General features: G+C 34.7%; 55 protein-coding genes and 3 pseudogenes (1 of these 58 running past the window's edge). 17 read left to right on the top strand and 41 right to left on the bottom strand.

Annotation, left to right across the window (positions count from 1 at the left end; genetic code table 11):
* The 6 genes from ybaK to ACFX4G_RS04480 all read right to left on the bottom strand — a co-directional run.
* Window positions 1-94: the start of a Cys-tRNA(Pro) deacylase gene (gene ybaK / locus ACFX4G_RS04505; protein WP_097824367.1), read on the bottom strand. 389 nt of this gene lie to the left of the window's left edge; only the first 94 of its 483 coding nucleotides appear in the window; the start codon lies at window positions 92-94; the stop codon falls past the left edge of the window.
* 259 nt (window positions 95-353) lie between these two features.
* Entirely contained in the window at window positions 354-1,343 is a 990-nt protein-coding gene (locus tag ACFX4G_RS04500) for an ABC transporter ATP-binding protein (RefSeq protein ID WP_377573005.1), read from the bottom strand.
* On the bottom strand, window positions 1,336-2,334 hold the full coding sequence (locus ACFX4G_RS04495) for an ABC transporter ATP-binding protein (protein WP_377573003.1): 999 nt from the start codon (window positions 2,332-2,334) through the stop codon (window positions 1,336-1,338). Before ACFX4G_RS04495 ends, ACFX4G_RS04500 begins: the two co-directional genes overlap by 8 nt.
* On the bottom strand, window positions 2,331-3,239 hold the full coding sequence (locus ACFX4G_RS04490; RefSeq protein WP_043981894.1) for an ABC transporter permease: 909 nt from the start codon (window positions 3,237-3,239) through the stop codon (window positions 2,331-2,333). Before ACFX4G_RS04490 ends, ACFX4G_RS04495 begins: the two co-directional genes overlap by 4 nt.
* A 9-nt stretch (window positions 3,240-3,248) precedes the next feature.
* The gene (locus ACFX4G_RS04485) at window positions 3,249-4,202 is read right to left on the bottom strand and encodes an ABC transporter permease (RefSeq protein ID WP_013082737.1); all 954 of its coding nucleotides are present in this window, start codon (window positions 4,200-4,202) and stop codon (window positions 3,249-3,251) included.
* Between the two features lie 59 nt (window positions 4,203-4,261).
* Complete coding sequence (locus ACFX4G_RS04480) at window positions 4,262-5,800, bottom strand: ABC transporter substrate-binding protein (protein WP_377573001.1); 1,539 nt, start codon at window positions 5,798-5,800, stop codon at window positions 4,262-4,264.
* Between the two features lie 289 nt (window positions 5,801-6,089).
* Between ACFX4G_RS04480 and ACFX4G_RS04475 the strand changes: the two genes are divergently transcribed.
* Window positions 6,090-6,836, top strand: a complete 747-nt coding sequence (locus tag ACFX4G_RS04475) for a gamma-glutamyl-gamma-aminobutyrate hydrolase family protein (RefSeq protein ID WP_377572999.1) — start codon at window positions 6,090-6,092, stop codon at window positions 6,834-6,836.
* Window positions 6,837-6,981: 145 nt separating this feature from the next.
* Here the strand turns inward: ACFX4G_RS04475 and ppsA are convergent.
* The 10 genes and pseudogenes from ppsA to ACFX4G_RS04425 all read right to left on the bottom strand — a co-directional run bounded on the left by ppsA (window position 6,982) and on the right by ACFX4G_RS04425 (window position 16,292).
* Window positions 6,982-9,588 (bottom strand): annotated as a pseudogene (gene ppsA / locus ACFX4G_RS04470) (phosphoenolpyruvate synthase).
* 334 nt (window positions 9,589-9,922) lie between these two features.
* Window positions 9,923-10,198, bottom strand: coding sequence for a hypothetical protein (locus ACFX4G_RS04465; protein WP_377572997.1), 276 nt, complete (start codon window positions 10,196-10,198; stop codon window positions 9,923-9,925).
* A 357-nt stretch (window positions 10,199-10,555) separates the two neighbouring features.
* Complete coding sequence (hmpA, locus tag ACFX4G_RS04460) at window positions 10,556-11,776, bottom strand: NO-inducible flavohemoprotein (RefSeq protein WP_377572994.1); 1,221 nt, start codon at window positions 11,774-11,776, stop codon at window positions 10,556-10,558.
* 277 nt (window positions 11,777-12,053) lie between these two features.
* Window positions 12,054-12,497, bottom strand: a complete 444-nt coding sequence (locus ACFX4G_RS04455) for a hypothetical protein (RefSeq protein ID WP_377572992.1) — start codon at window positions 12,495-12,497, stop codon at window positions 12,054-12,056.
* 113 nt (window positions 12,498-12,610) lie between these two features.
* On the bottom strand, window positions 12,611-13,111 hold the full coding sequence (locus ACFX4G_RS04450; protein ID WP_377572990.1) for a hypothetical protein: 501 nt from the start codon (window positions 13,109-13,111) through the stop codon (window positions 12,611-12,613).
* A gap of 75 nt (window positions 13,112-13,186) precedes the next feature.
* Window positions 13,187-13,519: a hypothetical protein gene (locus tag ACFX4G_RS04445; protein ID WP_377572988.1), complete on the bottom strand. Its 333-nt coding sequence runs from the start codon at window positions 13,517-13,519 to the stop codon at window positions 13,187-13,189.
* A gap of 132 nt (window positions 13,520-13,651) precedes the next feature.
* Window positions 13,652-14,029 (bottom strand): SMI1/KNR4 family protein, encoded by a 378-nt coding sequence (locus tag ACFX4G_RS04440; protein WP_377572986.1) that lies wholly within the window; start codon window positions 14,027-14,029, stop codon window positions 13,652-13,654.
* Window positions 14,030-14,042: 13 nt separating this feature from the next.
* Window positions 14,043-14,558: an SMI1/KNR4 family protein gene (locus ACFX4G_RS04435; RefSeq protein WP_377572984.1), complete on the bottom strand. Its 516-nt coding sequence runs from the start codon at window positions 14,556-14,558 to the stop codon at window positions 14,043-14,045.
* Between the two features lie 121 nt (window positions 14,559-14,679).
* Window positions 14,680-15,012 carry a YolD-like family protein gene (locus ACFX4G_RS04430; RefSeq protein WP_071275456.1) on the bottom strand — a complete coding sequence of 111 codons (333 nt, stop codon included), beginning with the start codon at window positions 15,010-15,012 and terminating at the stop codon, window positions 14,680-14,682.
* Between the two features lie 14 nt (window positions 15,013-15,026).
* Window positions 15,027-16,292 carry a Y-family DNA polymerase gene (locus ACFX4G_RS04425; RefSeq protein WP_377572982.1) on the bottom strand — a complete coding sequence of 422 codons (1,266 nt, stop codon included), beginning with the start codon at window positions 16,290-16,292 and terminating at the stop codon, window positions 15,027-15,029.
* A 166-nt stretch (window positions 16,293-16,458) separates the two neighbouring features.
* On the opposite strand from ACFX4G_RS04425, the gene ACFX4G_RS04420 reads away from it, so the two are divergent.
* A complete protein-coding gene (locus ACFX4G_RS04420) occupies window positions 16,459-16,689 on the top strand; it encodes a hypothetical protein (RefSeq protein ID WP_377572980.1) in 231 nt (76 codons plus the stop codon).
* Window positions 16,690-17,232: 543 nt separating this feature from the next.
* Complete coding sequence (brnQ, locus tag ACFX4G_RS04415; protein ID WP_377572978.1) at window positions 17,233-18,585, top strand: branched-chain amino acid transport system II carrier protein; 1,353 nt, start codon at window positions 17,233-17,235, stop codon at window positions 18,583-18,585.
* 636 nt (window positions 18,586-19,221) lie between these two features.
* Here brnQ and ACFX4G_RS04410 read toward each other — a convergent pair.
* The 3 genes from ACFX4G_RS04410 to ACFX4G_RS04400 all read right to left on the bottom strand — a co-directional run bounded on the left by ACFX4G_RS04410 (window position 19,222) and on the right by ACFX4G_RS04400 (window position 22,654).
* Window positions 19,222-19,377 (bottom strand): hypothetical protein, encoded by a 156-nt coding sequence (locus ACFX4G_RS04410; RefSeq protein ID WP_237074799.1) that lies wholly within the window; start codon window positions 19,375-19,377, stop codon window positions 19,222-19,224.
* 378 nt (window positions 19,378-19,755) lie between these two features.
* On the bottom strand, window positions 19,756-21,519 hold the full coding sequence (gene dhaK, locus ACFX4G_RS04405) for a dihydroxyacetone kinase subunit DhaK (protein WP_377572976.1): 1,764 nt from the start codon (window positions 21,517-21,519) through the stop codon (window positions 19,756-19,758).
* 1 nt (window position 21,520) lies between these two features.
* Entirely contained in the window at window positions 21,521-22,654 is a 1,134-nt protein-coding gene (locus tag ACFX4G_RS04400) for a glycerol dehydrogenase (RefSeq protein ID WP_097823719.1), read from the bottom strand.
* A gap of 311 nt (window positions 22,655-22,965) precedes the next feature.
* On the opposite strand from ACFX4G_RS04400, the gene ACFX4G_RS04395 reads away from it, so the two are divergent.
* Window positions 22,966-24,009: a PocR ligand-binding domain-containing protein gene (locus tag ACFX4G_RS04395; protein ID WP_377572974.1), complete on the top strand. Its 1,044-nt coding sequence runs from the start codon at window positions 22,966-22,968 to the stop codon at window positions 24,007-24,009.
* A 770-nt stretch (window positions 24,010-24,779) separates the two neighbouring features.
* Here ACFX4G_RS04395 and ACFX4G_RS04390 read toward each other — a convergent pair.
* The gene (locus ACFX4G_RS04390) at window positions 24,780-25,259 is read right to left on the bottom strand and encodes a hypothetical protein (RefSeq protein ID WP_097823721.1); all 480 of its coding nucleotides are present in this window, start codon (window positions 25,257-25,259) and stop codon (window positions 24,780-24,782) included.
* A gap of 299 nt (window positions 25,260-25,558) precedes the next feature.
* Between ACFX4G_RS04390 and ACFX4G_RS04385 the strand changes: the two genes are divergently transcribed.
* Window positions 25,559-25,675, top strand: coding sequence for a DUF5412 family protein (locus ACFX4G_RS04385; protein ID WP_176521233.1), 117 nt, complete (start codon window positions 25,559-25,561; stop codon window positions 25,673-25,675).
* A 41-nt stretch (window positions 25,676-25,716) separates the two neighbouring features.
* Here ACFX4G_RS04385 and yfmH read toward each other — a convergent pair whose 3' ends face one another.
* The 15 genes from yfmH to ACFX4G_RS04310 all read right to left on the bottom strand — a co-directional run bounded on the left by yfmH (window position 25,717) and on the right by ACFX4G_RS04310 (window position 40,194).
* Window positions 25,717-26,979, bottom strand: a complete 1,263-nt coding sequence (gene yfmH, locus ACFX4G_RS04380) for an EF-P 5-aminopentanol modification-associated protein YfmH (protein WP_377572971.1) — start codon at window positions 26,977-26,979, stop codon at window positions 25,717-25,719.
* Window positions 26,957-28,258 carry an EF-P 5-aminopentanol modification-associated protein YfmF gene (gene yfmF, locus ACFX4G_RS04375; protein WP_377572969.1) on the bottom strand — a complete coding sequence of 434 codons (1,302 nt, stop codon included), beginning with the start codon at window positions 28,256-28,258 and terminating at the stop codon, window positions 26,957-26,959. Before yfmF ends, yfmH begins: the two co-directional genes overlap by 23 nt.
* Window positions 28,255-29,535 (bottom strand): MFS transporter, encoded by a 1,281-nt coding sequence (locus ACFX4G_RS04370; protein ID WP_377572967.1) that lies wholly within the window; start codon window positions 29,533-29,535, stop codon window positions 28,255-28,257. Before ACFX4G_RS04370 ends, yfmF begins: the two co-directional genes overlap by 4 nt.
* A gap of 49 nt (window positions 29,536-29,584) precedes the next feature.
* Entirely contained in the window at window positions 29,585-30,766 is a 1,182-nt protein-coding gene (locus ACFX4G_RS04365) for an aKG-HExxH-type peptide beta-hydroxylase (protein WP_377572965.1), read from the bottom strand.
* A gap of 18 nt (window positions 30,767-30,784) precedes the next feature.
* Window positions 30,785-31,597, bottom strand: coding sequence for a multinuclear nonheme iron-dependent oxidase (locus tag ACFX4G_RS04360; protein ID WP_377572963.1), 813 nt, complete (start codon window positions 31,595-31,597; stop codon window positions 30,785-30,787).
* A gap of 27 nt (window positions 31,598-31,624) precedes the next feature.
* Entirely contained in the window at window positions 31,625-33,379 is a 1,755-nt protein-coding gene (asnB, locus tag ACFX4G_RS04355) for an asparagine synthase (glutamine-hydrolyzing) (protein ID WP_377572961.1), read from the bottom strand.
* Between the two features lie 114 nt (window positions 33,380-33,493).
* Entirely contained in the window at window positions 33,494-33,637 is a 144-nt protein-coding gene (locus ACFX4G_RS04350) for a hypothetical protein (RefSeq protein WP_176521239.1), read from the bottom strand.
* Between the two features lie 50 nt (window positions 33,638-33,687).
* Complete coding sequence (locus ACFX4G_RS04345; protein WP_097823728.1) at window positions 33,688-34,476, bottom strand: hypothetical protein; 789 nt, start codon at window positions 34,474-34,476, stop codon at window positions 33,688-33,690.
* Window positions 34,477-34,489: 13 nt separating this feature from the next.
* On the bottom strand, window positions 34,490-35,257 hold the full coding sequence (locus ACFX4G_RS04340) for a hypothetical protein (protein WP_097823729.1): 768 nt from the start codon (window positions 35,255-35,257) through the stop codon (window positions 34,490-34,492).
* A 697-nt stretch (window positions 35,258-35,954) separates the two neighbouring features.
* A complete protein-coding gene (locus ACFX4G_RS04335) occupies window positions 35,955-36,179 on the bottom strand; it encodes a hypothetical protein (protein ID WP_011106165.1) in 225 nt (74 codons plus the stop codon).
* 65 nt (window positions 36,180-36,244) lie between these two features.
* Complete coding sequence (locus ACFX4G_RS04330) at window positions 36,245-36,835, bottom strand: HMA2 domain-containing protein (RefSeq protein WP_377572958.1); 591 nt, start codon at window positions 36,833-36,835, stop codon at window positions 36,245-36,247.
* The gene (locus ACFX4G_RS04325; protein WP_230184778.1) at window positions 36,807-38,921 is read right to left on the bottom strand and encodes a heavy metal translocating P-type ATPase; all 2,115 of its coding nucleotides are present in this window, start codon (window positions 38,919-38,921) and stop codon (window positions 36,807-36,809) included. Before ACFX4G_RS04325 ends, ACFX4G_RS04330 begins: the two co-directional genes overlap by 29 nt.
* A complete protein-coding gene (locus ACFX4G_RS04320; protein ID WP_230184762.1) occupies window positions 38,921-39,454 on the bottom strand; it encodes an HMA2 domain-containing protein in 534 nt (177 codons plus the stop codon). The genes ACFX4G_RS04325 and ACFX4G_RS04320 overlap by 1 nt, the downstream gene beginning before the upstream one ends.
* An 18-nt stretch (window positions 39,455-39,472) precedes the next feature.
* Window positions 39,473-39,757, bottom strand: coding sequence for an HMA2 domain-containing protein (locus ACFX4G_RS04315; RefSeq protein ID WP_097823732.1), 285 nt, complete (start codon window positions 39,755-39,757; stop codon window positions 39,473-39,475).
* A gap of 341 nt (window positions 39,758-40,098) precedes the next feature.
* On the bottom strand, window positions 40,099-40,194 hold the full coding sequence (locus ACFX4G_RS04310) for a hypothetical protein (RefSeq protein WP_377573787.1): 96 nt from the start codon (window positions 40,192-40,194) through the stop codon (window positions 40,099-40,101).
* A gap of 532 nt (window positions 40,195-40,726) precedes the next feature.
* On the opposite strand from ACFX4G_RS04310, the gene ACFX4G_RS04305 reads away from it, so the two are divergent.
* From ACFX4G_RS04305 to ACFX4G_RS04290, 4 genes are all read left to right on the top strand, one after another.
* Window positions 40,727-41,713 carry a permease gene (locus tag ACFX4G_RS04305; protein ID WP_377572955.1) on the top strand — a complete coding sequence of 329 codons (987 nt, stop codon included), beginning with the start codon at window positions 40,727-40,729 and terminating at the stop codon, window positions 41,711-41,713.
* A gap of 10 nt (window positions 41,714-41,723) precedes the next feature.
* Window positions 41,724-42,689: a TIGR03943 family putative permease subunit gene (locus tag ACFX4G_RS04300; RefSeq protein ID WP_230184763.1), complete on the top strand. Its 966-nt coding sequence runs from the start codon at window positions 41,724-41,726 to the stop codon at window positions 42,687-42,689.
* Window positions 42,690-43,160: 471 nt separating this feature from the next.
* Entirely contained in the window at window positions 43,161-44,030 is an 870-nt protein-coding gene (locus ACFX4G_RS04295; protein ID WP_230184764.1) for a permease, read from the top strand.
* 15 nt (window positions 44,031-44,045) lie between these two features.
* Window positions 44,046-44,897 (top strand): TIGR03943 family putative permease subunit, encoded by an 852-nt coding sequence (locus ACFX4G_RS04290; RefSeq protein WP_097823736.1) that lies wholly within the window; start codon window positions 44,046-44,048, stop codon window positions 44,895-44,897.
* 74 nt (window positions 44,898-44,971) lie between these two features.
* Here ACFX4G_RS04290 and ACFX4G_RS04285 read toward each other — a convergent pair whose 3' ends face one another.
* The 3 genes from ACFX4G_RS04285 to yeiL form a co-directional block, all read right to left on the bottom strand.
* Entirely contained in the window at window positions 44,972-45,607 is a 636-nt protein-coding gene (locus tag ACFX4G_RS04285) for a YcnI family copper-binding membrane protein (protein WP_377572952.1), read from the bottom strand.
* 24 nt (window positions 45,608-45,631) lie between these two features.
* Window positions 45,632-47,236, bottom strand: a complete 1,605-nt coding sequence (locus ACFX4G_RS04280; RefSeq protein ID WP_377572950.1) for a copper resistance CopC/CopD family protein — start codon at window positions 47,234-47,236, stop codon at window positions 45,632-45,634.
* Between the two features lie 266 nt (window positions 47,237-47,502).
* Window positions 47,503-48,165: a transcriptional regulator YeiL gene (yeiL, locus tag ACFX4G_RS04275; RefSeq protein WP_097823739.1), complete on the bottom strand. Its 663-nt coding sequence runs from the start codon at window positions 48,163-48,165 to the stop codon at window positions 47,503-47,505.
* A 108-nt stretch (window positions 48,166-48,273) separates the two neighbouring features.
* On the opposite strand from yeiL, the gene ACFX4G_RS04270 reads away from it, so the two are divergent.
* The 4 genes from ACFX4G_RS04270 to ACFX4G_RS04255 all read left to right on the top strand — a co-directional run bounded on the left by ACFX4G_RS04270 (window position 48,274) and on the right by ACFX4G_RS04255 (window position 50,438).
* Entirely contained in the window at window positions 48,274-48,909 is a 636-nt protein-coding gene (locus tag ACFX4G_RS04270; RefSeq protein ID WP_377572948.1) for a class I SAM-dependent methyltransferase, read from the top strand.
* 53 nt (window positions 48,910-48,962) lie between these two features.
* On the top strand, window positions 48,963-49,292 hold the full coding sequence (locus ACFX4G_RS04265) for a cupin domain-containing protein (protein WP_097824369.1): 330 nt from the start codon (window positions 48,963-48,965) through the stop codon (window positions 49,290-49,292).
* A gap of 332 nt (window positions 49,293-49,624) precedes the next feature.
* Window positions 49,625-50,110 (top strand): YrvL family regulatory protein, encoded by a 486-nt coding sequence (locus tag ACFX4G_RS04260; RefSeq protein ID WP_377572946.1) that lies wholly within the window; start codon window positions 49,625-49,627, stop codon window positions 50,108-50,110.
* 151 nt (window positions 50,111-50,261) lie between these two features.
* Window positions 50,262-50,438, top strand: coding sequence for a hypothetical protein (locus ACFX4G_RS04255; RefSeq protein ID WP_377572944.1), 177 nt, complete (start codon window positions 50,262-50,264; stop codon window positions 50,436-50,438).
* Between the two features lie 149 nt (window positions 50,439-50,587).
* Here ACFX4G_RS04255 and ACFX4G_RS04250 read toward each other — a convergent pair.
* A pseudogene (locus tag ACFX4G_RS04250) lies at window positions 50,588-51,166 on the bottom strand (cysteine hydrolase family protein).
* A 248-nt stretch (window positions 51,167-51,414) separates the two neighbouring features.
* Between ACFX4G_RS04250 and ACFX4G_RS04245 the strand changes: the two are divergent.
* A complete protein-coding gene (locus ACFX4G_RS04245) occupies window positions 51,415-51,951 on the top strand; it encodes a cysteine hydrolase family protein (protein ID WP_377572942.1) in 537 nt (178 codons plus the stop codon).
* Window positions 51,952-51,997: 46 nt separating this feature from the next.
* On the opposite strand, the gene ACFX4G_RS04240 is transcribed toward ACFX4G_RS04245, so the two are convergent.
* Window positions 51,998-52,579, bottom strand: coding sequence for an LOG family protein (locus ACFX4G_RS04240; RefSeq protein WP_377572940.1), 582 nt, complete (start codon window positions 52,577-52,579; stop codon window positions 51,998-52,000).
* 99 nt (window positions 52,580-52,678) lie between these two features.
* Here ACFX4G_RS04240 and ACFX4G_RS04235 point away from each other — a divergent pair, with 99 nt between their 5' ends.
* Window positions 52,679-52,999 (top strand): MazG nucleotide pyrophosphohydrolase domain-containing protein, encoded by a 321-nt coding sequence (locus ACFX4G_RS04235; RefSeq protein WP_377572938.1) that lies wholly within the window; start codon window positions 52,679-52,681, stop codon window positions 52,997-52,999.
* Between the two features lie 39 nt (window positions 53,000-53,038).
* Window positions 53,039-54,010 (top strand): HD domain-containing protein, encoded by a 972-nt coding sequence (locus ACFX4G_RS04230; protein WP_377572936.1) that lies wholly within the window; start codon window positions 53,039-53,041, stop codon window positions 54,008-54,010.
* 545 nt (window positions 54,011-54,555) lie between these two features.
* Here the strand turns inward: ACFX4G_RS04230 and ACFX4G_RS04225 are convergent.
* Window positions 54,556-55,560: a DUF3231 family protein gene (locus ACFX4G_RS04225; protein WP_097825021.1), complete on the bottom strand. Its 1,005-nt coding sequence runs from the start codon at window positions 55,558-55,560 to the stop codon at window positions 54,556-54,558.
* A gap of 522 nt (window positions 55,561-56,082) precedes the next feature.
* Here ACFX4G_RS04225 and ACFX4G_RS04220 point away from each other — a divergent pair.
* A pseudogene (locus ACFX4G_RS04220) lies at window positions 56,083-57,429 on the top strand (IS3 family transposase).
* Window positions 57,430-57,671 lie beyond the last annotated feature (242 nt).

Genomic DNA, 57,671 nt, shown 5'->3' with positions numbered 1-57,671 from the left:
TCAGCTTTTTAGTGTCATAAGAATAATAGTTGTACTCAATTTTTTTCTGATCTAAAATTCGCATGACATTCGTTTTATCTGCTTTTTTACCCATAATTATCACCGATACCATCATAACACGTTTTGTTTTCATATCTCCATATATTAGGATAGATAGGTTAGTAAGGATTATTTATATCTTTTATATAAAAATGAATCTAATACGCTGAATAATGACTTTTCACCACCCTTTAAATCCGCTATTTTCACACAAAAAAGCCACTAGAGGCACTAGTGACTTTTTCCATTTCTATCTATTCGATTGTGCTGCTACATCAATACGTTTGTTTTCTCTATCGCTACAGCTTTTCACCTTAACTATAAAGATGACATTTTACTTTATGCTTGCTGTCAATCACTGTATCTTCAGGTGTTTCTTTCATGCAGCGGTCAAATGCGAACGGGCATCTTTTATGAAACGCACAGCCTGAAGGTGGATTAAGAGGAGAAGGAATTTCACCTTTAACCTCAATTTTTTCGCGTTTTTCATGTTCGTGAATTGCCGGGACAGATGACAAAAGAAGTTTTGTGTAAGGATGACGAGGATTTGAAAAAATCTCATCTGTTGGCCCTTCTTCTACTAATCTTCCTAAATACATCACACCAACGCGGTCTGCAATATGTCTTACGACGCTTAAATCGTGGGAGATAAAAAGATATGAAAGCTTCATTTCTCTTTGCAAACTGCGCAGTAAGTTTAAGATTTGTGCTTGAATGGATACGTCCAGTGCTGAAACCGGCTCATCACAAATGATAAGCTTGGGGTTTAAAATCAATGAACGCGCAATGCCTATGCGCTGGCGCTGACCTCCTGAAAATTCGTGCGGATAGCGGTTGTAATCTTCTTCGTTAAATCCAAGCTTTTTTAATAACTCAATGACAAGCTGCTTTCGTTCGCTTTTTGCGCCTACATTATGAATTGTTAATGTTTCTTGAATGGAAGCACCAATCTTTTTTCTTGGATTAAGGGAAGTATGTGGATCTTGGAAAATCATTTGTAAATCTTTACGAATTGTTCGTAAGCGTGATGCTTTAGATTCGAAAATACTTTCTCCATTAAACTGTGCTTCTCCGCCCGTTGGTTCTACTAGTTTTAAAAGCGTGCGCCCCGCTGTACTTTTCCCGCAGCCAGATTCACCTACTAATCCGTACGTTTCGCCTTCATAAATATCAAAGGATAAATCTTGAACTGCTTTGATTTGGCCTTTTGCTTTCCCTAAAGCAGAACGAACCGGATAATATTTTTGCAGGTTGCGAACTTCAAGCAAGGGCTTGGAGCTTTGCTGCTTTGCTTCACTAGACATACGCAACCTCTCCTTCTTGAATTTTTTCATAGTGCCAGCACCGAATGCGATGCGTATCATCGGCATGCTCTAAAATAGGTACTTCTTTATGGCATTTTTCCGTTGCAAACGGGCATCTTGGTGCAAAACGACAGCCGTCTGGCACGTTTGAAAGCGGCGGAACCGTTCCCGGAATGGACGAAAGCTCTTGTGTTCTGTCGCCATCTAAGTGAGGAACCGACTTAATTAGGCCCATTGTATAAGGATGAAGCGGCTTTGAAAACAGCGTTTTAACGTCCGTTTCTTCCATCACTTGTCCTAAATACATCACGGCTACTTTTGTACAAATATTAGCTACAACGCCTAAATCATGGGTAATGAAAAGCACGCCCATGTTGAGCTTGTCTTTTAAATCCATCATGAGGTCAAGAATTTGCGCTTGAATGGTTACGTCTAAAGCTGTTGTTGGCTCATCGGCAATAAGAAGCTTTGGCTCACAGGCTAAAGCCATCGCAATCATAATGCGCTGCCTCATTCCACCGGAAATTTCATGCGGATACTCTTTTGCTCGCTGTTCTGGAGACGGAATGCCTGTTAGTCTCAAAAGCTCTACGACTTTCTTTTGCGCTTCTTTTTTGGAGACTTTCTGATGCAGACGAATCACTTCAGCAATTTGTTTTCCAATGGGCATAACGGGATTTAATGACGACATTGGGTCTTGGAAAATCATTGAGATTTCGTTTCCTCTTAGCTTTTGAATTTGCTTTGAAGACATCTCTAATAAGTTTTTTCCCTCAAACAAAATCTTGCCATCGTAGCTTGTTAGGTCTTCATCTAATAGCTGAAGAATAGATTCGGACGTTACGCTTTTTCCAGACCCTGATTCACCGACAATCCCTAATACTTCTCCTTTATTTAATTGAAGAGATACATTGTCAACAGCCGTTACTTCTCCGCTATACGTTGTAAAAGTTACTTGTAAGTCTTCTAATTTTAAAAGGGCGTTACTCAACGTTTTTTCCTCCTTTTCTTCAGCATTACGTTTTTCGGATTTAACCAATCGCGCAGACCGTCACCAAATAAATTAAGGCCAAGTACAATTAAAATGATGAATACACCCGGAAACACGGTCATCCACCATGCGTTGTAAATCGCAAGCTTTCCGTCATACAGCATATTTCCTAAGCTCGGTGTCGGCGCAGGAATCCCGGCTCCTAAAAAGCTTAGCGAAGCCTCAGTTAAAATCGTTACGGCAAACACGTATGTTACTTGAACGATTAAAGGCGATAAGACGTTTGGCGCCATATGAAAACAAATGATTCGAAGTGAGCTTGCTCCTTGAGCTTTTAGCGCTTCAATGAACGTTTTTTCTTTTACAACAAGCGCAGCTGAACGAACAATTCTCGCAATCGAAGGAATAAATACAAGGCTCAGTGCGATAATAACGTTGCTTGTTTTAGGTCCTAAAGCAGACATAATAGCAATTGCTAGTAAAATAGATGGAAAAGCAAACAAGCCGTCACAAATTCTCATTAAAATATAATCAAGAATTTTATAATAAGAAGATAAAAGTCCAACGATTAAACCAAGTACAGTAGCAATAATCGTTACTGCGGCTCCAATCATTAATGATATTCTGACGCCGTACATTGTCCGGCTAAATACATCTCGTCCAAAGTTATCCGTTCCAAACCAGTGCGTGCTTGACGGCGGTGCTAATCGATTTGCAGGGTCGATTTGTAAGCTGCCAAAAGGAGAAATGAGCGGAGCAAAAACAGCAATCAAAATAGATAATAAAATAAGTATCGCTCCTCTTACTAGCAAACGATTTGAGAAAAAGCGCACTACCGCTGGGTTTCTTTTTTTCTTTACAGTTACTGAAATGGTCTCTGTATTTTGTTGTGCGTTCACATTCATCACCCTCCTTTAATCATGATAAGAATTGCGTACACGCGGATCGATCACGGCATACAGCAAATCAACAACTAAATTGATGACCACATAAGCAACCGTAATTAAAAGTACGGCTCCTTGAATAAGCGCGTAATCCCGGCGTTCAATTGATGAAACAATCAGCTGACCTAGCCCTGGAATGTTAAATAATGATTCTGTTACCGCCGCTCCGGTCACAAGTCCCGCAAATGATTCTCCAATAACTGTTAAAATCGGTAAAAAACTCACGCGCAGCGTATGCTTAAGCATAATTGTGCGTTCATTTAATCCTTTTGCTTTTGCCGTTTTAACAAAGTTCTCAGAAATGGTATCGAGTAAAGATGAACGCGTCATACGCGTAATTAATGCAGCTTGAATCGCTCCAAGCGTAATCGTTGGTAAAACTAAGTACTTTAAATACTCAAATAATCCAGCATTTAACGGAACGTATCCTGAAACAGGAAAAATTCGAAGCTGTACCGCAAAAAGCAAAATAAGGAATGAACCGAGAAGAAAGCTAGGAATGGAAATACCTAAAAGGCTAGCTCCCATAATGCTTTCATCACGAATCGTTCCTTTATGTTTAGCTGCATATATACCAAATAGTAAAGCAAACGCCACACCAAAAATTTGCGCGAGTATAGCTAGAGAAACCGTAGGGCCTACATTATCCCAAATTGCCCCGAGCACAGGTTTATTTAAAAAGTAAGAATAGCCAAAATCTCCGTGGAAAATGTTAGATAGCCAGATAAAGTATTGATTTACCACAGGCTCATCCAATCCCATTTCTTTGCTCAGCGCTGCAATTTGTTCCGGACTTGCGCCTTGTCCTAAAATGATTGCTGCGGGACTCCCAGGCGTTAAGCGCGTAATTAAGAACACAACAATAGATACAATGAATAAAACAGGAATTAGTGCAAAAAGTCTCTTAAGTGTATAAGCTCCCATCGTAAACTCCTTTCTAAAACAGAGAGCCTAAGCCCTCTGTTTATTAGAATAATAAGATATTATTTTGTTAAACTCATATTGTAGAAAATTGGACCTAAATTATACTCATAGCCTTTTGCATTGTTAGAAACGGCATTGATGTTCACTTTATGACCAATAAGCGTAAACGGAAGCTCGTCCCATACGTATTGCTGAATTGCATCAATGTCACCGCGAGCTTCTTTAACAGAAGGAGCAGCTTTAATTTTGTTTAAGTAGTCCATTGATTTTTCAACTGATGTACCTTTTGTAGTCCAGAATCCTTGGAAGATGGTAGAACGAGCGTTCCAGTCAACAGGATAGATGTCCCATTGGCTTGTATCACTCATTTTATCGCTGAATGTCGCCCAGTCGTATACTTCTAATTTTACATTCATACCAATGTCTTTTAACTCTTGTTGAACCACAACAGCTGTATTGTATTGATCTTGGTAATCACGAGACGCCATTAAGCGAATTTCTTCTCCGTTATAACCAGATTTCTTCAAATATTCTTTTGCTTTTTTCTTATCATGCTGGTTATATTCTTCTTTTCCAGCTGTACTGTAGTAATTTGGATACTCTTTGTTCACAATGGATGAAGAAAGCTTGTAATAATCCGAGCTTCCGTAAGAACTGTCTAAGATGTCTTTTGAGTTAAGAGCTGCGTTAACTGCTTTTCGTGCATTGATGTCTTTAAAGACGCCTTTATCTGCGTTGTAGAAAAGTCCCATAAATCCGCCTGGTGATGTTTCTACTTTTGCATTTTGGCTGCCTTCAACTTGTTTGGCATTATCACTTGATACAGATAGCGCAACGTCAAATTGTCCGGTTGTAATACCAGAAATCCTAGTTGACTCATCGCTTACGAAACTAATCTTAATTTCATCGACGTGAGGAGTTTTCTTAACTTCGCGGCCTTTCGAAGAATAATCTTTAAATTTCTCTAATAAAAGATATTGATTTTTCTTCCATTCTTTTACTTTATATGGACCTGTTCCTATGTAGTCTTTTATCCCTTCATCAGATGCATTGTCAACGACTTCTTTTGGTAAAATAGCTGCTGCGGGGATTGGATCAGCTAATAAAGAAAGCGTGTTAACATTTGGTGATGGTAAATGAAGCTCTACCGTATAATCCCCGGTTTTTGTCATTTCAGCACCAGAGAAGTTTGTTTTTCCAAGAGACGATAGCTTAATCCAGCGGTTAATAGAAGCGACAACGTCATCTGCAGTCATTTCTTTACCATTATGGAATTTAACCCCTTTTCTTAATTGGAACGTGTATGTTTTTTTATCATTGCTAATATCTACTTTAGACGCTAAGTCAGGCTTGGGATTTCCTTTTTCATCTAAAATCATTAGTCCTTCGTAGATACTGCGCGTTGCGTCTTTCACATCTGAGTCCCCAGTAATTTGAGCATCCAGCGTTGCTGGCTCACTTTGAGACGCGACGTTTAGCGTTCCGCCTTCTTTTCCTTCTTTTTCACGTGAAGAAGTTTTGCTTGCATTACCACTGCACCCTGCTACCATGAGGACAATGGTTAAAAGAGAGATGAAAAGTAAATAAGTCCTTTTCACTAAAATCACTCCTATTTCCTTGTATAAAATTTTAATCCGACTATAATAAGAAGAATAGTAGGAATGTGAACAATTGTAGCACTACCTTCTACCTTTGGCAATTAGTATTTTTAACATACAGAGGCTATTATACCATTTTCTATTAAGTAAATATGGTATATATGTATAATAGTTGAACAAAAGAACCATTTATTTCTTATAAAGCAAGAGATTGAACACACTTTATCAACGCAGTAAAAAAAAAGAACATCTCAAGAAATGGTAATTTAACAAAAAGGAGAAAACAACAGTGGGATTTTTAATTGGCATATCAGGAAGCATTATTGTGGATCAAGGAGGACGCTTTCCAGGCTATAAGCGAGCGTATGTGAATAACGACTATATCGAATCAACAGCGCTCAGCGGCGGAATTCCTTTTATCTTGCCAGTGCTAAAAGATGAAGAAATGATTAAAGCGCAGGCAGAAAGTATAGACGGGTTGATTTTATCAGGTGGTCAAGATGTTAATCCCCTTTTATACGGAGAAGAACCGACAACCAAAACGGGTTCACCTTTTTTAGCACGAGATCAGTCTGAACAGCTATTGTTAAAGCATGTGATCGATCAAGGAAAGCCGGTGTTAGCGATTTGCCGCGGCTTACAAATTTTGAACGTTGCTTACGGCGGCACTCTTTATCAAGACATGTCAGACATTAAAGAGTCATTTATCAAACATGATCAATACAACAATACAAGCGACCCTTCTCATTCCATCATGATTAAAGAAGGAACACGCCTGCATGACCTTTACGGTAATCAAGCTCTTATTAATTCATTTCACCATCAAGCTATTAAAGACGTAGCGCCAGGTTTTGAAGTTTCTGCATGGGCAAAAGATGGAGTTATTGAAGCCATTGAAAAACAAGGAGAACAATTTGTAGTCGGCGTCCAGTGGCATCCAGAAATGATGGCAAAAGAACATACTTCAATGCTAAACTTGTTCAAACTGTTTATGGAGCATGTGCAGCAGTCGGCTGTAAAAAAAGTCAGCATTTGACGTTTTAATCTACTGCGTCACCAATACAAAAAGGCAGGCCATTATAATGGCCTGCCTTTTTGTATTACCTGAAGATACGCATAGAAATCTAGACAAATTTTCATCTATTAATAAAGAAGAAAAACAGCGCAAGCATCTTTAGCTTTTACAATATTTCAATATACCCTTCTGTTCCATGTACGCGAATTTGCTGTCCGTCTTTTATCAGCCGAGTAGCATTCTCTACGCCGACAACCGCTGGCAATCCGTATTCACGTGCAATGACTGCTCCATGAGTCATCAGTCCGCCAACTTCCGTAACAAGCCCCTTTATCCCTACAAATAACGGGGTCCAGCTAGGATCAGTAAAGGAAGTGACTAGTATATCTCCCTCTGATGGATTAGCATTTTCCATGTTTAAAATGACGCGCGCTCGCCCTTCTACCACTCCTGAAGAAACCGGTAAACCTACAATTGCTTGGGACGGAAGATTTTCTCGTTTGTACGCACCTGTAACAATTTCGCCATGAGACGTGATTACACGCGGAGGTGTTAGCTTTGTGTATAATCGGTATTCTTCTTTTCGCTTGGTAATGATTTGATCATTCACTTTATGTGTGCGCACGACTTCTTGAAGTTCGTCAAACGTCAGATAGTATATATTTTCTGTTTCAGAAATAACACCGGCTTTTACAAGCTGAGCGGCTTCTTTCAGCAGAGCCTGTTTATAAACAAAATAGCGATTAATCATGCCGTATTTGGGATATTCACGATAACCGATAAAATTCCGCATGAGATCAATCTTTTCTTTTGTTTCTTTTGCTTTTTGTTCACCAGCCGGCAATTGCTTCAAGCGGTTTAATAGCTCTTGCTCTTTTTTTAAGGCTTCCTGCAGGCCTTTTTCAAATTTTTGCTTGCTAGCGTTAGCCTCAAAGTTTTTAATATTACCAAGAATCACAGGGATAAGTGCAGCCGGCTTTTCGCTCCAGCGAGTTTTCGTAATATCGATTTCGCCGGGGCATCGCATTCCGTATTTGCTGAGATAATCATAGATAGCGTCTTGAGTTTTCTCTCCGCCTTCAAACTTAACCAGTTTCTCCAAAAAGTTATCATCTTTTACGTGTTGTAAATAATGGATGACTTCTGGATAAGGACGAATCACATCTGCGACATCCAATAGCGCCAGACCCATTTCTGATGTAATATTGTTTGGTACAGATTGAGAAATCACGTCTGCTGCGTTTTTTTCACCTAGCCACGTCTCCATTTTTTCATTGATCCATGATGAAGCATCCATAGCAGCCATAAACACAGCTGTACTTTGTGGGTCAAATAAAATCTTCTTTAATGTCCCGATATCTTCTGAAATAAAATCGACTAATTCCGACCCAGATTTCGTTTGGATGGTTTGCTTTAGCTCTTCTATTGATGCTTGATTCTTCTTGATCAAGTCAGAAACTATGGTCGAGTCGTTTTCGATTTGTGTCTTAGGCTTCGTAGGCGGCATGCTTTTATTGCTTTTACCAGAACTTTGATCATTTGGTAAAGGTTTTATAAAGTCTCCTCGCTCTATTATGCTTGTAAGTGCGTCTTTCATGAGAGGATCATGTTGTCCCATGGCACCTAACATCATTTTTCTGCTGTCAGATGAAGCCAGCATAGGGGTGACATCAACAAACAGCCTTCCACCGGCTGTACGCATAGGTGCATTAGTCGTTAACAGAAAAAAAGACAATCCCAGTGGTTTCATGGCATCGGTCATCATTTGTTGATGTCCAACAGATACATAAACGCGATTTTCCTGATCATGTGCTTCAGGAATTGGATATAAAGTAGTGATTGGACGACTTTGAACAATATAAAATGTATCCTCAGCCAAGCACCATTCAATATCTTGAGGACAACCGAAGTAAGCTTCAAGCTGTCTTCCAACGCGTTCTAGCTGTAAAATTTGAGAGTCAGTGAGCGCTTGCGTTTTTTGCAGATCGAAATGAACTTCCTTTGTTTCTGTTCCGCCTTCTTTTAATCCGTAAATAGCTACCTTTTTAGCTGCTATTTTTTTATCGACGATTTCGCCTTCTTTTACTTTATAGCAATCGGCAGAGACCAAACCTGACACTAGCGCTTCTCCAAGCCCAAATCCCGCATCGATTGATAACAGCTTTCGGTTAGAAGTAATTGGGTCAGCGGAAAATAAAATACCTGAAGCCTGCGGAAAAATCATTCGTTGAACAATAACCGATACGTGCACTTGACTATGGTCAAATCCATTTTTAATACGGTAGGTTACCGCGCGATTTGTAAACAGGGAAGCCCAGCATTTGCTAATGTGCTCAAGGATTTCTTCTTTGCCTCTAATGTTTAAATAGGTGTCATGCTGGCCAGCAAAAGAAGCTTGTGGCAAATCTTCAGCAGTCGCACTTGAACGAACTGCATAAGCATGCTCTTCGCCAAAATGAGAGAGATAATGAGTAACTGCTTTTACCACGTCAGAAGGAATTTTTATTTCTAGAATGGTTTGGCGAATTTTTTCGCTGATTTCACTAATTTGATCTCGATCATCTGCTTTTAGCATCGTCAGCTGATTCAGTAACGCTTGAAATGTTTCATTTTGTTCAATGGCTTTTTAATATCCGACTGCTGTAACACAAAACCCTTCCGGTACTTGTATTCCTTGAATTTTTGATAAAGCCCCTAAATTCAAGCCTTTTCCTCCAACAAGTGGAAGCTGTGTATCTTTTATTTCTTGAAAGCTAAGAACTAAAGAGTTCATTCAACATCTCTCCTAACCGGTAATGTTTTATTGATTTTACCAGCAGTACATGAGAATAAACAGTCTATATCGGCGTTTTTTTATGTGGTATAATTAAAGTAGGAAGAGAGTTACACAATTTTTTGTCAGCGATTACATATTATTTTAGCTTTGCATCTTCAAGTTGTTGAATTAGTTTATCCAATTGATTCGTATCTTTTTTAAAACAGGTAAGTGCATGCAAGAACTTCCTTTTTACAGGATAAAATTTCAGGAATTTTCCTCATCTTATCCCTTCTTTCATTCGGTCACCTGAAGAGCCTAGCTCATTACATGACTACCTCTATTTTTTGAACTATTCCGAAACTATAGTATTACGAATATATCTCTTTGCTCGTTTTCTAGCAAGTGTATAAATAATCACCTGCAGCACAAGCGCCGCAAGGCTTATCAGTACTACTTGTTCGACAGAATTAAAGGGCGAAAAATATTTCTCCCATTTAGAATCTGGAAGCCTTAATGCGTTATAAAAGTATGACGTACTAAAAGAAATGATATTTCCTAAAATAAGTGATAAATCCGCTCTAATAAGCCCGCTTAGATAAGACAGTGCTGCCGTAACTATGACCATGATTATATAGCTTACCTTTGAATCATCTTCAAAATCCTTTCGCATAGATAAATAAGCATATGGAATGCAATAAATTGTAAAAATTATAAAAGGGAGTAGTCTTCTCATATAGCAATCTCTCCAATATTTAGGATTCGACGTAGTTCTCTACTATTATAAATTATCAAAGATAATTTTTTCCAGTTTTTTGTACATAGAGAGTGTAGAAGTACCTATGTGTAAAATGCTCGTTTTTAGAACTGCTCCTTAAGGCAAAGTAAAAAAGCACTCACAAGAGTGCTTTTTTACAGCATATTTATTTAAACAGGACGTGTGTGTTAATCGAACATTTTCTGTTTACTGGTGATAATTACTTCTTTATTTTTCTCCTAAAAGGGCTACAGGACTAAATACCTCGTAATGAATACGTTCACTTGGTATATCCCATCTACGTAATGCTTTAAGAATAGCTTCCATAAACGGAATCGATCCACAGAAATAAAAGATAGCTTCTTTTGAAGAAACGACGGATTGTAACAATTCTAAATCAATATAACCCTCTTTATCAAAATCAGTACCTAGTCGATCCCCTTCATTAGGCGAGCTATAACAGATGAAGGAGGTAACATTTTCGTTATTTCTATTTAGTTGAGTCACATGTTCTTTAAAAGCATGCGTTTTCCCATTAATACTTGCATGAAGAAAGGTAACCTTACGTGTAGGTTGTTTTTCTACAATGGTATTCAGCATACTAAGCAAAGGTGTAATACCTATACCCCCACTAATTAGAACAACAGGAAGTTCACTATGATCAAGTACAAAATCTCCAGCAGGAGCTGAGAATTTAAGAGTATCTCCTGTTTGAACTTGTTTATGTAAATAGTTTGACACGATTCCTGCTGGCGCACCGTCATGTGCATCTTCTCGTTTTACACTGATTCGATAATAACCCTTTCCAGGCGCTTCAGAAAGACTATAGTGACGAATATGCGTGTACTTTTCTCCCGGAACATTTGCTGCTAATGTAAGGTATTGTCCTGCTTTATAAGAGGCGATTTCTTTCTCATTTTTCGCTTTTAAATAAAAAGATGTTACATTATCACTTTCTTCTACCTTTTTATCTATATAAAAGCTTCGATATCCTTCCCAGCCTCTAGGTTGACTCTCTGTCTCTTCGTAGAGAGCTTCTTCTAGCTCAATAAAAGCATTTGCAATATATCCGTACGCTTTTCCCCATGCTTCAATAATCTCATCTGAAGCTGTATCTCCTAAAACATCCTTTACTGCTTGAAGTAAAGTTTCACCAACGACTGGATATTGTTCTGCCTTTACCCCTATCGCACGATGCTTTTGTGAAATCCTTTCAATTACAGGTTTAATGGCTTCTAAGTTTGTAATATGTTCCCCGGCAGCATATACGGCATAGCCTAATGCTTCCTGTTGAATTCCTCTTTTTTGATTCGTTTGATTGAACATATTATACAAATCTGGCGCTTTTTCAAATAACAATTCGTAAAATCTCTTTCCTATTTGTTTACTATGTTCTTTCAAAACCGGCACTGTTGATTGGACAATTTCAATCGTTTTAGAATCAAGCATATAACATCCACCTTTTAAGAATTTTTCATATGTATTAATCTTTTTCGGCACTACAACTTAATATGGATAAATTTGGATTGTCCTATACGATTCCTGAACTTTTTTAAAACAGATTCACATTTGAAAATTGTTTTAATCTAGAACACTTCATTCTATCCTGATGATAGTTACATAAAAAGAAGCTCTCCTTCATAAAATTTTTGAAGTAAGCTGAGTTGGAATTATCACAGCGACCGCTTGCCTTGTTTATAGCCTATATAATTTATTAAATTTGATATTAATTTGGCTTTTCAACAAGTACCCAAGGAACTTCTATCTCAAAATTCAGTTGAAGTACGGGTCTGGTAAATCCGCCAGGGACAAATTCCAAATCGTTGGAAAAGCCAATATGTAGATTATTGCTTATTTCAATTGCATCATCTGAATTTATAATTTCAAGAGGTGTTTTGTGAGATACTTTACCTACAATATGATAACAGCCAATATAGAAGTGCCGTCCATTTTCTTGAGAATCAAAATGTGATAAGTGATTACATTGAGAAGGGTTAATACCTAGTTGGTAAAAAAGCTGAAGCTCTATCTCTGATCGTGACTTCATAGCTTCATAGAAGTTTAGACAATATAGACAATCGCACAAATCCCACTTCTTCAAATACTGTTTTTTTGTTTCTTCAACATCAATTTCTAAAATCCAATTATTAATCTTTATAGTTTGATACATAGTCTTCACTTCCCATACTTAGGCTATTTAGAAGTTACCTTCAGCTGCAGAATTCTTTAGCTTAATTTATAAGCTGATTAGAAAGATAAATTATAACGAATTAGCAAAAGCATCTAATAATTCTTCACTTTTAGTTTCTGAATAGCTTTTAATACATCCTCTCTATTCTTAGCCAACTTCATCCACTTTGGAAGTCGACTCTCGACACTTAAATAATAGGGATGTGATTCCCTGAGTTCAGCTTCTATATAGCTTTCGATATAATTTAAATGTTGCAGATTTAATGCCCATAAGATGTTTCCACTACATTCAATTTGTAAATAGAGCGGAAGTTGAAAATACCAGTCACAGGGGTCTCCAATTAAAATTACTTCATAATCAGCTTTAGGTTCATACGAGACTCTTGCTTGTCCATAACCGTTTGCTTTCATAACTTTGTCTTTTGTGGTTCCGCAAGCAGTACAAACAAACCTTCTTTTAACGTTAGCGACGTAGGGACTCGAATCATCTAAAGCTATGACTTTTGCACAAGAGGCGCAATGTGGACAAACGACTAGAAATTCATATCCTAACCCTATAAGTGTTTTATTTTTATTTAGAAATGTTTTTTTCAAGACATTCTCTCCATTGAATTTATTAATTCATCGAACCGATGGCACTACGACATTGATTTCAGTTTTAATTTCACATTAATCTCCGGACGCAAATACTAATTTATTTAGTTTCAGTGCCTCTAAGCAAAGGTCCTTTAATGCTTCAGCAAATATTTTCGTCTTCAGATCTATCTCTGTTGGTTGTCGACAGGTAGTCTTTAATACTTCACATACCTTTATTAATTGATTGATTTCTTGTACAGAAAACAACTTGTCACCATATTGATCTAACCCTGTCAATAATTCAAATGAATCCCTGAATTCTCTTGCTAACATGTAGTCGTGTACTCTTTCCTCGAATTTTACACATTTAGTCGAAGAAGCTGCTTCTTTCTTATTATCAGCGATGCAGACATCAATTCCTACCATCAGATTCTCCCTTTCTCTACATTCTTTCTAAGCTTAATAGGGACTAAAAATGAGGACAGCTAGGTAGATATTAAACTACTATCTGTCCTCTTCTGACCGTACTCTTATCAAAATCTTTTAACTAACCCACAATTAAGTAACATCTTCTACAAACCCTTTCAGAGAATCATACATTTCTAAAGCGTCCCATTCACCCATACCATGTTCAGCTGTGAAAACTGGATAATCTTCATTCGCTATATCAATAAAAAGCGGGTCACCGCCTATTTCTTCATCATACCCTATGACAAACCAGTTTTCTTGCCAATCTCCTTCTTGATTTCCTATAAGGGAATTTGCTTCTAAATCTTCTCTGTAACCTAATTGTCCGTCTAGAAACTCGCTTTTAAGGTAGATATAATAAGGAGTAGAAAGAATTTCTCCCACTTCATCTTCAAATTCTACTTTCATCGACGTACCTGGAAGTTCTTTAAGAATTTTATAGATTCTCTCTATATCCGGCTTTATCATTTGCTTCTCCCCTTTAATAATCTGTATAAGTTATCGTGGACATCACCCATTCTTCTAAGCTGTCTGCTATTACTTCACGCTGTTCCCAATCGTGCCAAAAGGTGATAATTTGGCCGGTTTTGCCTCCTTCAGCGGGATTCAAATCTATACAAATATCATCTCCTCCCCCATTCGTAGCAATCGAGATCCAACGCGGGTTCCACCAAAATTCTTTTTTTACTGGCCCAATAGGTTCAATTTCTGGGAAATCTTCAAATTCTCCTCCGTCTAAAAGCTCTTTTAATGTTTGCCACGTATACAGAATCTCCTCTAAAGGTAATAGAGTATAATTTTCGATAACCGCTATGTATTCATCACGCTGTCCATTATGTATCATTAACCAGTCTTTAAGGTTTTGAGGGAATGTTAGTCCCATCTTTTGCTCAACCTCTGCAATTTCTGACTCAGCAGCAGCTTCATTAAGCGTTCCTACTGCTTCCGGTCGATGTATTTTCAACCACTGTTCAAACTCATTCCAAACCTGCTTCATACTGGACTCCTCCTTATATAACATCATTAAATGAATCTATGAAAAATGATTGCGTATTTTTTAAGTTTATACTAATTATGTATGGAAATCTTATGTAAATAAACTGTTTTATTACTTTCTACTACATAAAACGAACATCAATTAATTCACTTAACCTCATTTTGTGTGTTTGCTTACATCCTTCATCTATAAAAACAAATATACCTCCAAGAGAATCTACAAATTGAATAATTCCTGTTTCCGTTATGCACTGCCCGTGCTTGTAATACGTCAGGTACATTTTTTTATGTGTATGAAGCGCTTCAATCAAGGTGAAATTAATCTGTTCCATTTGATCTTCTGTTAAAAAAGGTTGAGGTATCTCTGCTTGTTTTTTTATAATTTCTTGTAATCCTCTGTATTGCTCGGGCATAGTGGCAAACGGTCGCCATTTTTTCATTCCTCTGTTTTGCATGTCATCTTCCTCCTTTATGCTTTATGACCTCCTAAAAGGCCGTTTCGATAACGAGCTGTTGAATGCTCGAGATGGCTTGAAGCTCGCAGAACACTATTCCTCCCATAACGCATACGAATTTCATCAATCGTTTTAGCAAGGGCATAGGCTCTTTCGCGCTGGTCAATATCTTCAAATAAGCTCATTTGCTCTTCTTCTTGAATACTGGTGTTCGATAAAGAAATTCCAATCGATCGAATGGGCATTCCGCTATCAAATGTGTATAGGATGGTTAAACAATAAGGGGAGATATCTTGACTTAAATTCGAAGCTCGCTCCATTTTCTTTTGCCTCGAGAAACCCCCACCTGTTTGTTTGCTGTAGCCAATGGATAAATGAATAGTTTGTGCCACGACTTGATGCATACGTAAACGAAAGCACACATCATCTAACAGTTCTAATAGCAGCAATTCCACTTCTTTTCGATTTGTATAGTCTCGAAACAGAATTTGACTCTTCCCGAATGATCGAGAGCTCGGAATATACACGTCAGAAATGCGACTAAAATCAATTCCATTTGCATGTTGGTGGATTTCCTCTCCTAAGACACCAAATTCTTTACGTATCATCTCTACAGAAGAAAGAGCGAGTTCTTTTATGGAGTGAATGCCCAAACGATTTAAGCGTCTTTCCGTAGCAGACGAGATTCCCCAGAAATCCTTCATTGGGTGAATCGACCATAATTTGAAAGGAATATCTTCGTATCGCCAATAAGCTACCCCTGTTGTGCTATTCTTGGCCTCATGATCTAAGCTCACCTTAGCCAGTAAGAGATTCGGACCTATGCCTGCAGTAGCTGTCAGCCGTGTTTTGCGATAAATCTCGTTGATGATTTTATGGGCTAATTCTTTTGGTGTGCGAGCGAATAAATGCAAAGAAGCTGTGGCATCAATAAACAACTCATCAATGCTATACGCATGAAAATCCTCAGGAGCCACATACTGTAATACCAAACTAGAAACATAGTTCGAAGCCTTGACATACCTTTCCATGGATGGATTTACGACATGGATATCTTTCCTTCTAGGAATATCGAAAAGACGGCTGCCTGTTTTGATCCCTTCTTTCTTTAATAAGGGTGTGGCAGCTAACACAACTGATCCCGACCGCTTTGTATCTCCTACAACTGCCAACTTTGTTTTTAATGGATCTAGCCTACGTATCACGCATGAAACAGAAGCAAAGAATGCTTTCATATCAATACAAATAATGACTCTGTTTGGTAGATATTCATAATCCATTGGAATAACTCCTCAAATAAAGAACGTTTGTTCTCTATTATATACGAACAAACGTTCTTTATTCAATAAAAACTCTAAAGTTTTCCCGATTATTGTTAATATAATAGGAGACAAGAATATTGTGAGTGAATTTGGAAGATAAAGGAGATGGCAAACGAATAAGAAAATGACTAACTATATTATCTTTTTTTCATGGTTTTTATTCTTAGTTCTTTTGTGGATTGTCGTTTCATTATTCAAAGGTGAAAATGGACAGTGGTGGTCTATGTATCGTTTAAATGCAGACAAATACGGCCTTTGGGCTTTAGAGATTTCTTACATAAAGTTTAGTATTGCTGCTTTTATCTCATTAGCAATAGCTTATATGGTGAGTTTTGGATTCAAAAGAAAAAGATAAGGTCAAATAAAGTGCTTTGAAAGTAATATAGATCGTTGGATTTAATCGGAATAAGAAATAATGATAAAAAGACCCTAATTAATATGTTAATAAGGTCTTTTCAGTATCTATAAAGTTTATTATGTATTTTATAGATATTAAATAATTGATTTTATTTTTGATGTTCAGCCCATTTTAAAAAGCTTTATAAGTTTCGTAGTACTATATTTATAAACTTTCTTGCGTGTAATTAAATCCCATTAATTAACAGAATAATATACGCGTTTTGAATATTATTTATAGTCTTCTCAAAAAAATATCCGTATTAAACTACTTAATGTACGCGATTTGAATAAAGATTTTGATTTTTAATATTATTTTTATTTTAACAATGAATAATGAACGGAAAATTGATAATTTTTTAAATTTTATCAAAAAAGTTTATTTTTTATATTGAAATATGTAATTTGACTGTTTATAATACAAAAAAGATAAGTTATTTGTAATTTAAGTTGTCTGAAAATTTAATTTTTTATGAAGAATATTATTAATGGAGGTTTCACCGTGTCAAACAAAGTACCGTTTTCTTTTATAGTAATCATTGGTTTAATGTTATTTGCATTATTTTTTGGAGCTGGAAATTTAATATTCCCTGCCATGCTTGGCCAGTCAGCGGGAGCAAATATCTGGTCAGCAAATGCGGGTTTTTTAGTTACTGGAGTAGGCTTGCCTTTACTTGGTGTACTAGCTTTTGGATTCTCTGGAAAGGAAGATTTACAATCATTAGCAAGTCGCGTACATCCTATCTTTGGTTTAGTATTTACAACTGTTCTTTATCTAGCTATTGGACCTTTATTTGCTATCCCACGAACAGGTAACGTCTCTTTTGAAATCGGACTTAAACCTTTCATTTCTGAAGGCTATAGTTCTATAGCTTTACTCGTGTTTACTATTATATTTTTCAGCATTACATGCTTTTTTTCTCTCAATCCGGCGAAAATTGTCGATATTGTCGGAAAATTCTTAACTCCGATTAAATTAACATTCATCGGAATTCTAGTTCTAGTAGCTTTTATTCATCCTATTGGAAAATTTCAAGCACCCACAGAAAAATATATAACAAACTCTTTTTTTAATGGGTTCCAAGAAGGATATCTAACAATGGATACTCTTGCATCTTTCGTTTTCGGAATCATTATTATCAATGCAATTAAAGAAAAAGGCGCTAAAACAAAGAAGCAAATTATAACTGTTTGTCTAAAAGCTACAGGAATTGCTGCTATTATTCTTGCAACTATCTATTCAGCCCTTTCATACATGGGCGCCTCAAGTGTAGAAAAGCTTGGGCATTTAGATAATGGTGGTGCGGTGCTAGCGAAAGTTTCTGATTATTATTTTGGAGAATATGGAGGATTACTATTAGGCTTAATGATCACAGTAGCTTGTCTGACAACTAGCGTAGGGCTTATTACTTCATGCTCTTCTTATTTCCATAAATTATTACCTTCTATTTCTTATAAGAAAATTGCGATTAGCTTATCCGTGTTTAGCGCAATCATCGCAAATGTTGGATTAAATCATTTAATTTCTTTTTCAGTACCTGTTTTAACAGTTCTCTATCCATTAGCAATCGTTCTAATCTTTTTGACTTTCCTTCATTCTTTATTTAAAGGATGTGCTGAGGTATACCAAGGCAGCCTATTCTTAACATTTGTTGTAAGCCTGGTAGATGGATTAAATGATTTTGGCTTACACATTCCTGGTATTGACCAAGTATTTACTTATTATCTTCCTCTTTACCATATTGGATTAGGTTGGATATTCCCTGCAATTATTGGAGGTCTTGCAGGTTATGGAGTTAACTTGTTTAAAAATAAAGAGCAATTTACTTCTAAATCAACAAGGTTAAATAAATAAATTCACTTTAATTCTCTGATTAAATTAAAGCATTTAGATGACCACTTTGAAGCCTCCTTTTATTACTATTTCGCACTTAGTATAAAATGAAGTTTCAATTAACTTCTAAATAAGGGAGTATAACTATGAAGAAAACGTCACAAGCTTATAGCTGTATGGATGCGTTAGTATTTAGATAAGATTAAAGAAGATTTAATGGAAGAAGATGAATTGCTTAAAAATTCTCGTAAATAATAAAGCGAATGTAAAAAGAGGCTTTTACTTACACAAAGTAAAAGCCTCTTTTTACGCGTTTCTCTTGTTATATATGTTTTTAATAAAATATTATTAGATTCCTGTTCTTAGATATAAAAAACTTCTATATTCCCCTTTTTTGTAACTTATAACTGCAAAAAAATACATATTAAAGGTTAATATATACCCCGATAAAACCCAGAAGATAATGTAGAACTATCTATTAAAATCAAAAAAGGGCTATAGTTAGCTCTTTTTTGATTTTAATAACATATACAATATCTAAAACTGATTAACATAAAACGATTTTATAGGAATAAATAAAGCCTCAAGAAGTGTTACATACTTCTTGAGGCTTTATTGTAGTTATGTATTCTTTAACTTATTACTTGGTCATCTTGGTCATAGATAAATAACTGTATCTAAACTTTCAATTAGATATCTATTTACTAACCGCATTGCTTCAATACTATTATCAAACTTGTAGTCCCACTTATAAGCACCTACTTTGGATGCTGGCTCATACTTAGCTAAAAACCATTTTTTATTTACATTCATCTCTATATTTTCCTTTATAATCTTTATATTTTGCCATCTAAATAGACTAAATCACAGGTTTATTCTATTTTAATTATATATCAAAATTGAGTTGGGAAACTTGAATATCATATACAAAGTTAGTTAACATAATCACTCTTTCCGGAAAACATGTGAAAAACGATCCCTTGATAATCAAGGGATCGTTCACTTTTTGTTTTTCTTTTTTATCTTTGAAATACCATTGGTTATTGTACATTTTTATCACTTCTAGCTTAAACGAGATTGTAAAAGATCGTCCTTAGTGACCCATAAAAAATTCCCCTCCACGTACAGTGTCATCCTCACTCTTAAAGAGTAATTTTTTCACACTATATTTAGAGGGGGTAATACCAAATTTTACTTATTTTCTCGCATTACTTGAGCTACTTCAGTAAAAATTACGCCTAAGCCATGTGCACCTGCGTCCGGATAACCAAGACTTCTTTCTCCAACCGTACCAGCACGTCCCATACGTGCAACAATCTGTTCGGTTGATTTTGCTCCTTCAACAGCAGCTTCTGCTGCTTTGACAAGAGCATGTTTCATGCTTTCACCTTCAGCAGCACTTGATGTTAACGTATCTGCATAAGGTACTAAGGCATCGATTAAAGTTTTATCTCCCACAACAGCTCCACGTCCAAAAGAACGTTCTCCTGTTGCTTGAATTCCTTTTACAGACGCTTGGATCATTTTAGCAAATTCTGTTAAATTCAGTTCGGTTTTAGATTCGGCGTTCTTTCCAGCCGCGCGAAATGCTGATCCCCAAATAGGGCCTGATGCTCCGCCACAGTGCTCCATGATAACGATAGAACACGCCTCTAAGAAGTTTCCAATATCATTTGATTTATTTTCGAGAATTTCGTGCCATTCAGCTTTCAGCTGTTTGAACCCTTTAGCAACACTCATACCAAAGTCTCCGTCACCAGCATGGGAATCTAATTCACAGAATGGTATTTCATTTCTAATAATACATTCACTCATTTGGTCAACCATAAAAATAATATTATTCAACGTCAATCGATTTTCGGTTACTACGGAATATTCTTTGTTGGTTTGCACCTCATAGGACACTTTCGGGGCCTCCGCGGTACCGATGATTTCATTATAAGTGACAGCTGGTACTTCACCTTTGATTTTTAGCGCAGGAGTATCGCACTCTTCAGATAGGAGACTCTTTAAGTGTTCATCTAATTTCATAATTGAAATAGAAGCACCGGCCATATCGATGGCTGTCATATAGTTTCCGACAAACGTTCTTGCAATCGTTACGTTTCTACGTGACAATTCACGAATGACAGAATGATTTAATAAATATAGTTCTTGAAGAGGTGTGCTTCCAAATCCATTAATTAGGACAGCCACTTCTCCTTTTCCATCTTCTATCCCTACTTCTTTTAATAATGAAGTTACCGTACGCTCTGCGAGTTCGTCTGCTGAAATAATTTTTTCACGACGGATACCAGGTTCTCCATGAATACCAACGCCAAACTCCATCTCATCTTCTGCAATCTCGAAAGTAGGAGTTCCTTTAGCAGGAACTGTGCAGGAAGTTAGTCCAAAGCCAATGCTTTTAACATTCGCAATAGCGTTTTCTGCTGCCTCTTTCACTTTTGCTAGATCATACCCGCGTTCTGCTGCTGCACCTGCTATTTTATGAACAAGAACAGTACCAGCTACTCCCCGTCTTCCAACTGTATATAAACTGTCCTGTACAGCAATATCATCATCTACTTTTACATAATCCACTTGAATTCCATCTTCTTCTGCTAGATAAGCAGCATTCTTGAAATTCATCATGTCACCACTGTAGTTCTTAATCACTAGTAAAGTTCCCTTATCGCTAGCTGTTTCTTTAATGGCTTGATAAATCTGTATTTGAGAAGGTGAAGCAAATACATCACCACAACCTGCTGCATCTAACATGCCCTTTCCTACATATCCAGCGTGAGCAGGTTCATGTCCACTTCCGCCCCCGCTAATTATACTTACTTTACTTTTATTAATTTGGTCTTTTTTAATGACTTTATATTTTTCAATTAAATTCAGTTCAGGATGTGCTAGAACCATCCCTTTACACATCTCAAGTACAACATCTTCCGGTTTATTAATAATTTTTTTCATTTTATATCAACCTCTTCTTATAATCATTTCCAATTTGATCTGCTGCAAGAATAGCTGCAGCTACTGACTCTGGATTAACAGGGAATGGCATAGAATAGATAGATTCCTCTGGAATACAAGCTTTATTAGCTACTTCCATTAACTCTTCTTGTGTAATTTGTTCCACTCCAATATCAGCGAGACAAACTGGAAGTCCTACTGCTAAACAGAAATCTAACACTTCTTCTATTTCCTCAGTTGGCGCATTTTCCAATACCAATTGTGCTAATGTACCAAAAGCTACTTTTTCACCGTGGAAGTAATGGTGCGCACTTTCTAAAAGAGTAAGCCCATCATGAATCGCATGTGCTCCAGCTAATCCACCACTTTCAAACCCTAATCCTGATAATAAGATATTGGCTTCAATAATGTTTTCTAAGGCTGGAGTAACAACATTATGATCGCTTGCAGCTTTTGCTTTAACCCCGTCCTCTAATAGAGTGTTGTAGCAATGTTCTGCTAACACTAATGCTGCATTTGTACCTTTTGCTGGTGAACATAAGTCCTCACGTACTCCACAAGGTAATCCAGCATTTACATTAGAGAAAGAACGTGCTGTTGCTCTTGCTTCGAAATAAGTGGATAACGCATCCCCCATACCAGATACTAAGAATCTAGTAGGTGCATTAGCAATGACTGTTGTATCAATTAATACAACACTTGGGCTTTGCTTAAAGTATGCGTAATCATCGAAAGCACCCTCTGGTGTATAGATAACTGCGGAATGACTTGTAGGTGCATCTGTAGCAGCGATTGTTGGGACGATAATTAATCCCTCTCCCTCAGCCACACATTTTGCTGTATCAATTGCCTTACCGCCACCTAAACCAATTGTACAATCACAGTTGTTTTCTTTCGCTATTTCCTGCAATCTAGAAATTTCTGGTCTTGAACATTCGCCATTGAATCCGCCTTCAAAAAATGTAATACCATATTTTTCTGCTGTTGCATCTAATTTGTCTTGTACACGTTTAATATCTTCAGGATGTGCTATTAAAAGTGCAGAAGTACCAAATGTTTTCACAAAATAACCTAAATTTAAAATTTCATCTTCACCTTGAATATATTTTGAAGGACTAATAAATGCTTTTCTCATAAATAAAACCTCCTAATTAACTTTGTAATCCCTTACAATCGGAATTTTACTATCTTTTGTATAAGATTACATTAGTCTTAAGTGACGAGTTTTTACAACTTTTTATCGTATTTTTTTGCTCTCTTCATTTAATATGGTATTATTATGACATTATTTCAGGTAAAAATACTACTAAGTTCACGTTGAAAAGAGGTTACCTTTATCGCTGAACACTCTTTTATTTTACGAACTCAGGAATAAAATAAAGATATTCTCAAATAGGTAATCCAAACTACCGCACGGAAAGTAGAAGCAAGGGAGATAAAACATCATTGAAAACTACTTACATGAATTTAGATAAAATACTAGATTTAAAGAAATGGCGAAACCTTCAAGATTCGCTTGCGCTTGTTACAAAATTAGCGATTGTCACGGTTAACTATAAAGGAGTGCCCATTTCTCAACACAGTGGTGTACGTCCGTTTTGTGAGACTATGCGTAAAGATCCTAATACAGCAAAGCTTTGTGAAAAGTGCGATGCGCGGGGAGGATTAGAGGCAGTCAGAACCAATGCTCCCTATATCTATTTATGTCACTGGAATATTATCGATATTGCCATTCCCATTATAATTGATGATAAATATGTAGGTGCCATCATGGCGGGAGAAGTGAAAATTAAGGATGGTGACAAACATCCTCCCTTGGAACAAATGCTTACTGTTCCATCAAAGGGATTTGAACAAAATTTAAATAATAATGAGGAAATACAGCGTCTATATGATTCTATTCCTACTCTATCCTATACAGAAATTAACGACGCTGCTCAAATGTTATATAGGCTTTGTAACTACATTGTAGAGGAAGCTATGAATAAAAACTTAATTTTAGAAGTATATGAAAAGATGGCTCCAGTAAAAGAGGACCTTTCTACTGAAGACATTTCTTACGGTTATTCTCTAGATAATATTCAAAATATAAAAAAGAAATTAGCCAACACCGTTACTAATGCTTACGTAAAAACGTCTATTAACGATCACTTAGTTTGTAAAAACAAAGTATTACAGCCAGCCTTTGACTACATTTATAAGCATAAAAGAGAAAAAATATCTCAACAAAAGATGGCTGATTTATGTCACATTAGTACAGGTTATTTCAGCCGTGTATTTACCAAAGAAACGGGTATGAATTTTTCTGTTTTTATTTCTCTCAAAAAAATAGAGTGGTCTAAACAATTATTAGAAGAAACGGATTTGTCTATTGCACAGATTAGCGATGAATTGGGTTTTAACGATCCCGGGTATTACATCAAGACATTTAAAAAATATGAAAATATAACTCCTAACGTCTATCGGAAATATTATCAAGAAAAGCTGTAGAATTTTCAGTCCTGGTGTAAGAAATATATATAACTTTTCCATACTGATACTATTACTCTAAAAAGGGATACTCTCAGTATGGAAAAGCAAAATCTCTTTAAGTGGAAACACGATTGATTTTTATCTGAGTAAAATAAGAAATAAACAAGCAGCATAGTAAATAAACAAATTTTTTATTTACTCCATAGTTTTAATAAAGTAGTTTAATCATTTACTTCTCATTAACAATAACGTTTATTACGTGTAGATGCTAATAGCTAGCCCTTATTTATTCAATGCAAATACTATAGATCATGTAACAGTGGTCGGTTGAAAAAAATTTTCGCCCCTACCATATCCTATTTCTTTAATTTTTGTTTTGATGTAGTTTTATCTGATGAAATAAAAAGGGAACTTCCTGGTTAGCAGGTGTTCCCTTTTTTATATGAAACATAATAATCATTTATCCAAGAAAATAAGATTACGAAATCTGTACTTCAATTAAAGCTATCCTGTTTATCTTCACTTTTAGATGGAGGACATCTTGCGATTTTTTGTCTATTTCATAAAAAAATAAACCACTAGCACCTCCTATATAACCATCTACCCCTTACCTACTGCAGTAAGAGCTCCTTGTTATTTTTTGAGTAGACAGGTAAGTTTACTGCAGTAGCTGCAATCATAGTATCTAAAGAATTACGAATTGATTACTAATCAGTATCTATTTCAGTACCGTTGCCGCGTTAATATACGTTGTGGATGTACAGTTTTAATTAGCCACTTTTCCTTTGTTAATCCGGATTACACGTTATCTTTCCATATCTCAATGCATCATAGATAGCTCGCCCATCACTTAAACTCGTTTCTGAATATTCAAAGGGTAAGAGCGAGAAAACAATATAATAAATAGAGAAATAAACAAATTGGTAAGAGAAGAGATTCTTTGAGAGAACACCCCACATAATTAAACCATACACAAGAAGTATAGACGCTAAATTAGCTATGGTACCTCCAGCATAAACACAAGCATGAGTAAACCGATTATCATACTTTAATTTTTCGTAAATACAAAAGGAGTGCAAAAAATAAATAGATTTTATTTTAATTTTTTTCCACCTAAAAATCGTTCTCCCTTGTCCAATGGTAAAATCGACATTTCCTCCTAAAATAATAGCCATAAGTGAGTGCCCCAGCTGGTGAATAACAGACACAAGTGGAATGACAATTAAAAAAGAAAATAATAATTTCGGCATATCACTCCATCCAAACATACCTGTCTCCCCTTCATGCTAAAATAATCTTACATTTGATATTCCACATTTTCGTCTATCAAAACCGGTATTTTTATGAGGGCTATATAAGAGAACGGTGCGCTTCTATGTTTTGTGTTTATGTTTCTATTAGGTTAACTAAATAATTAAACCGGACCTTCTTTACAATAAAAAGAGCTACCTCCAAATAGAAAAAGGTAGCTTGCTCTACTCAAGAAAAAAATTACATACGTTAATCTGGTTTAAAAAATTTAAGTATTTTAACATGATAAAAATATAAATAAAGCGCTTTTGTTCTTTTGTTCTATTCATTTAATTCACCAAATAATACATATAAAGTAGAGCTTTACAGAGCCAATGATGGTGCTACTATGAGTTATACTCTTAGAGGAGAAGTCAGTAATAATAAAAATTAAACACCTCTATTTAGTTTTTAACATATAACGGAAACACATAATTAATATTTTATAGGATATATAAAAGAACATTTTTTTTCTTCTGTTAAATGTTCTAAAAGCCTATTTTGAACTTCGTTAATATCTATTGCTTCTAAAATTGGAATAATATCAAAAAAATCTAAATCGTTAACTAAATAACCAGCTACATTTCGACAGAGTTTACTTGGTGAATCAAATAATTCTAGTACTCTACCAATAATCTTATAACGGGCTCTTTGAAAATTTAACTCCTCTAACCCATAGTTCTTGATTTTCTGGACAGTTTTATCCCACTCATTAATTATTAGATCAGGTCTTTTAGAAACGCCACCTAATGCTGAGTAGGCATAAGAAAGGCTAGCTTCATACGACCAAAAAAAGTCTTTTCCAATTAACTCTTCATTATATAGTTTTTGGTATAGAAGAGAGCTTTTTCCGGAAATCGATTCCAAACCTACCTTAGTTAGGTAATCATGTTTTAACAATTTGCTTTTCGTTAAAAATTCTGTACTGTCCCTGTATCCCCAAAAAAGTTGAGGCTGTGAAATAGGCATCTTTGTTTCTAAAAAAGGACTTCCTATAGTAATTTTATTATCTATTTCTTTTATAGTTACTGATTTTTTATCCTGATGAATATTTACATTTTGAACTACATTAAAAATAACTTCGGGCTCTATATCTCCAATTACTACCAGTTTCATATTTTCAGTTCTATAATATGCTTTATAAAATAACTCAAGGTTAGCTTCATTTATTTGGGCGATACTCGATATTGTACCTAACACCGGGGTGCCCAGAGAATGATGTTCGCCATAAAACAGTTTTAACAAATTAAAAAAACCATTGTTACGTGCGTTATCAGTGGACATTCGAATTTCTTGTTCAATAACCTTTCTTTCCTTATCTATAATTTTTTTCGAAAAAGATAAATTATTGACAAATTCAAGTAACGTCTTTAAATTTCTAGGTATTTCTTCAGTACAAGAAACCGTATAAGAAGTTATATCAAATGTGGTAAATGCATTAATAGAGGCTCCACCCGCAGCAAATTGATTTAAGATATCTTTTCCATCCTTTTTGTAAAACATAATGTGTTCTAAAAAATGCGCTATTCCCTTAGGAACAATCTGAACTTTAGAACCCGTTTGTAATTGTAAGTCACTGTTAAATGAACCACATTTCACTAACAACATCATATACACTTCATTAAATCCTGGTTTTTGAATTACATTGATATCTAAATTATTAATATTAATTGATTTAACAGAAGGTGTAATTATCATCTTTACTCTCTCCCTTATTACCTAATAGATATAATGTACAACCTTCTAACTTTTGAGCTGCACTTATAATTTCAGTCAGAGTAACTTCCTGTACAGCTAAAAGCATTTCTTCCATAGTACGAACTCGTCCACTTACTATACCATTTTGATGAAAGTCTATTAAACTTGCAACAGAATCTAATGATAACTTATATATGTTACACAACCCTTTAATCGTGAGCTCTATCTCTTCTTCTGATACTACACCCTTTTTAATTAACTCTATCTGTTCCGTAATAATCATATTTGACTTCTCTAATGTATCCGGCTTAATGCTAGATTGTATATACATTATTCCTTTTAGTGCATCTAATGAGCTTGATACAAAATACGCAAGTCCATATTCTTTTCTTAAATTAACAAAAAGTTTTGAATGGGGAAACCCACCCAAAATTCTATTACAGAGAACAAGTGAAGGATAATCATCGCTTGAAAACATTACCCCTCCTGTACTATATCCAACATTCACTAATAATTGACTTAAGGAGAACTTTTCGTAAGTGTGATTCTTTGCAGATATCCGCAAAGGAGAAGGAGGTTCCAGTTTATACTTTTTATTTGACTCATTTAGTTTGCTAATCTCTTTTCCAAACCTTGATATTAATTCATCTACTATACAGTTTGGTTCTATATTACCCACAACATAAATATGTAAAGGTGAGCTTTGAATAATTTGGTTATAGAGCTCAAATAATGTTTTTGACGTCCATCTATCGATATCCTTTAGGTAACCTAAATGTGGAATACTGTACAATTGTCCCTCTGTCATCTTGCTTAGGCACCGTTCGATTGAATAATTAACTTTATTATTTAATCTGTTAATTATACGACTAAAATGCTGTTGTTTTTCATTCTCAACAGAATCCACTGAAAAAGTCGGCTTAAATAAAACGTCAGATAAGATAGTAATAACCTCACTTACCACTGATTTTTCATGATAAACGTTAAATGGGTTTGGGAAGGTGACTGAAAGACCCAGTATTTGCTTTTCCCCTTTCTTTTCAACTGATGCTTGTAGCTTAGCACCGTATAACCTATCTAGGATCAACTGTAGGCTTTGATTGTTTAGATAACTATTAGATCCCTGTAACAAAATATGAGGTATCATAGCAGCCCCTGTAACTACTTCCTTCTCAAGATCCAAATATACACGTACAGCAATTGTAGTTAATACGTATTTTTCAGTTGGTAGAACATGTATCGCCATTGGGCCCTTCTCAAAAGTCTGAAACTGTTTCATGACATGGTCTCCTTCTCATTTAGCTTAAGTCGACGACCATTAACAAACCATCCTATAATCCAAATAATACTTAGGATTGTAAAAGGTAATGCAGATAACCATAAAAGACTTCGAACATTCACAAAATGGTTAAGCTGAGGTAAAATACCCGTTAAGGTAATAAATAAAATTCCATCTAATGCATCTGCCAAAGCTATGACCTTTCCACGATTAATACTAGAAGTAAGTTGTAATTCTACTTCTAAAAGGTTAGAAGGTAAAAATAGAGCGACCCAAATCATTAAATAGCATATTGGTCCGAATATAATAGGTGATAGTGAAAGTCCTATAGTACATAAAGACATTATTAATAACGGTATCGCATAACCATAAGGTACTCGTTGTAACCTAATAAATCTATCCCTCCAGGAAACCGTAAAGTAAGAGCCCAATAACATTCCTATTGATGCAATTAATCTATAAAGTCCATAATACTTTTCTCCATTCTCCACAGTTGCATTTAAAAGTGGTACAAGTAGAACATCGGTAAGACTTAAACATCCCCAAACCAAAAACGACCCAAAAACTAAATATTTCAGTGTTTGATGACCCCATAAATAAGAAAAACTTGCAGCTAATCCTTTTTTATTCAATAATCTCTGTTCTTCATTAGAAGAAGGCTCCCCTTCTGAATTATCTTCGTCCACATTTTCTGTTGGCAATGAAATCCAAGCTATAATTCCCGCAATGAAAAAGGTAAGTGCATTGAATGCTAGTAGCCACACGACTCCACCAGTTAGCAAACCGACTGCAGCAAAAAGAGCTCCAATTACTCTTGCCAAACTATTTAAAACCCCCATAAATCCGTTGGCAAGTGGTAATTGATCCTTTTTAACAAGTCCTGGTATACTAGCTGATAGAGCTGGACGATACGGTAAATCTACAATTCCCATTAAAAGAGACATGATTAAAATTATTGATGTATTTTCAGAATTTATGGCCATTAAAGAACTAAATATAGCCAGAAGAATGTTAATTATAGTGGTAATATATCGACGAGAATAACGATCAGCAATACTACCAGCAAGTGAAAACAAAACAAATTGAGGTGCAAAGCGAATAAGTAGAAATGCGCTATAAACTATTATTGATTGAGTTAATGTAAAGACATAAGCAGCCAAAGCTATTCCTTGAGCCATATTTCCGAGTGAAGAAATAGCTTCCGAAACGCTGACTAACGCAAAGTTTCTTTGCTTGAAAAGAGGTTTAAATTTAGTGAATGGTAATTTAAGCGACAACAAAAAACCCCCTAAAAAAACTAATAGTTCATTTCATATTTGAGAAATGTTAACTAGTAAGATTTTGTTCCATCTCTTTTACTAATGAAATACCTTCGGAAGTTAGATTAGCATTTTCAGTTATAATTAATAGTCCCTTTTCTAATTCTTTAGTTATTCTATCTATTTCTTTTAATGCAATAGTTTTAAAAGGACTATTGTCCTTAGTTAAAAAACGATAAAACTTTAAAAGACGAGAATGTACGAAGCATCCATGATAAATACCATAAAGGGGCCTCAATTCGTCACGCCACGGTGAAGGATAGATAGCCTTCATATCATCAATTAAATGTGGACGAGCACACATCAAAGTATTTAGCCTGATATGACTTGCTTCATGAATAAGCCATTCTGCAGCATTAATCAAAGGTCGTTTCAAATGGGAGGCAAAAATAACACCATGTACACGAAAATCTGAAAAGAAAGGCAACCCTGGTGGTTTAAAAAATACAATATGTTTTACATTTTCTTTTATTTCAGTATGCATTTCTGGCCAACAAGTTTCTACCAACTCTAATGCTTCAGTAAAAAGTACAGAAATATCCTCTGATATTTCCTCGATTAATTCCATTTTATCCATCCGCAACTCAGACGGTGTAATTATATCTAGGTAACTGCTAGTCCATAAAGTTTGATTACAAAAAAAAGGATAATAATCTATCGTATTCCCTAATTCCCTACTTTTCCATGACTTATAGAACGTATCATTTGTTATAAAGAGAGTATCTTCTTTAATAGATATGTTAACTGCTGATAATCCTGAAAAATCGACATTAAGTTTTTTCTTATTATACAAGTTTAAATTGTTAACCAGTTCGTTACTTATTAAGCAAGTGAAAGGAGGAATTTCAGGAACTATATTGAATTTCAACCAAATATTTATGCATAGATAAATGAATCCTTTAAATCTCCATTCATCTTGCTTTTCACAATTTTTTTCTAATACTGTTTTTGCATTCTCAATCCATAGATATACTGATGGATGGTTTAAAATAATATCTCTACCCCTTGTATCAAGATTGGTCAAAGATTTAAGTGCATTGGATAACCAAGGTACGTCATATTTTTCATTGGATTGGTTAATTAACTCCAATGCTTTATAATTTCTCAATGCTAAAAGCTGCCGATGCAAGTCTTCTGTTACTTGTTTTGATTGAGGTTCTAAATATTGAGATTGCTCAAGGTTAATCACTTTTTCCCCTCCCAAATATTAAACAGATAAAGCTTTTAAACGTTCAGTAACTTTTTTTACTGTATTGCAATAAGCATCTAATGGTGTATTCTTTCCCAGTTCCACAGTGATTCCTCTTATTCCAGTGAATCGTTCCAAACAAGTTTTTAACTGCTCCCAACGGTCGTCGAAAGTAATGTTACGCCTTTTTGATACACCATCTGCTCCGATATGGAGTTCACATACCTGTGCTCCATCCAGAAAATCTAGAATTTTTTCGAAAGAAACATTAAAGGCATTTGCGGTTGCAAATGTATGTGGAATGTCAAGAATGATTGGTACACCAGCTTCCATTGAAATATTTCTCAATAATTTATAATCTTCAAATACGTCTTGCCCACCCCATGCGTGATAACGGGGACCTAGCTCAATTACAAAAGGTACACCAAATTCTTCTTGATAATTCCTAATTCTTTCTACGATCCTCGCTTGTAGTCCATCTTCATGAATAGGGGCTAGTATATAACCAAATTGTACTCCGGTGGTAGTGCCTAAAATAGACAAGTGCTCACCAATCCATTTGGCATTGAGTGTTTTAGCTTGATAAAATACATCCTTAATAAGTTTGCTTGTAGGCGAACAAAGGTCTGCAAGTGGTAGTGTACTGCAATGGGCAATTTTAGGGAAATCCTCTGGTACATTCTTAATCGATGTTGGTAAATGTACTTCTAAATAATTATGATTGGGATCCAATTCGTTCTTGATAAAATCAATATATTCTGGACTATCTACCCAAGCAACCCCAACCCCCAGAAATTTATCCTCAATTTTAAGATTATTTTCGAGTTTCATAGAATTTAGCCCCTTTTTTATAAAGTTTCAAATGTCAACTTTCAATCTGTTTATGTCACACCAGAGTGCGAATGAAAATAAATACCATAGTGAGCTTGCTGAATCATACAAATAAGCCGAAGGTTTATCTACTAATAGTGATGATTCATCCTGAAAAAAGCCTTTTAGATGATCCTGATTAATAAATTCTCTAAATTGTCCTTCAGATAGCAAATTATATATACTATTCGCTAACTCCCCATGTTTAGCCCACACAAATACTGGATGTGGAAAGCCACACTTTGGACGATTTAGTATTTCAGTTGGTATTCGATTAATACCAAGGCTCCGAAAAACATTTTTCTCTGTATCAGGTGGGGCAGATAAGGCAGTATTTATAAACTCTTGATCTAATAAGGGCACTCTACACTCTACTGAGGAAGCCATTGTTCCTAAATCCACCCTCGGTAATGCATCAGCCTCCAAGTGAAATAAACCAAACAACCTAATTGATTCAGGAAGACTAAACCCTTGCTGTTGAAAATTTTCTATCAAATCTTTACGTTTTAAAAAACTCTTAAGTTGAACTTTATCCCAAAGCAACGGATCAATTTGAATAAAGTGGGGCATTGTTGCTGGACGCATCCATTGATCAAAATGATTTATTGTTTCAGAGTGCAACCACTCATAACTCCCAAATATTTCATCACTTCCAGTACCTGTTACCACTATTCTAATATTTTCTCTGGCTGCTGCTTCCCCTAGCTCATGGTATGCGACAATTGTAGGATCCATCGAAAAACCGTCTTGTCGAGAAAGAGCTGTAGGTAATACTTCCATGAAACGTTTTTCAGTTAGCTCTAATTCATGTAGTGGCACAGATAGGTTTTTACAAACATGTCTACTAAATGGTATTTCTGAGTAAGAGTATGCTCCTGTTTGTTCATATCTCAATGAAAATGCTTCTATGTTTGCTCCTTGATGTACTAATTCTGCTAAAACTGTACTTGAATCCACTCCCCCAGATAAAAACATCCCCATTTTTTGATTGAATTCTATATTACTTTTTATTGTGGTTATAAACTTTTCCTCAAGTTCATCAAGCGAACCTGACGGATTAGGAATATGTTCAAAAAGATGTAGGCATTTTGGTTTCATTCTTGCATTAAGTGCAAGAACCTCACCAGGGGATATTTTTTTTATAGAATTAATTAAAGTTTCTGGTTCAAGTAAAGTGTCCCGATACATCATATACTCCACCACTTTATGCGATGAAATAGTAAGTGGGTCTTTTAAATTACGAAGCATTCCACAAATTGTTTGGAACTCAGAGGCGTAGATAAATGATCCAGCTTTTGTTTCTGCCCAATACAGTGGCTTGATACCAGGGAAATCCCTGGTTAAATACAATGTTTTTGTTAAAGTATCCCATGCAGCTATCGCAAACATTCCCTGTAATTTTGTTAAGACACCCCAACCTTTTGCATCCAGAGCTGTTGCTATTGTTTCTGTATCACTCTCAGTTCGCCAAGAGTAATCCTCACCCAGCATTGTTCTCAAGGAATCGTGATTATTCAATTCTCCATTGAAAGTTATAATCCATCTTCCAGTGAAGGATACAAATGGCTGGTGGGCTTTTTCACGTTTATCACGTATAGACAAACGTACGGCCCCTAAAACAGCTTCTCCATCCTCCTTAGTTTCTAGATTATCTGGACCCCTGTGTATCATTTTATGTAAAGCTTCCAGTACAACTGGAAGCCCTTCTCTTTCATTTCCTAAAAACCCAGCGATTCCACACATGAAATAACCCATCCTATCTGTTATTAATTTACACATGAGCAATGCATAACGCGCTTGTAGTGAAGTGACTCCTATTCCATTTTCAGGTTTTTAAGACAATATAAATTAGTAACTTTAATTATCTACTCGTGGTCCCAATAACGGTCCTATAATCGCATCTGATAAGCCACCGTTTGTATCTGCTTCAAAAAATCCAGGAGCTACTAGCTCCTGTAATTCATTTAACGTTAGTTCTTTTTCGTTTTTATCTTTTTCCATGTTTAACACTCCCTCTTAATGTATTTCACTACAGGCGCGTTATGCAGTACTCACGGATGTTTTAGAAGCCTACTCTCCAGCTCACTTGGATCCTCACATAGGGCTCTAAGTCCTAAAGCTGTATTTAATATTTTTCTTTCCCTCTCCGTAAGACTTCCTATTTCACGTCCATTAGAAAAGGATTGAAGAAACATAAAAATCTCTTCTGTTAGACGGAAATTACGTCCAGTAGGAGAAATCATGTAATAGACGTCAGATGGGGATTCCAGTATTTCTTTCCCCTCCCAAATATTAAGTACATCGTTTTTTACAGACATTAAGGTAGCCGCAGGGGATATATATAATTTATCTTCCATACCAGATGGTTGTTTACTAGGTAGATGGTATGCAGCTTTAAAAATTGCGTATTCCAATTCCGCAAGCTCAAGAACTTTTTTTAATAACACTTCACTTTGTGAACGTAAAAAATAAATAAATGGTGTTGCTTTTTCAATACCACGTCCATAACCTAATGGATGTGGTAAACTATATTCCGCCTCCCAAAGAAAATTACTTGAAAGGAACGTTTGAAAAATTACATCGTCTACAAACTCCTCATTATCTCCTAAATACAAAAATGTTTTTTGGTATATCGGTTTTACTTGTGCTAAAATTTGTAGCCAGCGACCTCGACGTTCAGCATGAAGAGCTGCTATATTTACATCAAGTAGGCTTTCATCTCCGATTAATTTAACCATTTGTTGAAAAGGTCCATTTTTTATCTCTGGACTCCAACAAGGATCAATACTCATTCTAATAAGCAAATCTTGCTTCGCTATAGGCTTTAATAGGGTATTCATTTAATCACTTCCTTTAAGTCGTTAATAATAATAGATCCTTCTCTATTTGTTCATTACTAGAAAGTCTATCAGTCATCACTAGTAATCTTCTTTCAGGATCTTGTAGTCTATCCCAAAGATCCCATACCACCCCATCAACTTGTTCACAAGCACAAGGAATCGTTGCATTTTTTGAATTTCTTATGGCACTAGCCCAACATAAATCGATAGAAATATTTCCATCTAACTTATTTAATATTTCCGTTTTATAAACATCTCCCCAATTATGAATATCAGATGCTAGAATTCCTAGATCTATTGAAATTGGGATATCAAAAGAAGAAAGAGCTCCAATTAGTTCATCATAAAATGTCATTGGGGGCAGTCCTAATTGCCTTACCGGGTGAAGAGCAATTGGGACATTTATATTTTTGTGGTTTACAGACAACCATTCTTTTAACTCATCAACAGCTGAATTCCAATTATATTGAACCCCTCCAGGGTCCATATAATTATTTGATATCCCCCAATAACCTAGTTTTAAAATTATACTTTTAGCTTGGATCTTCTCTATTTCCTTTAAATAATCATCCGTAAAAGCTTGATTAGAGGACACTGGAAGAAGTAAATTTGTTTGTATTCCAAACTCTTCATTCAAAACTTCAATTGCTTCCTTTGCACGACTTGTAAACGTATTACTAAGTAAAACTGAATCAATATCGTAATTTGCAATTAATCTAGCTTGCTCCAAGATCACTGAAGAATCTTCCAAATAGACAATCTTTTCTTTTGCTTTTTTCAACTAGATTCCTCCGAATCATCAAAGGGTCAATTATTTTTAAATTTTCACATTTTTCAGTATATTATAAGTTTCCTTTTATTTCAAAAGTTTTTTTGTATTTTTTATCTTTTTTTGTATAAATAAGGAATATATACCTGTTATTTGTTATTAAATGTAAAAAAATAAACTTATATACTATATTTTTCAGGGGCAAACAAAAATATTTAAAGAATTTAAATGAATGATAAAGAGAGAAGTTTTTTATCTAAAAGAAATGTGCATAGATGTATAACTAAAAACGTTTGTAAAAGTGCACGAATTTCAGAAGACGTTCGTAATTTTTTTTATAACTTAAGCGAACGATAAAGATGATAGATTTCTTAAGAAAAAGAAAAGTCCTTAAAGGTATACTTTTACGGTCGGTACGTTCAATTTTCTTCAAAAGTTATAGAGGTAAAGTCTAGAATTTTATTTGTAACTTTTTAACGCTGTATAAATAAAAAGTAAATTGCTCCTTCTGATCATTTGTAAAATTAGAACATTTCCCTCTATAATTATTGATAATTTTTAAATTGCAGAATATAATAATAACAAGAGTTTACCACGGGAAACTTTTTAGCGTACGGTAAATAAGCGTTTCATCATTTAAAAATGATTCCCTCATTATGAATAAAAAGAGTGAGAGTTAGCCTGGAACTATCCCTCACTCTTTTTATCATTATTTTACTTGTAATTCAGCAATCATATCTTCTAGACGCTCTTTCTGTGCTTGAAGCTCTTCCATAGAAGGTTGATAAGATGAAATAGTTTGTTGTCCACCATATGCCTGTTTAGGTTGAACCAAACGTTGTAATTGCCCACCGTTTTGTTCATATAAACGGTAGCCTACTGCGCCTACCACTGTTCCTGATACAAATCCCATTAGAAAATCGCGATTAATCATTATAAAACTCCCCCATAATCCTAAGTTTTTTATATCAATTCATACAAAAGGTATGAATGAATATCTTACGTAATTGTAGATAGCTTTTGTGATTGCACTTTCTGCTTTTCATGTAACAATTCCAACACATTCACAATCCATGTAATCATCGCTACATATAGCATATTTGATGGCCCTAGAGATAACATCGTAACAATGCCGGTTAAAATATCTGGGTGCCTCATTTTATTGCTCGTACCATGGGATAAGACCGTATAGCCTGTTGTAACTACTGCTCCATATACGAGTGCATCTGGTTTATAAAAAGATGATTTTCGAATACCTGCCAGTAGAAGTAATCCTCCAGAAAACAATGTACGTAGCCAATCATTTCGTGTGGCAGGATCCATTTGAATCATAATATCATCTAATGGATCTAAACGCGTTTGCTGAAAAAAGATAGATACATAACGAAAAATGGTATTGCGAGAAAGTTGTGAAACATCATAGTAAATAAGCATAGTTTGAATGGTGGGTTCTATTCTCACACTCGTTATACCTTTTAAAGCAGAAAACATATGCTCTATTTCCACATGATTTTTCTTATCTCTCAATGCTGGGATATGAAATCGAATACGACCTGGTATATCATGCAGAACGTAGAATTTGGGATTCATTAGTTTCCCTCCCTAACCATAAAATTCTTGCACTATTTATTACTACACCAATAGTAGCCGCATTATGAATAGCTGCTCCCACAATTGGAGAGAAGATACCTAAAGCACCGAATAAAATTGCAATACCATTAATAGTAAACGTGGCAATAAAGTTTTGTTTAATAATGTTCATGGTCTTTTTAGATAGTCCAACTAACTCAGAAAGCATTTCTGGGTTATCAGACGTAATAATAACGTCACTGGCTTCTGAAGCAATGTCTGTTCGTTTAGCACCCATCGTTACACCTACATGAGCATGAGCTAAAGCTGGTGCATCGTTAATGCCGTCACCTACCATCATGACAGCTCCTGTGCTCCCATACTTCTTCACATAAAAGGCTTTATCATCTGGCAAAGCCTCTGCATGATACCAGTTCAGTTTTAAGCGACGCGCCATCTCTCTTGCAACCGTTCTCTTGTCTCCAGTAAGCATAATGATGTCGTTGATACCTTGATGTCGAAGATTATTCACTGCGCGGTGCATACCAGAACGTATTTTGTCAAAAATGCTAACTACTCCTACAAGTGTTTGATCATAAGCTACATAAATCACATTTTCGTCGTTTTGCATGTGTTGAAGTAAGTTGGTTGTTTTGACTTTTAATTCATTCATAAAGCGTAAACTTCCAACAACAACTCTTTTACCATTTAGCCAAGTGGAAATTCCTTTTCCTACCGTTGTTTCTACTTGAGCATTATTGTCTCTAATAGGAATTAAAATGTTCCATTCTTTCGCTTGCTTCATAATTGCATCAGCAATAGGATGGGTAGAATTTTTCTCAGCTGCTGCAGCTAAACGAATGACATCTTCTTGATTAAAGCCTTCAGCAGCAATTACTTGCTGAACCACAGGCATTCCTTCTGTAATAGTTCCGGTCTTATCAAGAATAACTGTATTTAGTTTAGACATCTTTTCAATATGATCACTGCCTTTAACAATAGCCCCTTCTTTTGCAGCACGTCCAATGGATGCGTATAAAGCTGTGGCCGTTGATAATTTAATTCCGCAAATAAAATCAATAACTAACATACTCATCGCTCTGTTAAGGTTTCGAGTGAAGAAAAATGTAAGCAGTGCCAAACCAAAAGAAACAGGAACCATTTTTTCAGCTACTGTATCGGCTATATTTTGAATAGGAGCGCGTTTATCTTGTGCTTCCTCCAACAGTTTCACAATTTTAGAGAGGGATGTATCTTCTCCTACTTTTTCAACTGTTACAGTAACATGTCCACTCTGCAAAACACTTCCAGCGTACACATTATCTCCACCACTTACCTCTCGTGGCATATACTCCCCAGTAATTGAAGCTTCATCTGCTGTACCGTTCCCCTCTATTATGATTCCATCCACGGGGATCTTTTCTCCAGTAAAAACTACAACCTTATCACCAACTTGAATATCCTCGACTAAAACCTTTTCTTCAACACCCTTTTCTTTTACTCTCCAGGCATATGAGACATCTAATTTTAGAACGGAGTGAATATAATGCTTGGTTTGTTCAGACGTATAGTCTGTTAATAGCTCACTAATAGTAGACATCAAAGTGATAATTAAAGCCGATCCTGGATTCTTCATATACAAAGAAGCGAATATAGAAGCAGCTGTTAATGTATTAGCATTCCCTTTGCGTTCTTTTAGGACATGAACAACACCATCTTTAATTACATCATAGGAAGTACTAATAGCAGTAAGAGAGCTAATCCAATAAGAAACTGCCTTTACTATAGGAGAGTATGAAGAACGTTGCAGGTACCAGTTAATTAAAAATACGGTTCCACAAGCTATAACAGGGACGAAGTTTTTCCATGAAGATGTTACTTGACTGATTGTATGTCTATATTTCTGGGTAAAAGACTTTAGTTTATCCAAAGAAAGGTTAATATAATGATAAATGAGTAGACTTCCGGTTACTTGATTATAGTTTGCAGAATATACGCCTGGGAAAGAGCGTAGCCAAGCTTCAATACGACTTATTTCTAATCGTTTAGGTATATAAAATCGGGTTCTTCCAGGAAGAGAATGAGCTACCTTTACCCCAAACATCATCACCTGTTCTTTTCCCCCTTCTCTTTAATGATGTTGTATGACCAATAAAGTAAGCTTGCAGAAAAAGCAGGCGCACTTCCAAACGTCTGAATCCCTTTTCCTAATAAAAAGAGAACAAATAAACTATCAAAGTCAGCAAAGCCATTAGTTTGCTTTTTAATTCCTTTATCTATAAATCCAAGTGTGTTAGTCATGCCATTCATCAATGTAGCATCTTTGTTTAAAGTGGCATTAGCTGCTATTTGTACGATATAACTCATCAGCTCATCTAGCTCTTCCTGGTTAATATGAGGTACAACAAATTGAAGCAGCAAACTTCCGGTTAGTTCTGAAGCTTCCGACGTTAAAATAAGAGGATGTTTTTTTACTTCTTCCGTTAGAGCATGTGCAATGATACGGTGCTTCCAACTGTCACATTGTATACGCAGTCGCCCCGGCATCGCATGCAATACTTTTATTTTTTGATCACGGAATTGAGACATAATTTTTGGAGCAATAAAAGAGGCCCCTAAACCAATTACAGTAGGAAGCATGCCCATTCCTCCCTTTCCTTAGGCTCTATATTCTTCTTGGTATATTTGTTCAATAAGTTGAAACCATTCTTCAAGTTCTTTGTTATTTGTCATATGAGAACCCTTATATGTAATAATTAAACTCCCGGTATCTGGTGTAAATACTGCATCATAGACAAGAGGTTGAGACTTCAAATTTAAAATGATTAATTCAACTAGCTTTTTATCCCCTTTCCAAACAGATGAACGAAGTCTAATTCTTCCTGGAATAAAATGCACAAGATCAATTTGTAACTTATGTAGTTTTCTTTCTACATGCTTCATCAGTATCTTCTCTTTAATGCTCATCAATATTTAGATACCACCAATCATTTTTCTTTATTTTACCAACTTATATATTTTATAACAATATAAGTATTAAAATAATGTAAATTTTATTACGCGCAAGTAAGCAATAAAATTATCTCTGTTTTAGGATAATGATAGATATATTTTTTATAAAAAGAATTAATCTATATAAAAAAGAATGAAAGGTGTTATTCTTTCATTCTTTTTCTTTACTTTAGATGTTTAAAGTCTCTTTATTTGATAGGTAAAGAATATTTTATTGATTTTTTATAATACCTCTTTCTTTTTAATTAGTTTATACCGAATTGTCACCCTCTCTACTTCATTTTAGAAATAACTACCCCTATAGCCATAATAAAAATTCCAAGTAAGGTTTTCCACGTAGGAGCTTCTTTAAAGAAAAGGTAACTCATTAATACGGCAATTATTACTTCCATCCCTTTCGATGTCAGTAAAACAAATGTTAAGTTATGAACAGCTTTAAACCCAAATTTGATTCCATATCCAATTTAACATATTAGCGATTAAAAATAACGGGAAAGCATAAATTTGGTATTTTAATGTAGTTTCAAAAGCTAAATCAATATGCTTATTTTGATACGAAAACAAAACATTGATTAGAAATAGGCCAACAAACAGGAAGATTCCACCATATAAATAATTCATATATCCACTCTCACTATATTCTAGTGCTAAATTCAATGATGCTAAGATAAGAAATGAAAAAACTAAATGTATTAATTTTTCTCAGTTATATATCTTATAATTTTCACATAATATATATAAAAAATCGTAATCATTACGTTTTGAGAAGGGGATATAATCACTATTTTCGAGGTTTTTATCTTTTAAATAAATTTTTTATATTAACTCTTTTTTATTAGGTGCATAACTTGTTCAAACTCTATCATATAGTTCTAGTAATTGGAGGTGAAACGATAGATTATGACAACTCTATCACAGGTAAGTAAAGACCTAATTGGTGTGCTGTTACTAATGCTTTTTGGTTACTGTTTTTTCTTTGTTGATATAAATACAAATGATTTAGCCATTCCAGCATCTTTATTAAATGTAAACTCTATTTTTTTAAGCATTGTACTTGAAGCTATCCCCTTTATCTTACTGGGAGTATTTGCATCTGCCCTTATTCAAGTATTTGTCTCAGAAGCATTCATTCAACGTCTGATTCCAAAAAATCCGTATATAGCCCTTTTACCAGCTGTTCTAGTAAGTGCTCTTTTACCGGTTTGTGAATGTGCCATTATTCCAGTTATAAGGCGGTTATTAAAAAAAGGAATGCCTCTTCATATCGGCATTGTCATTTTAGTTGGGGCACCCATTTTAAATCCCGTTGTCTTTGCTGCTACTTTTTATGCATTCCAGTCAAATACGTCCATCGTTTACAGTCGTATGGGCCTGGCTGCTGTGGCTTGTCTATTAATTGGTTTATCCGTTTATTTCTTTTTTAAAAATTCAAATCAGCTACGACATGTACACGTTCATGAACATGAAGAAGCAAACGTAGATAACAAATTAAAACAAACGTTATATCATGCCGGTGATGAATTTTTCGACATGGGCAAATACTTATTATTTGGTGCACTCGTAGCAAGTCTATTTCAAACCTTTTTAGATAGACAACTATTGACGAACCTTGCAAGCAATGACTATATGTCTTCTGCCGTTATGATGGGATTTGCTTATGTACTTTCACTTTGTTCAGAAGCAGATGCTTTTGTTGCTTCATCTTTTTCTCATACATTTTCACCTACAGCTCTTCTTGCCTTTCTACTATATGGACCAATGATGGATTTTAAAAACACCATTATGCTATTGTCCTTTTTTAAAAAACGTTTTGCATTTAGTCTGATTCTTATCATTACTGTGATTGTGTATCTTATCGTCATGACTTATGGAATAGTTAGTAGATAGGAGAAATGGTATGAATAAAATTGATCAGCAATTTATCATTTATATAAGGGGAATATTACTAATTGGTTTTTCCCTCCTTATGTTTAAACTCATATTAACAGGTAAAATCATTCAATTTATTGCGCCTAAAATGATGCCTTTTATATTGTTTTCTTCTGGTACGTTTTTTTTGTTGGGAATTATACAAATTTGGCGAAGTAGTGTAAATAAGGATTCATCTTGTGAATGCGGTCATGATCATACGGAAAAAGGAAAAATTCGAACAACGTTTATTTACTCTTTATTTCTATTACCTATTATGACGGGCTTTTTATTTTCAAATCATACACTTGACAGCTCAGTTGCAGTAAAAAGAGGAGTGAAGTTTTCAGCTAATCTCCCTGGCGAGCAACCAGCTCAACAAGGAAGCAATAAAGTTAAATCTACTAATTTCAAAGTAGAAGAATACACGAATAAGGTATTAGCTGGTGATTCAGAAGAAGTACCAAAAAACGTTCCCTTAGAGCATCAAAGTAATATTTCTCCGCCTAAAATCCCACCTAAAGGATTTTATAAATTACTTGAAAAAAAGCTACTAAAACAAAAGAGCATTAATGTAAATAATACAGATTATATTCCTGTGATGAGTATTATTGAAAATAATGTAGATCAGTTTATAGGCAAAAAAATTGAGGTCGATGGATTTGTATACCGTGAAAATGGATTTAAAGATAATCAATTTGTGGTAGCTCGTTTTGGCATATCATGTTGTGTGGCAGATGCATCCGTTTATGGAATGCTATCAACTATAGAGAATGCCTCTACATTTAAGACAGACAATTGGGTTCATATAAAAGGAATAGTTAAAAAAGCTACGTACAATCAAGAGGACGTTCCATATATTCAAATTCAACAGATTGAGTCCATACATCAACCTGATAACCCCTACGTATATGAACTTTATCAAGATGAACAGCTGATAGGTCCTGGTGAATAGAAAGCATTCTATAATAGATTTACTGTTGAAGATAAGCTATACACCATTAAAACAGTTATATACTCAGATTATAGTGTTAAAGTACTGCAAAATTTTTGATTAGAACCAAAAGTAAAAAATTGTTAAAATATTTTTCACCATTCTTTCATTTTTCTATGGTAAAGTACAAATGTAAAAAGAAATGTTAATGTAAATATTAAAGGATATTTTTAAATAATATGGTCTTTAGGGTTTTGATTAAGCTCACTTTCCTAGAGACTGCTAGTTGTTTATGTTATAAAGATATTTTTTTATTACGGCTATTGTATATATTTATTTTTTTTTGAGATTGTCCCCTTTATATAAATAGTGTAATATCACTGTTTGTAAGTGATATTACTTTCTATTTAAAGGGGCTTTTTCTATGTTTAAAAACAAACAGAAAATTCGAATATAAAGCAACATGATTATTTCTTAGTTGGAGTGAGTATAATGAGTTCATCTCTTTTACAAATGAACACCATATTTATTAGTATCCTAATTGAAGCTCTACCTTTTATATTATTAGGTGTAATTATTTCTGGTATTATTCAAATTTTTGTAACAGACGAAATGATGGCAAAAGCTATTCCTAAAAATAAATTTGGGGCAATTGTTCTAGCAAGTGTAATTGGAGCTTTATTTCCAGCTTGTGAATGTGGAATTGTCCCTATTACAAGGCGTTTAATGGCAAAAGGTGTTCCCTTATATGCTGCTATTCCGTTCATGTTAACAGGGCCTATTATTAATCCTGTTGTCTTATTTGCGACATTTGTGGCTTTCGGTAACGATTGGAAAATCATGATTGAACGTGGTGTTGTTGCCTTTCTTGTATCTTTAATAGTAGGTTTAATTTTAGCCTTTCAATTTAAAACACCACAAGTTAAAAATGAAATACATGTACACACTGCTTCTAAGAAGATGAGTGAAAAAATAGGAGATGCTCTTAAACATACTATTGATGAATTCTTTTCTGTTGGGAAATTTGTCATTATCGGTGGGTTAATCGCGGCCGCCATGCAAACTTATGTGAAGACCTCTACCCTCATGGCTCTCGGCCACGGAGCAGTATCTTCAAATGTAGTTATGATGGGTTTATCTTATATTTTATCCTTATGTTCTTCAGCTGATGCCTTTATTGCTTCATCATTTCGAAGCACATTTAACGATAGTGCAATTATAGCCTTTCTAGTATTTGGCCCTATGTTTGATATAAAAAATACATTAATGATGTTGAGTCAATTTAAGACAAAATTTGTTTTTTCACTATTTGCATACGTGTTTATTCTGGTACTAGTCCTATCTCTATTAATCGTTCATTAAAAAGGAGGGACATTTATGTTTAGAGTTTTAATTTTATTAGGCTTTACTATGATATTTATGCATCTTCATGCAACTGGAGATATTTCAAAATACATTAACATGAAATATTCATGGATTTCATTCGGCACCATTTTCTTACTATGGTTCCTAACCATTGCAGAGTTAGTGTTTTATATGACAGGAACGGATGAAAAGGATCATCACCATAATCATGATGATGACTGTAGCTGTGGCCATAGTCACGAATCATCAAACAAGTGGAAAAGATGGGCTTGGTATCCTCTTTATTTCTTACCTGTATTAACTGTCTTCTTTTTGCCTGTAGCTACACTTGATTCAAATATTGTTGAAGCGAAAGGATTTCATTTTCCTATTTATGATAAAAAAGATCCTTACTCCTCACATCAGTTTCTACAACCAGATACGAGTTCTTTTTATGGAGAAGATGCATACGATAAAATGATTCATAAAGATTTAAAAAAGTTTTCAAAAGGAAAAACCATTAATTTAGAAGATGAAGAGTTTTTAAATGCAATGGAAACCATTTATCGATATCCTGGTGAGTTTACTGGAAAACAAATTAAGTTTAAGGGATTTATGTACCACACCAAAGAATTAAAAGACAATCAGTACTTTTTATTTCGTTTTGGGATTATTCATTGTATAGCTGATTCAGGCGTGTTTGGGATGTTAGTTCAATTTCCGGATGATGTATCATTTAAAAATGATGATTGGGTAACGGTAACTGGTGAAGTAAGTACGATGTATTATCAACCATTTAAAAAGACAATTCCCATTGTAAAAATAACAAAAGTAAAACGTGAAGAAAAACCAGATGACCCTTATGTATATCGTAATAATCAATAAATAAGAATAGAAAACGCAGATTAACAAACGTTAACCTGCGTTTTTAGATTGTTGTTTAGTCAAACCTTTAATAACTAGCTCTGCTTCTTTCTTCTTAAACTTAAAATTAATGAAACAATGCCTAATACTAAGGCAACAATGGAAAGAGTAGTAGGAAGTGCAGAATTTGAGTCATCGTTAGTAACTTCATTACCTGCAGTGGTTTCGTTAGTAGCTGATATATGAGAATCTCCCTCTGCTCCGTTTCCTTTTACTACCGTTGTAATAGATGCAGGTGTATCTGCATCAGCTGGCCCTTCCCATGCTACTGTTGATCCATCTTTATATGTTTGATAGGCCTTCCAAACAATCTTCTTAGCATTATCGCCTACTTTTCCTTGCATACTGAATTCCCCAAACTCTGTAGGCGACAAGCCTGCATCGGTAGCTGTCCATGTCACACTTGTAATCAAACCTGAAGAGTCTTCTTGAAGTTCATATTTCCATCCTTCTTTAGGCTCGAATCGAGATATTTCTACGTCTTTTGGAATCTCGACTTTTACTTTTGTAGTTGCAATATCTTTTTCAGTTGGAACACGTACAGTAAATTTTTCATAAGAGCCTTGTGTTGCTTCTTGAGGATATACGACAACATGAGCACTCGCCGTTCCTGCAAATGCAATGGTTGAAAGAATGAATGTAGATAAAAGAGCTGCTACTTGTTTTTTCATTTCGTTTCCTTCTTTCTAAAATCATTATTTAACATCGTAAACAACGATGTCTTTATAAATCACAACCTCATCTAGGTTTGATGTAACAAGCCGTACGGCAATTTGCCATCTTCCCGCATAAGGAATGACAAGGTTGTTTGTTTCATACATCTTATACTGTAATTGTTGTTTCTTCCGATTTTCTCCTTTACTTTCCTTTAAGGGCACATCTATGGTTGCAAGCTCTCCTGTATTTTTAGGAGAAAGTGCGATGTCTATCGATTGAATAGAAGATCCATCCTGTGGTAAAGATGCTGTTACCCAGAGAGAATCCTTGCCAGGAGATAAGGTTGACGTTTTCACGAGAAACTCTATGTCTTGCTTATTTTCTTTCCATACCAAAGGGTCATTATGTGGAACAGGGTTTAAGTGTGTAATCGTTCCTACAATTAATACAATAATCAGCATAAAATTTATGTCGGAAATTAAAAACTTTGCAAGGCTTGGTGAATCATTCTTTCGGAGATGTTCTCTAATGAGTATTCCTATACCAGCTACTAACATGACCATAAATATTTTAGCTAACAATAACAGTCCCCAGGTGGTTTTAAAGAGTGCTGTTATGTCTGGAAGAAGCTTTAATGTGTAAAGAACACCCGAAAGGATTAATAACATAAGACTCACAAAAGCTATACGCGAAAAAATAGGAAGAAAAGCTAGAGCTTGTTCTCTCTCCTTACGCCATATCATGAAAAGATAAACTAACCCAGCTGCCCATAAAGAGGCTGTAACTAAATGGATAAAGTCTAAAATCATTGTATAGATTGGTACGTCTGATGCTATAGCATGACCATTTAACGTAGTAGCTACTAACAGCAAACCTGCCCACATAAAATCAAACCATTTATTCTTTAGTAGGAAGAGAAAACCTACACATACAAGAAGAATACAAGTCATCCACGACCAACCAGTAGGAGAATGCACAACAAATGTTTGTATTTGGGAAAGGCTAGAATCTTTTAATAGCCCAGTACCTTGGACTCCTATACTAATCAGTAAAAAAATCATATAACCAATCTGGAGGTACTTTACATTGGTATTATACTTTTGTTTCTGATGACCTGTTTGATAAGGAACATACCATTTCCATAGTACAAAGCCAACTAACCATAATAAGGACAGATAATAGAATGTTTGTCCTAAAGAAAAACCTATATTATACAAAGAACTGTGCTTACCGTTTTCGCCTTGATTACTAGTGTCATTCGTAATAGCTTGATCTATTTTTTCTCCTATAGAAAAGACGTACGTTCCTTGTAAAGGATGGCTATCCGCAGAAATGACTGAATAGCTAACGGTATAAATCCCTTTTTTAGAAGGTGGCACATCCAAAGAAATCGTTTTATGAGATCGATTCATTGTTGCTTTCTTAGTGGTAATAAGCTTTCCTTTGTCATTACGTACTTGAAGATTAAAAACACCTTCTCCTAGTCGTTCATTAAACGTCAATGATACCTTGTCAGGCATTTTCTTTAGTTGACTTCCTTCTTTCGGTGATGCATCCAAAAGGACTGCGTGTGCTGATACAGTAAGAGGAGCACCTAAAGCAAAAAAAGATATGGATAGGAGTAGAACAATCTTTTTTAACATACATTTTTCACCCATAGATTCTTATTTTATACTATTCATTCTTAGTATAAGTTTAGCCTTAAACAAAGAAAATCACTCAGTAGAGTGATTTTCTTTAAATAGTAGACAAAAATATTGAACATTTTAGAACAAATGAGAAGCACCACAATGAAATAGAAAATCTTTTTTAGGTGTTAGGTTCCTAGAAAGTTCATTATGTTAATTAAAAATGTATGGATTATACATATAGTTATCTTTATTTTGAAGCAAAATTATTATAAGTATTTTCAATTTAATTTAGCTAGTTTTTCAAGATATTCTCTTTCTTTAATGATGTAGCCTTGCGACTGCTTTTCAATAATATTTTTTTTACATAGTTGAGCTAGTACATGGAGCAGATGGCGATATGATACACCTAAATACTCACATACTTCAGTATGTTTTTCTTTATAAAAGTTATCATCAGCCGACAATATTAGAAAGGCAGCAAGGCGATTCTCAAGTGGATAGGCCTGATTTTGTGTATACTTTGCTGAAATTTTAGTTGCTTTCTCACTTAAAAAACTACATAAATATCTGAGAAATGTTACATCTGTTAAGAGCTTATTTTTACAGGTGTTAATATGAATAGCCAAACAAATGGTTTTAGTGACAGTTTGTATAGCTTTAGAATATCTTTGTGAATTTAATAGTTCCACTTCCCCCATAAATGTTGGAGCTTGTAAAAAATTAATCAAGGACACTTTCCCATTTTCGTGTGTAACATAGAGTTTTGCCTTACCTTCAACAAGATAATAAATATATTGAGGATAGGAGCCTTCCTTATAGATAAATTCACCACGTTCAAATTCGCAGACCTGAATAAACGGAGTAATTGGAAAGGAAAAAAGTGATTGAATAGAGTATTTCTCGATATAGTAACTTCGCATAGGGTCGTTTAAAAATTTCATTTTTTCTCCTACTATTATAAAAATATGAGATATCTCACATTATTTTATGTTTTTACATGCTATGATGCAATAAAAGTTGATAGATCAATAGGGAGATGTTTCATAAAGATGATCAAACAAGATGAATATTGGAATGAAGTAGCTAATAAAAAAGATTTTACTACGCCTTTTCAACCTGAATTATTCCTAACACATGTTAATCACAATGCTGCCATATTAGATTATGGTTGTGGGTATGGACGGACTTTATTGGAATTAAGAAGTTACGATTATAACAATTTACATGGTGTAGACTTTTCAGAAGAAATGATTAAAAGAGCTAAGTCTCATAACTCAGAAATCGATTTTCAAGTTATTCAAAGTGGGAAGCTTCCTTTTCCTAATGATTCTTTGGATGCTGTCTTACTTTTTGCAGTTTTAACATGTGTTCATAAAAGTGATGAACAAAATGCTATTTTAAATGAGATTAAACGGGTACTAAAGCCAGGAGGTATTATTTACATCAACGACTTTCTACTAAATAGTGATGAAAGAAATAAATTACGTTATGAAAAGGGACTCACTAAGTATCATAAATATGGGGTTTTTGAATTACCAGATGGAGCCATTTTACGTCATCATAGCGAAGAACGCGTGAAAGAATGGATAGATCAATTTGAAACCTTAGAATACAAGAAATTAGAATATACAACTATGAATGGAAATCGTTCAAATGGTTTAGTGTATATGGGGAAATTACATTGAATTTATTATAGAAAAAATATAAAGGGAGAATTGTAATGGTAGAGAAATTAGAGCTGGAAAAGATTAATCTTCAAGAAATTACAAAAGATATTAAAGATCAACACGTGAATTTTCCTGTATCAAACATTAATAATCACTGCCTTCGTATAGCTGTATTTTCAGGCGAATACAAATGGCACTATCATTCTAATTCAGATGAACTTTTTATGATTATGGAGGGAGAACTTTTAATTGATTTTAAAGATAAGGATACAGCCGTGTTAAAACCGAATGATATGTTACTTATACCAGCTGGAACAATACATAGAACCAGAGCGAAACAAAGAACAGTAAACCTCTGTTTCGAGGATATAAACGCTGATACGATAATTGTTGATGAGTAAATGAAATAATATAAACACTGTAAAAGCCATTTAAGATAATTCTTAAATGGCTTTTACGTATGTACAGATAAATTCCTATAATCTGTTTTATGGTAACTAAGGGTGTATATACATATTAATTATATCATTTAAAGAGATTCATTTACTAAAAACCATTTTTGTATATAATTGGATAAAAGGGGGTTTTTCATGACTTATAATAAGAATAAATTAAAACTAGTAGGGGCTACTTTATTTGGAGCTGGAATTGGAGCCACCTTAGGAATACTAGCTTATACCCACGATTGGCTAGGATAAATACATTAAAGAAAAATTAGCAGCAAGGGGTGTGAATGTTTACCTTGAAAGGAAAGAAAACTGGACCCTCTCACAATATATCTAATTTTTTCACTAAATCATTTACTGTTATTTTTATAACTTTAATTGTTATTATTGCTATTTCATTAATGCTAGGAGCATTTGTGTTTGGATTTATTGGTTTATTTAAAATATTTGGGGTACAATACAACTCATTTCTATCTCTATTAATATTCCTCTTACTGTTTTTTATTATAGGATTTATAGTTGATTTACTATCCATATTTCTTATTAATACATTTTCTCAACAAATTAAAAACTCTAAAAGAAAATTCCTTGCGAGACTGGTCATTGATTGTAGCTTTTCCTGGTTTGCTATACATACTGCTGATGAATTAATTAGAAGCATTACTATTCCCTCCATAACTGAGCTTATAGCTGTGTTTCTCCTCTTTTTCTTAGAAGAGGTAATGGATATGAATAGCAAAGGAGAACGTAATAAGAGCTCACTAGCTCCTTGAAGTCTTTGGGATTCTAATACAAAGATTATTTCAACCTAAAAAAACACCTTTCATAAATATAATTATAAGGAAAAAAGGTAATGTATAGTATGTTTTATATTTCATAACACTGGCTCCAATTGTTTATTCCAAATTCAAGGGAGGAATGCTAATGAAAAATACATCGAAACATCATGATGTCCAACGAAAATACAGAGAAAAGGTACAAAACAAACAAGAATTAAACGCATATGCCAGAGGTTGGTTCTTGTTCATTTTATTTGCTGTACTTCTCGTTGTATGGAGTTATTTTTTTGGCGGAACGTTTATGCCTTATCGAACAATGTAGGAGAATGAACGTTAATGTTTTTATAGTATTTTAAATTAATTTCTTAAAAAGCAGAACATCCTATCTGATGTTCTGCTTTTTATATTACTAAAGGGAGTTGTACTTATGTCAACTAAAGGTGTATAGCATATACAGTTAAAATAAAAGTATTAAGCCTTTATTTTACCGAGTAAATTTTGGATTAATTGTTTTGTGGTTAAAACTGTAGCAAACTCATTGTCTAAAGTAGCTAATGACACATTATGTATTTGTTCAGCTGAATAATACGTATTGTCTGCCCCTTTTATTGCAAATGCAGCTGTTGCATCTGATACTAAGTACGTTTCAAATTCTAAATTACCACTCATTCGAGTAGTAGTTGAGACACAATGTGGAGTTGTTAACCCTACTATTACAACCTTTTCTATTTGGTTTTATTTTAAATGTTTTTCAAGTCCAGTTCCTATAAATGCACTATTTACTTTCTTTTTAAAAATGGGTTCATTTTCAGCTGGCACTGCAATATCTTTAAAATCTGAACTTGGTTTACTAGGATGAAAAATTGAATGGTCGTTATCAGATAAGTGCTTAATATGTATAATTGGGTATTTCTTTTCTCTCCATGTCTTTAGCAGAATTTGAATATTCTCTTCAGCAGTGAGATTATTTCTTATCCCCCACTTTTCATCTTCAAAAGCCCTTTGAACATCGATAATAATTAAAGCCGTATTGCTGAAATCTTTTCTCATATGTAATTCTCCTTAACTATTTTCTGCATATTTTAACATTTATGTTAGATTAGTGAATTAAAAATAAGAATTTTATTTAAGTATGTAAACTTCCTAGAAGCAGTATTATATTAGCTATTGGTGCATATTATATACACCTCGAAGAAGAATAGATTTCATAAGTTCAAGCTATATAATATAAGATTTTAATTTGATATAATATTATTTTGAATTTTTTACCACAAAAATCAATAGGGGGATACAATCAAATGAGTAAAAGAAAGGCTTTGTTGCTTGTAGATGTTCAAAATATTATGTTTTCTTATGAAGGTGGGTCTTTATGGAATGAACAGCAAGTACTTAAAAATATTATTTCTCTAAGGGAAAACGCGCACAAATCTAATATACCAATTATCTATATACAACATACAGACTCCAGTTCCGATAGTATGCTTAGTGAAGGAAAAGTCACATGGGAAATCCATCGGGATGTTCCCCCTCTACCAACAGACACAGTTATTCAAAAATCTTCTTGGGACGCATTTTATCAAACAACTTTACATAAAAAACTGCAGGAACTTGAAATCGAAAAATTAGTCATTGCAGGTATGCAAACTGAATTTTGTTTGGATACTACTTGTAGAAGAGCATATAGCTTAGGGTATAAAGAGAATATCTTAGTAAAAGATGCCCATAGCACATTTGATACTGCTGCGCTTTCAGCTTCTAAAATAGTAGAACATCATAATAATATGCTAGGTGGCAGATTCGTTACATTAAAAGAAGTAAACGAAATTATATTTTAAGCTAACAAAAAAACAGGATTAGATAGTGTCTAATCCTGTTTTTTTGTTAGCTTTGTGCTTTTGTGATATATGTTTTAACTGAAGGAGGTTGATATGTATTGAATTGATCTAATAAACCTTGTGGTTCTGTATCTACAAGGGCCATAGAACGATATTTTTCCTGTAGAAATTGTTCTTCTGTCATGTGATTAAATAAAGAAATAAGTGGTGTGTAATAATCATTAATATTTAATAATCCGCAAGGCTTCTGATGTAATCCTAACTGAGCCCATGTAAAAATCTCAAAGAATTCCTCTAGTGTACCTGGACCACCTGGTAATGTAATGAATCCATCTACAAGTTCAGCCATCTTGGCTTTTCTCTCGTGCATAGATTTAACAACGATAAGCTCTGACAGGTTTTTATGAGAAATTTCTCTTTCTTCAAGGAAAGTAGGCATGACGCCAATGACATGTCCGCCAGCTTCTAACACGGCATCAGCCACAGCACCCATTACTCCAACACTTGCTCCACCATATACAAGCGAAATATTACGTTTAGCAAGCTCTTTGCCCAAAGCTTTTGCACCTTGAATATAAAGATCAGATGCTCCATTACTCGATCCACAAAATACAGCTATTCTTTTCATAAAGATCCCCTCCTATGTAATCACCGTTATTGATTATACATAATAATGGATGATTTGGTAAACTTAGTTGAAGTTAAAAAAGGAAGGTGGAACTATTTAATGAACGTAACAGAATTTCAACACTGGGTAAAAGACTACTACAAAATGAGAGGTTGGTCAGATTTAGATATCTTTATTCGAATTGGTTTTCTTGCTGAAGAAACAGGTGAAGTAGCACGAGCTATTAGAGCTTTAGAAATTGGAAGGGATCGACCTGATGAAGTAACTGGAACTTTGGAAGAAAATAAGAAAGAATTAACGGAAGAACTAGGAGATGTGTTAGGTAACTTGATTGTTATTGCTAACAAATATGATATTTCTTTAGAAGAAATATTCAGTTCGCATAAAGAGAAGCTTGCAGAGCGTTATTCTACTAGATGAATATAGATGTGATAAAAGAAGGGAAAGTGAAGTCGTTTTATGAAAATTCATGATTTCATTTATGGATCTTTTCACTTAGAACCAGTCCTAGCAGAATTAATACATACTCAGCCCCTTCAGAGGCTGAAAAAGATCCATCAAGGTGGCGCAAGTTATTTAGTGAATCCAAAGTGGAATGTAACACGATTTGAACATTCTGTAGGTGTCATGCTATTGATTAGAAAATTAGGTGGCTCTATAGAAGAACAAATAGCTGGCTTATTACATGACGTTTCTCATACAGCTTTTTCTCATGTAATAGATTTTGTTTTAGATAATCCAGAACAGGATTTTCACGATCAAATATTTGAAAAAATAATTCAATCATCAGAAATCCCTTCTGTTTTACAAAAGCATGAGTTTAACCTCATGTCTATATTACCTATTGAGAAATGGTCCTTATTAGAACAACCTCTTCCTTCGCTGTGTGCAGACCGTATCGATTACACACTTCGTGATTTATCTACCTATAATATGATTTCTTTAGACGATGCTTGTAAGTTTGTAGATGAATTAAGAGTAGTTAACGGTAAAATTTGTTTAAAAACAATTGATCCAGCAGAATGGTTTGTTAAAGCTTATTATACAGAGGTAATTGACTTCTTTCTTCATCCATCAAATGTGTATGGGTATGTCATACTAAAGGATATATTAAAGATAGCAATGGCCAAGCAGATTATTCATTTTGATGACTTATTATCGGATGATGAAATAGTTTGGAAGAAGTTAATTGACAGTAAAGACCATGAAGTACTACAAAAAATGAAAGATATAAGCAAAAAGGTAATAAATGATGAGAAAGATTACGACATAAACCAAAAGAAAAAGGTTCGGATTATCGATCCCTTTGTGTTGGTAGGAAACGTCCGAATGAAGAAAGCAACAGAGCTCTCCACCAAAGTAAGAGAATTAAATCAATATGCTCTAGAAAAGTCCTTAAAAGGGACATTCGTTAGAGTTCTTAATACTTAGTAAAGAGAAAAGCACCTTATTTAGTCAAATAAGGTGCTTTTCTTACATGTGTGGTTGATCATAGCTGTTTTTATAGTTGATAAGAGTGAAATATATACATGTACATATCTAAAATATAGTATTAGGTGATAATTTGTCCAGTCAAAAGGTAAGCAAAATAAAAAGCAACCTCATATCCCATGGCATTGGAAGGAGGTTGCTTTTTGTCATTCATACTCGTTGAAGAATGCATAGCACCGCAAGTAAATAATATTATATATTTACCATAAGTACTATATTTTTCTTATTTTTCATATTTATAAAACGTGCACTTTTTATACATCTTATCTTCAATCACCTGAGGAGAAAAAACCGTTAGATCAAGGATGTATAAAAAGCTGCATACAGCAGAAACAAGGACCTCATCAGAACCCTTGGGACTGACCCCTTTTCCCAATAGGGGTTCTTTTTTGCGTGTGTTCCGGAAAGAGGTATTATATAAACTAGATTTGTATATCTTATACAGCTTAAAAAGAGAAAACATCCACCTGTATGGATGTTTTTTCTCATTTCTCTTTTGCAATTTCTTTTCTGTTAGGAGCAAGTGGTGGTTGTTCCAACCATTTATTTTTCACCATAATGTTAAACCATTTTTTTGTTACCACTAGATTTTTGAGAATGATGCCTTCATAAGTTGTTACAAGGTCTGTTCGCATGGCTGATGCTAAACCTGCTCCGTGATAGGCTTGTGCTGCTTGGAATAAGAAACCAATATGATACATCATTAACTTATCAGAAAAAGGGGAGTCTGTTGAAGTTGTTACTTCTGTCTCCCATGATTTAGGAACTGGTAAATTATCTGCGTGCATTATTGTTGAAAAGGATTGTATTTGATTATCAGCTGTTTTCTCCGAATCCTCTAAAAATTTTCTTACTTCTTTTGATTGAGCGACCTGACTAAATCCAATAGAAAGAGTTTTAGCCATAATGCTTTTTTTAAGGTTGAAAGAAATACTTATGATTTCTATTGCCGTTAAACGTCTGCCTTTTCCGAAAAACCCATCCGTAAAATCCTGGCTAGAAATATATTCAGGGTTCGTAGCAGGATAAAAGTAAGGGTCCCTCTGAAAATCCCCTTTTTCAAGTAATAATTCAATCGTTTGATGATACATCCTTTTTGCATCATTATCACATGAATCGTAGAAGTGGCGTAAGTCTTCTCTGACAGAAACACCTAATGAGGTTGTATGTCCTAGCAAGCCATGTAACGTCATGATATGTAAATAATTCAAGCAGAATATATCAGTGAATAATTTTTTGGTACCTTTATTGAGGTCAGACTCAGTAAATCCAATTGGAACTGGAAACCCTTCGTTTTCTATAAAAGCTACGATTTGTTTCTTTTCCTTCGCGAAGGTATTGATAGCATCCTCAAAAATGGCCTTTATTGACTCATCCTCAATAATAGAGAACATATATCTATTTACTACATCTGTCATTGTTCCGTTTACATACTCCCCCCATAGTGTTCCTATTTCGGAAGATGTAAGTTTTAACTTATTCTTATCCAAATGATCACCTCGTGGATAATATTTACTAATTTATTAATAGATATGAATTTTTTCTTAATAAAAAAAGGGTTTTAGCATGTAATTTCTGATAATGGTGATTATGTTAACTTGCTTTGTGTATGATATACATCTTAAAAACAGAAAAACCTATCTCTTCCAAGTCAAAAGAGGTAGGTTTTTTCTGTTACACATCTTTTATCAAAGGAAGGATGCCTTACGGCATCTTGAGTAGTTCGCTCAAGATGTTATTTATTATTCATTTTATAATTATTAAATAAAAAGAAACAGACTTGTTAGGAAGTCTGCAACTGCAACAAGAAATAAAGCTATTTACATACAACAGGTATTGTATATGATCCACCGAACTTTAGCAGTCTGCCCTATTGATGGGATTCTATACTTTATTGACCTTATTTAGACTAGATTTGTATACCGTATATATCTTTAAAAAAGAAAAGACTACCTCTTCTGAACTGCACCCCAATTGTTAGACAAAGAAACTCTAATGATTGGGGTGTTTTTATGTCAAGACATACATTTGAAGACAAGTTGAAGGCTATTGATTTGTACCTAAATAAGCGCAACTCATATAGAGAAACAGCCAAGTTAATGAGCTCAACTAAATCAGATATTATAAAAGGTGGCATTGTACCAAAAACATGGAGAAAAGGGTTTACAGCCGACCTATACAAATTACTCTGTGAAGTTTAAAATGGACGTATTAACTTATATGGAAAAAACAGGAGCGTCTATTCGTGAAGCATCATATGTATTCAATATTCCTTCTTACTCAACGGTGGCGAAATGGAAAAGAACCTTTGAAGCACAAGGTAAGGATGACCTGTATCCTAAAAAGAGGAGTCGTCCAAAAATGAAGAAAAAGCCTACTAGAAATCTTGATACAGACAAGACAAATGAAGAGCTACTAAAGGAAAATGAATACTTACGAATGGAAATTGAGTATTTAAAAAAGCTAAACTCCTTAGTTCAAGCATCAAGGGAATCAAAGAGCGAGAAAAAGCCCAAATAGTGTTTGAATTAAGGCATGAGTATAAGGTCGTCGACCTTATAAAGGTAGCTAAAATCGCTCGTAGTACTTATTATTACTGGACGAAAGCTTTTAAAGGCCCTGATAAATACAAAGAGATGAAACAACTAATTAAGCACATTTTTCATGAGCACAAAGGTAGATACGGTTACCGTCGTATTACTTTAGAGCTGAGTAGGCTAGGGTATTCTATTAATCATAAGACCGTATATAGGTTGATGAAAGAATTAGGTTTAAAGAGCCTTGTACGACTCAAAAAATATCGCTCTTACCGCGAGAAAACAGGAAGGATCGCTCCTAACATTCTTAAACGCGACTTTGAAGCGTCTAAACCAAATGAAAAGTGGGTCACAGATATTACAGAGTTTCATCTGTTTGGAGAGAAGCTTTATTTATCGCCTATTCTAGATCTTTTTAATGGTGAAATTATCTCTTATCATGTAGACAAACGGCCTGTTTTTTCCCTTGTGACAACAATGTTGAATGAGGAATTTAATCACTTACAAGTCGGAGAACGTCCAATACTCCATTCGGATCAAGGGTGGCATTATCAAATGACAAAATATCAGCATTTACTCAAAGAAAACAATATTACTCAGAGTATGTCCCGTAAGGGAAATTGTTTTGATAACGCAGTCATTGAAAACTTCTTTGGTCTATTAAAATCAGAGTTACTCTATCTCCAAGAGTTTGAGAGTATGGAGCACTTTCAACAGGAGTTAGAGAGGTATATTGTTTATTACAACCACAAACGAATAAAAGGAAAATTAAAAGGATTGACCCCTGTAGAATACAGAATTCAATCCTCATTCGCTGCTTAGATAAAGGGTCTAACTTTTTGGGTTCAGTTCATTCCCCAGTCAAAAGAGGTAGTCTTTTTCTATTGCAGAATTTAGTTGTATGAGTCGATGCTCGGCAACATCTTGAATAGTTTGCTCAAGTTAGTAAGAACTTATGTATAGAAATGAGAAAAACCTACTGTCCATGGGACTGACCCCTGATTTCGAGACAGGGATCAAAACACCTTTTAAACAGCCAGTTGTCGGTATTGTACCGGTGACTG

It is taken from the genome of Priestia sp. YIM B13486 (assembly GCF_042787865.1).
In the GTDB taxonomy this organism is placed as follows: Bacteria; Bacillota; Bacilli; order Bacillales; family Bacillaceae_H; genus Priestia; species Priestia megaterium.
Note: the sequence above shows the minus strand (reverse complement) of the source record. Positions and strands in the feature narration are given on the sequence as shown.

Bases quoted from the DNA above. Each gene is read 5' to 3' on its own strand.
- ACFX4G_RS04500 (WP_377573005.1), bottom strand. From the start codon at position 1,343: ATGTCTAGTGAAGCAAAGCAGCAAAGCTCCAAGCCCTTGCTTGAAGTT.
- ACFX4G_RS04490 (WP_043981894.1), bottom strand. From the start codon at position 3,239: ATGAATGTGAACGCACAACAAAATACAGAGACCATTTCAGTAACTGTA.
- ACFX4G_RS04485 (WP_013082737.1), bottom strand. From the start codon at position 4,202: ATGGGAGCTTATACACTTAAGAGACTTTTTGCACTAATTCCTGTTTTA.
- ACFX4G_RS04465 (WP_377572997.1), bottom strand. From the start codon at position 10,198: ATGGTCATAGTTACGGCAGCACTGTCTTATCTAAGCGGGCTTATTAGA.
- hmpA (WP_377572994.1), bottom strand. From the start codon at position 11,776: ATGCTTGATTCTAAAACGATTGAAATTGTCCAATCAACAGTGCCGGTT.
- ACFX4G_RS04455 (WP_377572992.1), bottom strand. From the start codon at position 12,497: ATGTATCAAACTATAAAGATTAATAATTGGATTTTAGAAATTGATGTT.
- ACFX4G_RS04445 (WP_377572988.1), bottom strand. From the start codon at position 13,519: ATGGTAGGAATTGATGTCTGCATCGCTGATAATAAGAAAGAAGCAGCT.
- ACFX4G_RS04440 (WP_377572986.1), bottom strand. From the start codon at position 14,029: ATGATAAAGCCGGATATAGAGAGAATCTATAAAATTCTTAAAGAACTT.
- ACFX4G_RS04435 (WP_377572984.1), bottom strand. From the start codon at position 14,558: ATGAAGCAGGTTTGGAATGAGTTTGAACAGTGGTTGAAAATACATCGA.
- ACFX4G_RS04430 (WP_071275456.1), bottom strand. From the start codon at position 15,012: ATGCAAAACAGAGGAATGAAAAAATGGCGACCGTTTGCCACTATGCCC.
- ACFX4G_RS04425 (WP_377572982.1), bottom strand. From the start codon at position 16,292: ATGGATTATGAATATCTACCAAACAGAGTCATTATTTGTATTGATATG.
- ACFX4G_RS04420 (WP_377572980.1), top strand. From the start codon at position 16,459: ATGACTAACTATATTATCTTTTTTTCATGGTTTTTATTCTTAGTTCTT.
- ACFX4G_RS04410 (WP_237074799.1), bottom strand. From the start codon at position 19,377: ATGAATGTAAATAAAAAATGGTTTTTAGCTAAGTATGAGCCAGCATCC.
- dhaK (WP_377572976.1), bottom strand. From the start codon at position 21,519: ATGAAAAAAATTATTAATAAACCGGAAGATGTTGTACTTGAGATGTGT.
- ACFX4G_RS04400 (WP_097823719.1), bottom strand. From the start codon at position 22,654: ATGAGAAAAGCATTTATTAGTCCTTCAAAATATATTCAAGGTGAAGAT.
- ACFX4G_RS04390 (WP_097823721.1), bottom strand. From the start codon at position 25,259: ATGTTTGGATGGAGTGATATGCCGAAATTATTATTTTCTTTTTTAATT.
- yfmH (WP_377572971.1), bottom strand. From the start codon at position 26,979: ATGATAATTACACCTTCTGTTAAATCAATTAATATTAATAATTTAGAT.
- yfmF (WP_377572969.1), bottom strand. From the start codon at position 28,258: ATGAAACAGTTTCAGACTTTTGAGAAGGGCCCAATGGCGATACATGTT.
- ACFX4G_RS04360 (WP_377572963.1), bottom strand. From the start codon at position 31,597: ATGAAACTCGAAAATAATCTTAAAATTGAGGATAAATTTCTGGGGGTT.
- asnB (WP_377572961.1), bottom strand. From the start codon at position 33,379: ATGTGTGGAATCGCTGGGTTTTTAGGAAATGAAAGAGAAGGGCTTCCA.
- ACFX4G_RS04350 (WP_176521239.1), bottom strand. From the start codon at position 33,637: ATGGAAAAAGATAAAAACGAAAAAGAACTAACGTTAAATGAATTACAG.
- ACFX4G_RS04345 (WP_097823728.1), bottom strand. From the start codon at position 34,476: ATGAATACCCTATTAAAGCCTATAGCGAAGCAAGATTTGCTTATTAGA.
- ACFX4G_RS04335 (WP_011106165.1), bottom strand. From the start codon at position 36,179: ATGATTAATCGCGATTTTCTAATGGGATTTGTATCAGGAACAGTGGTA.
- ACFX4G_RS04330 (WP_377572958.1), bottom strand. From the start codon at position 36,835: ATGAATCCCAAATTCTACGTTCTGCATGATATACCAGGTCGTATTCGA.
- ACFX4G_RS04325 (WP_230184778.1), bottom strand. From the start codon at position 38,921: ATGATGTTTGGGGTAAAGGTAGCTCATTCTCTTCCTGGAAGAACCCGA.
- ACFX4G_RS04320 (WP_230184762.1), bottom strand. From the start codon at position 39,454: ATGCTTCCTACTGTAATTGGTTTAGGGGCCTCTTTTATTGCTCCAAAA.
- ACFX4G_RS04315 (WP_097823732.1), bottom strand. From the start codon at position 39,757: ATGAAGCATGTAGAAAGAAAACTACATAAGTTACAAATTGATCTTGTG.
- ACFX4G_RS04310 (WP_377573787.1), bottom strand. From the start codon at position 40,194: ATGAGTTACCTTTTCTTTAAAGAAGCTCCTACGTGGAAAACCTTACTT.
- ACFX4G_RS04305 (WP_377572955.1), top strand. From the start codon at position 40,727: ATGACAACTCTATCACAGGTAAGTAAAGACCTAATTGGTGTGCTGTTA.
- ACFX4G_RS04300 (WP_230184763.1), top strand. From the start codon at position 41,724: ATGAATAAAATTGATCAGCAATTTATCATTTATATAAGGGGAATATTA.
- ACFX4G_RS04295 (WP_230184764.1), top strand. From the start codon at position 43,161: ATGAGTTCATCTCTTTTACAAATGAACACCATATTTATTAGTATCCTA.
- ACFX4G_RS04290 (WP_097823736.1), top strand. From the start codon at position 44,046: ATGTTTAGAGTTTTAATTTTATTAGGCTTTACTATGATATTTATGCAT.
- ACFX4G_RS04285 (WP_377572952.1), bottom strand. From the start codon at position 45,607: ATGAAAAAACAAGTAGCAGCTCTTTTATCTACATTCATTCTTTCAACC.
- ACFX4G_RS04280 (WP_377572950.1), bottom strand. From the start codon at position 47,236: ATGTTAAAAAAGATTGTTCTACTCCTATCCATATCTTTTTTTGCTTTA.
- yeiL (WP_097823739.1), bottom strand. From the start codon at position 48,165: ATGAAATTTTTAAACGACCCTATGCGAAGTTACTATATCGAGAAATAC.
- ACFX4G_RS04270 (WP_377572948.1), top strand. From the start codon at position 48,274: ATGATCAAACAAGATGAATATTGGAATGAAGTAGCTAATAAAAAAGAT.
- ACFX4G_RS04260 (WP_377572946.1), top strand. From the start codon at position 49,625: ATGTTTACCTTGAAAGGAAAGAAAACTGGACCCTCTCACAATATATCT.
- ACFX4G_RS04255 (WP_377572944.1), top strand. From the start codon at position 50,262: ATGAAAAATACATCGAAACATCATGATGTCCAACGAAAATACAGAGAA.
- ACFX4G_RS04245 (WP_377572942.1), top strand. From the start codon at position 51,415: ATGAGTAAAAGAAAGGCTTTGTTGCTTGTAGATGTTCAAAATATTATG.
- ACFX4G_RS04240 (WP_377572940.1), bottom strand. From the start codon at position 52,579: ATGAAAAGAATAGCTGTATTTTGTGGATCGAGTAATGGAGCATCTGAT.
- ACFX4G_RS04235 (WP_377572938.1), top strand. From the start codon at position 52,679: ATGAACGTAACAGAATTTCAACACTGGGTAAAAGACTACTACAAAATG.
- ACFX4G_RS04230 (WP_377572936.1), top strand. From the start codon at position 53,039: ATGAAAATTCATGATTTCATTTATGGATCTTTTCACTTAGAACCAGTC.